General features: G+C 40.5%; 50 protein-coding genes (1 of these 50 running past the window's edge). 32 read left to right on the top strand and 18 right to left on the bottom strand.

Annotated features, from left to right (window positions below):
• The 6 genes from RMZ95_RS12330 to RMZ95_RS12305 form a co-directional block, all read left to right on the top strand.
• Positions 1-482, top strand: partial view of an FdhF/YdeP family oxidoreductase gene (locus RMZ95_RS12330; RefSeq protein ID WP_322683800.1) — the 3' portion only. It extends 1774 nt beyond the left edge of the window; only the last 482 of its 2256 coding nucleotides appear in the window; its start codon lies off the left edge, out of view; the stop codon is at positions 480-482.
• A gap of 405 nt (positions 483-887) precedes the next feature.
• A complete protein-coding gene (locus tag RMZ95_RS12325; protein WP_322683799.1) occupies positions 888-1604 on the top strand; it encodes a heme oxygenase (biliverdin-producing) in 717 nt (238 codons plus the stop codon).
• 111 nt (positions 1605-1715) lie between these two features.
• Entirely contained in the window at positions 1716-3098 is a 1383-nt protein-coding gene (gene hemN, locus RMZ95_RS12320; RefSeq protein ID WP_322683798.1) for an oxygen-independent coproporphyrinogen III oxidase, read from the top strand.
• 598 nt (positions 3099-3696) lie between these two features.
• Positions 3697-3975, top strand: coding sequence for a GlsB/YeaQ/YmgE family stress response membrane protein (locus RMZ95_RS12315; protein WP_322683864.1), 279 nt, complete (start codon positions 3697-3699; stop codon positions 3973-3975).
• 165 nt (positions 3976-4140) lie between these two features.
• Positions 4141-4833 carry a manganese catalase family protein gene (locus RMZ95_RS12310; protein WP_012410902.1) on the top strand — a complete coding sequence of 231 codons (693 nt, stop codon included), beginning with the start codon at positions 4141-4143 and terminating at the stop codon, positions 4831-4833.
• Positions 4834-5151: 318 nt separating this feature from the next.
• A complete protein-coding gene (locus RMZ95_RS12305; RefSeq protein WP_322683797.1) occupies positions 5152-5892 on the top strand; it encodes a DUF3891 family protein in 741 nt (246 codons plus the stop codon).
• A 703-nt stretch (positions 5893-6595) separates the two neighbouring features.
• On the opposite strand, the gene RMZ95_RS12300 is transcribed toward RMZ95_RS12305, so the two are convergent.
• From RMZ95_RS12300 to era, 3 genes are all read right to left on the bottom strand, one after another.
• Entirely contained in the window at positions 6596-7234 is a 639-nt protein-coding gene (locus tag RMZ95_RS12300; protein WP_322683796.1) for a YdeI/OmpD-associated family protein, read from the bottom strand.
• A 409-nt stretch (positions 7235-7643) separates the two neighbouring features.
• On the bottom strand, positions 7644-8321 hold the full coding sequence (locus RMZ95_RS12295; protein WP_104908984.1) for a response regulator: 678 nt from the start codon (positions 8319-8321) through the stop codon (positions 7644-7646).
• Between the two features lie 144 nt (positions 8322-8465).
• Positions 8466-9440, bottom strand: a complete 975-nt coding sequence (era, locus tag RMZ95_RS12290) for a GTPase Era (protein WP_322683795.1) — start codon at positions 9438-9440, stop codon at positions 8466-8468.
• Positions 9441-9869: 429 nt separating this feature from the next.
• Here era and RMZ95_RS12285 point away from each other — a divergent pair, with 429 nt between their 5' ends.
• The 3 genes from RMZ95_RS12285 to RMZ95_RS12275 all read left to right on the top strand — a co-directional run bounded on the left by RMZ95_RS12285 (position 9870) and on the right by RMZ95_RS12275 (position 11942).
• Entirely contained in the window at positions 9870-10952 is a 1083-nt protein-coding gene (locus RMZ95_RS12285; RefSeq protein ID WP_322683863.1) for an ATP-dependent 6-phosphofructokinase, read from the top strand.
• A 487-nt stretch (positions 10953-11439) separates the two neighbouring features.
• A complete protein-coding gene (locus tag RMZ95_RS12280) occupies positions 11440-11679 on the top strand; it encodes a hypothetical protein (RefSeq protein WP_322673447.1) in 240 nt (79 codons plus the stop codon).
• Complete coding sequence (locus tag RMZ95_RS12275; RefSeq protein WP_322683794.1) at positions 11676-11942, top strand: type II toxin-antitoxin system RelE/ParE family toxin; 267 nt, start codon at positions 11676-11678, stop codon at positions 11940-11942. The genes RMZ95_RS12280 and RMZ95_RS12275 overlap by 4 nt, the downstream gene beginning before the upstream one ends.
• Positions 11943-12035: 93 nt before the next feature.
• On the opposite strand, the gene RMZ95_RS12270 is transcribed toward RMZ95_RS12275, so the two are convergent.
• From RMZ95_RS12270 to RMZ95_RS12255, 4 genes are all read right to left on the bottom strand, one after another.
• Entirely contained in the window at positions 12036-13160 is a 1125-nt protein-coding gene (locus RMZ95_RS12270; protein WP_322683793.1) for a succinylglutamate desuccinylase/aspartoacylase family protein, read from the bottom strand.
• 195 nt (positions 13161-13355) lie between these two features.
• Positions 13356-13994 carry a histidine phosphatase family protein gene (locus RMZ95_RS12265; protein ID WP_322683792.1) on the bottom strand — a complete coding sequence of 213 codons (639 nt, stop codon included), beginning with the start codon at positions 13992-13994 and terminating at the stop codon, positions 13356-13358.
• Positions 13995-14564: 570 nt separating this feature from the next.
• Positions 14565-14747: a CsbD family protein gene (locus tag RMZ95_RS12260; protein ID WP_100900626.1), complete on the bottom strand. Its 183-nt coding sequence runs from the start codon at positions 14745-14747 to the stop codon at positions 14565-14567.
• Positions 14748-15093: 346 nt separating this feature from the next.
• A complete protein-coding gene (locus tag RMZ95_RS12255; RefSeq protein ID WP_322683791.1) occupies positions 15094-15546 on the bottom strand; it encodes a hypothetical protein in 453 nt (150 codons plus the stop codon).
• 253 nt (positions 15547-15799) lie between these two features.
• Between RMZ95_RS12255 and uvrB the strand changes: the two genes are divergently transcribed.
• The gene (gene uvrB / locus RMZ95_RS12250) at positions 15800-17797 is read left to right on the top strand and encodes an excinuclease ABC subunit UvrB (protein WP_322683790.1); all 1998 of its coding nucleotides are present in this window, start codon (positions 15800-15802) and stop codon (positions 17795-17797) included.
• 527 nt (positions 17798-18324) lie between these two features.
• Here uvrB and RMZ95_RS12245 read toward each other — a convergent pair.
• Complete coding sequence (locus RMZ95_RS12245; protein WP_322683789.1) at positions 18325-18861, bottom strand: ImmA/IrrE family metallo-endopeptidase; 537 nt, start codon at positions 18859-18861, stop codon at positions 18325-18327.
• An 8-nt stretch (positions 18862-18869) separates the two neighbouring features.
• Positions 18870-19262, bottom strand: coding sequence for a helix-turn-helix transcriptional regulator (locus RMZ95_RS12240; protein ID WP_322683788.1), 393 nt, complete (start codon positions 19260-19262; stop codon positions 18870-18872).
• Positions 19263-19386: 124 nt separating this feature from the next.
• On the opposite strand from RMZ95_RS12240, the gene RMZ95_RS12235 reads away from it, so the two are divergent.
• The 16 genes from RMZ95_RS12235 (at position 19387) to RMZ95_RS12160 (ending at position 39841) form a co-directional block, all read left to right on the top strand.
• Positions 19387-20526 (top strand): hypothetical protein, encoded by a 1140-nt coding sequence (locus RMZ95_RS12235; protein ID WP_322683787.1) that lies wholly within the window; start codon positions 19387-19389, stop codon positions 20524-20526.
• A gap of 4 nt (positions 20527-20530) precedes the next feature.
• A complete protein-coding gene (locus RMZ95_RS12230) occupies positions 20531-24157 on the top strand; it encodes a hypothetical protein (RefSeq protein ID WP_322683786.1) in 3627 nt (1208 codons plus the stop codon).
• Positions 24154-27093 carry an RNaseH domain-containing protein gene (locus RMZ95_RS12225; protein WP_322683785.1) on the top strand — a complete coding sequence of 980 codons (2940 nt, stop codon included), beginning with the start codon at positions 24154-24156 and terminating at the stop codon, positions 27091-27093. Before RMZ95_RS12230 ends, RMZ95_RS12225 begins: the two co-directional genes overlap by 4 nt.
• Positions 27094-27348: 255 nt before the next feature.
• On the top strand, positions 27349-28401 hold the full coding sequence (locus tag RMZ95_RS12220) for an LLM class flavin-dependent oxidoreductase (protein WP_322683784.1): 1053 nt from the start codon (positions 27349-27351) through the stop codon (positions 28399-28401).
• Positions 28402-28416: 15 nt separating this feature from the next.
• On the top strand, positions 28417-29514 hold the full coding sequence (locus RMZ95_RS12215; protein WP_322683783.1) for a phosphotransferase: 1098 nt from the start codon (positions 28417-28419) through the stop codon (positions 29512-29514).
• Between the two features lie 293 nt (positions 29515-29807).
• Positions 29808-31466 carry an FAD-binding protein gene (locus RMZ95_RS12210; protein WP_322683782.1) on the top strand — a complete coding sequence of 553 codons (1659 nt, stop codon included), beginning with the start codon at positions 29808-29810 and terminating at the stop codon, positions 31464-31466.
• 13 nt (positions 31467-31479) lie between these two features.
• Positions 31480-31821, top strand: coding sequence for a 4Fe-4S binding protein (locus RMZ95_RS12205; protein ID WP_322683781.1), 342 nt, complete (start codon positions 31480-31482; stop codon positions 31819-31821).
• A gap of 207 nt (positions 31822-32028) precedes the next feature.
• Positions 32029-32796 carry an SDR family oxidoreductase gene (locus RMZ95_RS12200; protein ID WP_322683780.1) on the top strand — a complete coding sequence of 256 codons (768 nt, stop codon included), beginning with the start codon at positions 32029-32031 and terminating at the stop codon, positions 32794-32796.
• Positions 32797-32931: 135 nt separating this feature from the next.
• Positions 32932-33990 carry a sulfonate ABC transporter substrate-binding protein gene (locus tag RMZ95_RS12195; protein WP_322683779.1) on the top strand — a complete coding sequence of 353 codons (1059 nt, stop codon included), beginning with the start codon at positions 32932-32934 and terminating at the stop codon, positions 33988-33990.
• Between the two features lie 26 nt (positions 33991-34016).
• Entirely contained in the window at positions 34017-35726 is a 1710-nt protein-coding gene (locus RMZ95_RS12190; RefSeq protein ID WP_322683778.1) for a fumarate reductase/succinate dehydrogenase flavoprotein subunit, read from the top strand.
• A gap of 13 nt (positions 35727-35739) precedes the next feature.
• Complete coding sequence (locus tag RMZ95_RS12185) at positions 35740-36459, top strand: pyridoxine 5'-phosphate synthase (RefSeq protein WP_322683777.1); 720 nt, start codon at positions 35740-35742, stop codon at positions 36457-36459.
• A 60-nt stretch (positions 36460-36519) separates the two neighbouring features.
• Positions 36520-37215, top strand: a complete 696-nt coding sequence (locus RMZ95_RS12180; RefSeq protein WP_322683776.1) for an HAD family hydrolase — start codon at positions 36520-36522, stop codon at positions 37213-37215.
• 74 nt (positions 37216-37289) lie between these two features.
• Positions 37290-38072 (top strand): class I SAM-dependent methyltransferase, encoded by a 783-nt coding sequence (locus RMZ95_RS12175; protein WP_322683775.1) that lies wholly within the window; start codon positions 37290-37292, stop codon positions 38070-38072.
• Positions 38073-38096: 24 nt separating this feature from the next.
• Complete coding sequence (locus RMZ95_RS12170; RefSeq protein ID WP_322683774.1) at positions 38097-38567, top strand: GNAT family N-acetyltransferase; 471 nt, start codon at positions 38097-38099, stop codon at positions 38565-38567.
• 67 nt (positions 38568-38634) lie between these two features.
• Positions 38635-38862 carry a ferredoxin family protein gene (locus RMZ95_RS12165; protein WP_012408944.1) on the top strand — a complete coding sequence of 76 codons (228 nt, stop codon included), beginning with the start codon at positions 38635-38637 and terminating at the stop codon, positions 38860-38862.
• Positions 38863-38881: 19 nt separating this feature from the next.
• Positions 38882-39841: a HEAT repeat domain-containing protein gene (locus RMZ95_RS12160; protein ID WP_322683773.1), complete on the top strand. Its 960-nt coding sequence runs from the start codon at positions 38882-38884 to the stop codon at positions 39839-39841.
• Positions 39842-39880: 39 nt separating this feature from the next.
• Here RMZ95_RS12160 and RMZ95_RS12155 read toward each other — a convergent pair whose 3' ends face one another.
• Positions 39881-40393: a 2'-5' RNA ligase family protein gene (locus tag RMZ95_RS12155; protein ID WP_322683772.1), complete on the bottom strand. Its 513-nt coding sequence runs from the start codon at positions 40391-40393 to the stop codon at positions 39881-39883.
• 100 nt (positions 40394-40493) lie between these two features.
• Between RMZ95_RS12155 and RMZ95_RS12150 the strand changes: the two genes are divergently transcribed.
• The gene (locus RMZ95_RS12150; RefSeq protein ID WP_322683771.1) at positions 40494-41492 is read left to right on the top strand and encodes an Mrp/NBP35 family ATP-binding protein; all 999 of its coding nucleotides are present in this window, start codon (positions 40494-40496) and stop codon (positions 41490-41492) included.
• A 10-nt stretch (positions 41493-41502) separates the two neighbouring features.
• On the opposite strand, the gene RMZ95_RS12145 is transcribed toward RMZ95_RS12150, so the two are convergent.
• From RMZ95_RS12145 to RMZ95_RS12130, 4 genes are all read right to left on the bottom strand, one after another.
• The gene (locus tag RMZ95_RS12145) at positions 41503-42084 is read right to left on the bottom strand and encodes a carbonic anhydrase (protein WP_322683770.1); all 582 of its coding nucleotides are present in this window, start codon (positions 42082-42084) and stop codon (positions 41503-41505) included.
• 142 nt (positions 42085-42226) lie between these two features.
• Positions 42227-43099: a CmcJ/NvfI family oxidoreductase gene (locus tag RMZ95_RS12140; RefSeq protein WP_322683769.1), complete on the bottom strand. Its 873-nt coding sequence runs from the start codon at positions 43097-43099 to the stop codon at positions 42227-42229.
• Positions 43100-43184: 85 nt separating this feature from the next.
• Positions 43185-43856 carry a glutathione S-transferase family protein gene (locus tag RMZ95_RS12135; protein WP_322683768.1) on the bottom strand — a complete coding sequence of 224 codons (672 nt, stop codon included), beginning with the start codon at positions 43854-43856 and terminating at the stop codon, positions 43185-43187.
• Positions 43857-44226: 370 nt separating this feature from the next.
• A complete protein-coding gene (locus RMZ95_RS12130; protein WP_322683767.1) occupies positions 44227-44367 on the bottom strand; it encodes a hypothetical protein in 141 nt (46 codons plus the stop codon).
• Between the two features lie 586 nt (positions 44368-44953).
• On the opposite strand from RMZ95_RS12130, the gene RMZ95_RS12125 reads away from it, so the two are divergent.
• A complete protein-coding gene (locus tag RMZ95_RS12125) occupies positions 44954-46270 on the top strand; it encodes an MFS transporter (protein ID WP_322683766.1) in 1317 nt (438 codons plus the stop codon).
• A 293-nt stretch (positions 46271-46563) separates the two neighbouring features.
• Here RMZ95_RS12125 and RMZ95_RS12120 read toward each other — a convergent pair whose 3' ends face one another.
• Positions 46564-46716, bottom strand: a complete 153-nt coding sequence (locus RMZ95_RS12120; protein WP_322683765.1) for a hypothetical protein — start codon at positions 46714-46716, stop codon at positions 46564-46566.
• 391 nt (positions 46717-47107) lie between these two features.
• Between RMZ95_RS12120 and RMZ95_RS12115 the strand changes: the two genes are divergently transcribed.
• Positions 47108-48958, top strand: a complete 1851-nt coding sequence (locus RMZ95_RS12115) for a vanadium-dependent haloperoxidase (protein ID WP_322683764.1) — start codon at positions 47108-47110, stop codon at positions 48956-48958.
• Positions 48959-49043: 85 nt separating this feature from the next.
• A complete protein-coding gene (locus RMZ95_RS12110; RefSeq protein ID WP_322683763.1) occupies positions 49044-50075 on the top strand; it encodes a cytochrome c in 1032 nt (343 codons plus the stop codon).
• Between the two features lie 101 nt (positions 50076-50176).
• Here RMZ95_RS12110 and RMZ95_RS12105 read toward each other — a convergent pair whose 3' ends face one another.
• Together RMZ95_RS12105 and RMZ95_RS12100 are read right to left on the bottom strand one after the other, a co-directional pair.
• On the bottom strand, positions 50177-51499 hold the full coding sequence (locus RMZ95_RS12105) for a hypothetical protein (protein WP_322683762.1): 1323 nt from the start codon (positions 51497-51499) through the stop codon (positions 50177-50179).
• Positions 51500-51512: 13 nt separating this feature from the next.
• Positions 51513-51983, bottom strand: coding sequence for a hypothetical protein (locus RMZ95_RS12100; protein WP_322683761.1), 471 nt, complete (start codon positions 51981-51983; stop codon positions 51513-51515).
• 269 nt (positions 51984-52252) lie between these two features.
• On the opposite strand from RMZ95_RS12100, the gene RMZ95_RS12095 reads away from it, so the two are divergent.
• Both RMZ95_RS12095 and RMZ95_RS12090 read left to right on the top strand, forming a co-directional pair.
• Positions 52253-56647, top strand: coding sequence for an eIF2A-related protein (locus RMZ95_RS12095; protein WP_322683760.1), 4395 nt, complete (start codon positions 52253-52255; stop codon positions 56645-56647).
• 93 nt (positions 56648-56740) lie between these two features.
• The gene (locus RMZ95_RS12090) at positions 56741-57055 is read left to right on the top strand and encodes a GIY-YIG nuclease family protein (RefSeq protein WP_322683759.1); all 315 of its coding nucleotides are present in this window, start codon (positions 56741-56743) and stop codon (positions 57053-57055) included.
• Between the two features lie 340 nt (positions 57056-57395).
• Here RMZ95_RS12090 and RMZ95_RS12085 read toward each other — a convergent pair whose 3' ends face one another.
• Complete coding sequence (locus RMZ95_RS12085) at positions 57396-57611, bottom strand: hypothetical protein (RefSeq protein WP_409882543.1); 216 nt, start codon at positions 57609-57611, stop codon at positions 57396-57398.
• Between the last annotated feature and the right edge of the window lie 60 nt (positions 57612-57671).

The raw sequence follows: 57671 nt of genomic DNA, 5'->3' as shown, positions 1-57671 counted from the left end.
AGTTTATCATTGAAGGGCGGATTTTGGATGAACCGAAATTTCCCACACCTGATGGTAAAGCACAAATGTTTGTCACACCTTTACCGCAATTATCAGTACCAACTAAAGCAGCGTTTGGTGTGGCAGAAAATCAGCCAGGAATTGTGGTAATTTTAGGAACAGGGCGCAGCTATGGTCAACATAATACTGTAGTTTATCGCAGTGAAGATAAATATCGAGGTATGCCTCATCGTCACTGTATTTTAATGAATTCTCTAGATGTCAAAAAAGCGGGATTTCAGGAGCATCAGCGAGTAATAGTGAAAGGAGATCGAGAAGAATTAGACAATATTGAAATTATTTGTGGGGCGATTCTTGAAGGTGTAGCTTTTATGTTTTATCCTGAAGCTAATATTCTATTTAAAGCAAAAATTGATCCGCAAAGTGGCACACCTGCTTATAAAAGAGTTCCAGTTTGTATTATAGGTTCTCGACTTCTTTAAGAACAGGCGAATCCAGGCTTTGAGTTTTTGTTGTTTGTAGACATCAGTTAAATTATTGAGAGTAAATTGTAATAAATAAACTTATTACCCGTTGTTTCAGAAGACTTGAAATGCTTATTCCACAATCAGTTTTGTTACTACTCAGCTAGGATGTGCCTGAATACAAGCATCAGAAAAACATAAATAAATATTAATATCTTAATAGTTATATATAAGTTAAGAGTTAAATAATCTTAGGAGAAATAAAAATACCTGGGATTTGCATCGGCAGTTGTATTTGCTGCTAGATAGTAGTGATGCAGATCCTTTCTCAACCTAGAATAACAATTTTTTAGCTGGTACTGGTAGGCATCCTGAGTCGGTGACTGCCGATAAACCTTGCGTTTGAACATGAAGGAAGCAACAATGAGTAGCAATCTAGCCATCAAACTGCGCTCTGGAACTCAACAAGCCCACACATCAGCGGAAAATGTGGCATTCATGAAATGTTTTTTGCAAGGAGTTGTGGATAGAGACTGCTTCGCTAAATTCTTAAGCAACTTGTATTACGTCTACAGCGAACTAGAAGCGGCATTAGAGAGCCATAGAGTGCATCCTGTGATTAGTGCGGTTTACTTTCCTGAACTTAATCGTCAATCCTCACTCGAAAAAGACATGGTGTTCTATTATGGGGATAATTGGAGAGAGCAAGTTACAATCTCACCTGCTGCCCAGAGCTACATTGACCGCATTCGGGAAATTTCTGCTAGTGAACCAGCCTTATTGCTAGGTCATGCCTACACTCGCTACATGGGCGATCTTTCTGGGGGTCAAATGCTACAAAAAGTTGCTCAGTCAGCCCTAAAGCTTTCTGGGTATGAAGGCACATCCTTTTACAACTTTGAGCAAATTCCTGACAAAAAGGCATTTAAGGATAAGTATCGTCAGGCATTAAATGCATTACCCGTTGATGATATAACAGCAGAACGGATTGTTGCAGAAGCTAATAATGCCTTTGGGTTCAATTTAAAGATGGCTCAAGAGTTAGAGGGAAGTTTAATTAAAGCACTCGGTCAAGTTCTCTTTAATAGCCTCACTCGTTCTCAAAATTCAGGTAGCACTGAAATAGCTGCGGCTAATTAATTTTGTCATTTGTCATTGGGCATTGGGCATTGGTTATTTTCCCCTTATCTCCTCACAGACGCGATTAATCGCGTCTCTACCTACTCCCTTCATTTATTGGAAAGCAACTCAATGGTTTTTCTATTACCTGGTGTTAAGTTCGATCTGGATCTGATTCAAAAGTACGACACTCGCGCACCTAGATATACCAGTTACCCGCCCGCTACAGAGTTAAGCGAAACATTCACTGAAACTGATTTTAAGGCCGCGATCGCCGCCTCGAATCAACGCAAAACCCCTATGAGTTTGTATTTCCATATCCCTTTTTGCCAAAGTGCTTGCTACTTCTGCGGCTGTAATACAGTAATTTCCAACAACAAGAATATTGCTAAACCCTACGTGGAGTCTTTGGTTGAAGACATTAAAAACACCGCAGCTTTAATCGATTCCGATAGAAAAGTGCTGCAAATCCACTGGGGAGGTGGTACTCCTAATTATTTGGAGCGTCACCAAGTAGAATTTTTATGGAAAAATATCAATCGCTATTTCAACATCGATCCCCAAGCAGAAATCTCAATTGAGATTAATCCCCGCTATATCGATAAAAACTACATTTTCTTTCTGAGAAAGATTGGATTTAACCGCATTAGTTTTGGCATTCAGGATTTTAATCGCCAAGTTCAAGTAGCAGTGAATCGCGTACAGCCAGAAGAAATGCTATTTGATGTCATGAGTTGGATTAAAGAAGCTAAGTTTGAAAGTGTGAATGTAGACCTAATTTATGGTTTACCTTATCAAACACGTGAGACTTTTCAAGAAACGCTGAAAAAAACAATTGAATTAGATCCTGACCGAATTGTTGTGTTTAACTTTGCTTATGTGCCTTGGCTAAAACCGACGCAAAAAAATATTCCTCAAGAGGGGCTACCCCCAGCACAGGAAAAGTTAGAAATTCTGAAAATGACCATTGAAGAATTGACGAATAACCAATATCTATTTATTGGGATGGATCATTTTGCTAAAACTAATGATGAACTAGCGATCGCTCAACGTAATGGTACTCTTAAACGCAATTTTCAGGGCTATACTACCCACGCAGAGACAGAATTATTTGGTTTTGGTGCAACATCCATCAGTATGTTAGAAGATGCTTATGCTCAAAACCACAAGGAGTTAAAGGATTATTATCAAACACTGGCAATAGGTAGTTTACCTATTAGTAAAGGTATCAAACTCACTCAGAATGATATTATTCGACGGGATGTGATTATGAGTATTATGTCTCATTTTCAGCTTCATAAGCAAGATATTGAAAACAAATATCATATTAGTTTTGATGAATATTTTTCTGAGGAACTAGAGGCGTTAAAACCACTAGAAGCTGATGGTCTAGTCAGTTTATCAAAAAATCAGATTCAGATTACCGACATCGGTAGATTACTAGTAAGAAATATTGCCGTCATATTTGATACTCATACAAGAACGCGAGAGACAAAGTTTTCTCGTGCTATTTGATATCGCTTCTGCAAATCTTTACCACATATTATCCCCTCAATCTATCTGAAAAATAAAATTTGAGGGGATATTATTAAGACTATAGTAATCCAATTTTATGTTTGAACTTATTTGTGTGGTGCATGAAGCGCAGTGCAAGCGGATAGGCAGTCAAAAGGTAATTGGAATAAAGTTGTTAAATAAAAATCTACAAAAATCTTGGTTAATTATTTATATAGATAATTAACGATCGGTTATAACGAAAATTATCAAAAGTTGAATGAATAAATATTTTTAATACATCCCCAAGAAGTTAGATACGAACTTTATACCTGAAGACAGAGATAAAAAATAATATATTGATTAGCTAATTAAGATTTAGTTTTGTTGACAATAATTATGTCTATGATTAGATGTTTTTAAGAACTTCTAGCTTAAAATATGCAAAAATTTTCGTTTAACGTTAAAAAGATGTAAAAAACGCAAATTCTCATCCAATTCTGAATATGAAAGTATTGTGTATAACTTTTGGATTTAACATTTACCCCATCTGGTAGAAAGAATTTGGAATTAGAGTTGATAACTTAGATATTAAGTGAGTGAGATTGTTGAGGCGGTTATGAGTATTATTGCTTGGATAGTTTTAGGACTTTTGGCAGGTGCAATCGCTAAAGCTATTTATCCTGGTTCTCAAGGCGGCGGAATTCTCTCCACAATGATTTTGGGTATCATTGGTGCTTTCGTCGGTGGAACTTTATTTACCTTGTTAAGAACAGGAACTCTGCAAATTACTGCGGCTGGCGCTGGTTTAACTCTTCCTGGTATTTTAGTGGCTGTGCTTGGTGCAATTGTTGCTATTTATCTGTGGGGATTAATCAGAAGAAGCAGCAATGCATAATCGCTGATTGGCAGTTATCAACCCTGAGATAACTACTGGACTTTTTCAATCTTTTAGTTCACCAGTTTAAAAAGCTAAAAAACATCAAATTAGCTCTATCTGGAAAAATACTAAAAGATAAATCAATTAATTCTGAAACATCATAACCTTGGGAAGTGTAGATCTATGTTTTTCCACAAAAAAGAGCCTATTCATGCAGTTAACGTAAGTGAACCAAACCCACGTTTTGCTCAATTGCTACTAGAGCAGTTTGGCGGAGCTACTGGAGAACTTAGTGCAGCGCTTCAATATTGGGTGCAATCATTCCATGTCGAAAATGCTGGCATTAAAGATATGCTCCAAGACATTGCAATTGAGGAATTCAGCCATTTAGAAATGGTTGGTAAACTCATTGAGGCTCATACTAAAAATGTAGATCAAACAGAGGCTTACAAAAGTACTCTTTTTGCAGTCCGAGGAATTGGGCCTCATTTTCTAGATAGCCAAGGTAATGCTTGGACTGCAAGTTACTTGAATGAGGGTGGAGATGTAGTACGTGATTTAAGAGCTAACGTTGCAGCTGAAGCTGGCGCTCGTCAGACTTACGAAGAGTTGATTAAGTTGGCAACTGACAAAGGAACCCAAGAGACTTTAGTCCATCTGTTAACACGAGAAATTTCTCATACTCAGATGTTTATGAAAGCTCTAGATTCGCTAGGTAAGTTGACAGACCCATTCTTTGGTAATATTAAGCCCGATGAAACTGTTGCTCTTTACTACAACCTGTCTACAAACGGAAATGGTCAAGATGAGCGTGGGCCCTGGAATTCTGAGCCAACATTCAAATACATTGCTAATCCGCTAGAAAGCCACTCTTAATTGCATAGCTTGATTTTGAGTAAAGAGATGATTGGGAGATTCTAAAAAAATCCCACTCAGAAAGTAAAGTCGGTTATTTGCTCACCTGATTTAGCAAATTTTAGGCTGTTTCACTACATCTAGCAGGCAAAAATATTCCCGACTTTTCTAATAAGTCGGGAATTTTCGCTGAGTATTTGGCTATTACACCAATTAAAAATAGCTATAGCTATAAATATTCAGAAACACTGAAAAATTCCTAGCGATCGCTTCTTCAATTTCTACCTCGATATTTCTAATTTTAGAAATTAATTCAACTAAAAATCTGGAGATTAACTTGTGATTGTCAACGCTACATCAAATGGTTGGGAAGTCATTTATCATCGTGCCCATGCTTTATTAGCAGCTCAACTGGCTGGACAATGGCAACGTAAAAATGCTCCCGTAAGGTTATATGAAACAATAGCTGCAATTTCTCATCACGACGATCTAGAAAAAGAGTGGGAAGAAGATATTCTAACTGAAGCGGGTGCGCCAAAGGACTTCATGCTCTCCACAAATGCCGATTTAGATGCAGGTGTCGATAAATTGGCTAATTTGGCAAAGAATGCCCTTTACCGTGGACGATGGGTAGCTCTATTAATTTCCATGCACATCAGCCGTTTAAATGAGTCCAGCCGGGGTAAGTCCTCAAAATTAGACAAACTTTTAGACGAGCAACTTCAAAATCAGCAACGTTGGCGCAAAGAATTGGGCATCAAAAAGGAGGAAGTTGATGCAGCCTATGCATTTATGCAATGGTGCGATCGCCTTTCTCTCATTTTATGCCAGCAGGAACTACCTGACGATGAGCGGTTTTTAGAAATTAGCAAGGGCCCTGAAGGTGAGCGCTATGACATTATGCAGCGCAGTGATAACTTGGTTGTTGTCAAACCCTGGCCCTTCCAAAACGATAAATTCACGGTCAACGTCGAAGCCTGTGACCTCTCTGAGGTGAAATTTCAGAGTAGCACCGAATTAACTCAAGCACTACAAGAAGCCCCGATCAAGGTACTAGAGTGGACATTCGTTAAGAGTTAGATGCATACAACTTACAGCTATTTTCCTGACAATTGCTGTAAGAAAACTAGGTTATGCGATCGCACTCTTCTATCAAATCCCTACTTATTCTGACAATGGCGATCTGAGTAACGACTGCTGATGAGATACCAGAAGTAGCGATCGCATTTAGTGCTAAGGGCGTGATAGCAGTTTTAATTGTTTTAATTTTTATCTAAAGATGTAGTTTTAAAATACATTGATTATTACTTATGATAGTTCCTCTACATCATTCCAATCGGTGAAAGTAAATATACTTAATAACTGAGGTTCAAAGCATGGACTCAACAGGTAAGGTTCAAACTGTGAACTCGTCCTGGTCTCTTCCACTGCCGTTGAAAGAGTATGCAATGAGCCGAGTAACTGTCTACTATTATAGCGACAGATGGGTTCCAATCAAATATTGTTCTTTGGAAAAGGCAATTTTGCTTCACCAAAAGGCAAGAAGAGAAGGCAAGGAAATTTTTTTATTTCCTGCTAATATAGACCCTAATCAATTCTCAAACTCTTTTAACTGAAATGCATTGAGGTAGACTATCTTTCCAACATCTTGGCAACAAATTATTCAGCTATAGAGGCGTACATATATATGTACGCCTCTAATTGTAAATGGGATTAAAAAATATAGCGATCGCTAACAAGAGCGCTTCTAAAAACAGGTTATCAAAGAGTTACATAAGCTTTGTTATCGTACTAACGGGTTTTTGTTAATCGCTGCTGAGTTTACGGTTTGTTCAATTCTTTTTAATCTGGTTTCTGGACGTTTTGCACTATCAATCCAAAAAAGAATATTCTTTTTGGATGAGTTATTAAATGCTTCAAAATACCCTTTGGCAGTTGGGTTTGCTTCTAAAACCTGCTTTAAATCTAAGGGAATAATTAATGCTTCGATCGCATCCAAAGAGTTCCATGAACCATCTTGTTTTGCAGCTTCAATTTTTTCTAGACCAACTGTAGTCATCAAGCCTTGTTCTATAAGTTCTTCAATATATTGTTTATTTAATTTTGACCACACACTTTTCGATTTTCGAGGTGTAAAAATTTGCATATAACGTTCTTCGTCTAAGGATTTAACTTTACTGTCAATCCAACCAAAACATAAGGCTTCTTTTACCGCTTCGCTATATCGAACACTTGGTTTATCGCTTTTTACTTTGTAGTAAATGAGCCACACACCAAGAGAGGTGCGATGGTTTTCTTCTAACCATTTCCGCCATTCTTTGGGGCTTTGAGGGCAGAAAGTGGGTAATTCATTATTAAGTTTAGATACACCAGTATTCTTATCTTTGCTAAGGCTAAGGTTTTTTTCTGTACTTTGCTGCATTGGTCGCTTACTACTTAGTACTACGATTGCTAAGTCCAAATATATACGCAATAAAAGTTGTTTGAGCTACTAAGATTCCGAGCGCTGTACCACCAAGTGCTACCCTAGCTTGAAAACTTCCTAGCTCATCAAGCTTTCGGGTTTCAATAAATGTTGTGCGTTCGAAATTGAATTGCCATCTTGCTGCTTCTGAGTTGCCAAGATAACTCAGAGGTAGACTTAGAATATAACCAAGAACCGTAAATGCTAAAGCTGTAGGAATAGTCAGCTTCAAATTTTGAAATATTAATGAGCGCATGGAAAAAAATTAGCTAAATTTAAAGTTTTTGCAACAATTTTAATAGTTAAAAATACTAGCCAAAGGTTGAACTTTAGTATTTTGAAAGTTGCAGATAAATTTATTCTAGTATCAAACCAAACCAGAACGCAGTGCGACAACTGCTGCTTGCACGCGATCGTCTACTGCTAATTTATTCATAATCCCTCGGACGTGAGTTTTGATGGTGTTGGGACTGAGATAGAGTTTTTCGGCAATTTCTGGGTTGCTCAACCCGTCTACCATCAGCTTTAACACTTCTAACTCGCGCCCAGATAAGTTGGCGGTGTTGGTGGTGGGTGAAGGCGGTTTGAGATTATCAATTACTCGCCGCGCAATTTGGGGATCGAGATAGGCTGCACCATCAACTGCGGCTGCGATCGCACTTAACAATCTTTCCACACTTGCACCTTTGATACAATATGCATCTGCACCGCTAGATAGTGCCGCAATAATTTCTGTCTCCGTTTGATGAGATGTCAGCATCACTACATGAGTTGCTGGTAGCGCCGCCTTAATTTGCTGTGTCGCGGCAATACCATCCAATCGCGGCAATCCAATATCCATAACCACCAAATCAGGTTTCAGTTGCAGTGCAGCTTGAACTCCCAAATAACCATCTTCAGCTTGTCCAACAATCTCTAACTGAGGATGAGCCATCAACGATTGCTCTAATCCCAATTGCATCATCGGATCGTCTTCGACAATTAACACGCGCAAGGGCGGAGCATTGACGGGTAAATTTAAGGGATAGCGAGTATCTAAAGACATTTTTATTAATTATTTGTCATTTGTCATTTGTCATTTGTCATTTGTCATTAGTTATTGAGTATGAGTCATTCTCTTTGTACCCCAATGCCCCATACCCCATGCCCAATGCCCAATGCCCAATGCCCCATGCCCCATGCCCAATTATTATTCTTCCACGCGATAGCCTAACTCTGCTAAACTAATCCGCGACTGTCGCCATTTTGGCTGGACTTTCACAAACAATTCTAAGTAAACTTTACCAGCGATTAACTTTTGGATTTGTTCGCGGGCTTCACTACCAATAGCTTTAAGCATTGCTCCACCTTTGCCAATGAGTATGCCTTTTTGGGAATCACGCTCGACGTTGATGGTAGCAAGTACACGGGTAATGCTGGGAGTTTCTTCTACTAGATCAATGGCGATCGCTACTGAATGGGGTACTTCTTCACGAGTCAATAATAAAATTTGTTCTCGGATCAATTCACCCATAATAAAGCGTTCTGGCTGGTCAGTTACCAAGTCTGGAGGATAATATAATGGCCCAATTTCTAAATGTTTAATTAATAATTCTTGAAGTTGCGGTAATCCGGTACTAGTCTTGGCAGAAAATTTCACGATTTCCCATTCATGGGATTGGGCCATTTGGGCGTAACTATCATCTAGAAACTGCGAATCAGCCGGTTGTTGGTCGGTTTTGTTCATACCCAGAATTACTGGTGTTTTACTGCGACTGAGCAATTCAGCAATGTAGCGATCGCCCGATCCACAAGCTACAGATCCATCTACCACAAATAACACTACATCTACCGATTCAATGGCAATTTTGGCATTTTGCACCAAGACTTCGCCCAATTGATGATGGGGCTTATGAATTCCTGGTGTATCTACAAATATTAACTGCGCCTCTGGCGTAGTTAGTACACCGCGCAAACGGTTACGTGTAGTTTGTGCTACTGGTGATGTAATGGCAATTTTTTGTCCTACTAGCTGATTCATCAAAGTAGATTTACCGACATTTGGACGACCAACAATGCCGATAAAACCTGATTTGAATTCAGGAGGAGCCTGGGGAATTGTTACTTCTTCTGAAAAAGAGAAAGTGTAATTTTCAATACTAGTCACCTTTGGCTCCACCCTCATATTTTCTAGCTGGGATAACTTGGTTTTTTCTTAGACACAAAACAAGCATAAAATTACCCTGGCATTTTTAGGGTTTGCTTTTGCCGAGGTTTAATCTACTACTTGCTCTACACTTATATTTTACAGCTGAGATAACCTTAGTTGTAGTATTCAGGAGTCAGAATTCAGTAGTCAGAATATTAAAAAAATTAAACTCAAAGTTTACCTCATTTCATCGCCGATCGTACTAAACCCACATAAATTTTGACTTTTAGCTCAAGAGGTGCTGAATTTTTAGACTTTGTTTTGTTTTTAGATCCAAAAGAAACATAAAATTACTTTGGCATTAACAGAGAGGACTTTTGCTTGAGTTTAATCTACTGCTAACTTTGGCTTAAGTTTCATCGACTACTTAACGTATACATTTGGATCAAAATGTCAATAAAAAATGTGGGAGAACCCAAACGCATAGGAATTCTTACGAGTGGAGGTGATTGTTCTGGTTTAAATGCTGTGATTAGGGCTGTAGTAAATTGTGCTGTAAATACTTACGGCTGGGAGGTTTTAGGAATTCGTCAAGCGACTCTAGGATTAATGGCGCGTCCGCCGCAATTTACCAACCTGGAAGTTGACCGAGTTGACTCATTGTTAACTGCGGGTGGCACAATGTTGGGGACGACCAATAAAGGCGACCCTTTTGCTTTTCCGATGGCGGATGGAAGTTTATGCGATCGCTCCGAAGAAATTATTGCGGGTTATCATGAGCTAGGTTTAGACGCTTTGATTGGTATCGGCGGCGATGGTAGCTTGGCAATTTTGCGTCGCCTAGCTCAACAAGGTGGTATTAATTTAGTAGGTATTCCCAAAACCATTGATAACGATATTGGCGTTACCGAACACGCCATCGGTTTTGATACAGCAGTCAATATTGCCACGGAAGCACTAGACAGGTTACATTTTACTGCTGCAAGTCATAGCCGAGTCATGATTTTGGAAGTAATGGGTCGTGATGCCGGACACATAGCAATAGCTGCGGGAATTGCGGGGGGAGCGAATGTAATTTTAATTCCCGAAATTCCTTACACAGTTGAGCATATTTGCCACAAAATCAAAGAACGCCAAGAAAAAGGCAAAAACTATTGTTTGATAATTGTTTCTGAAGCGGTTCGTACCCACGATGGGGAAAATGTGACGATTACAAATCGCTTAGGTCAATCTCGATATGGCGGAATTGGTGAATATTTGGCAGATAAAATTATTGAACACATCGGTGTAGAAACACGAGTTACAGTTTTAGGACACATTCAACGCGGTGGAACTGCTTCACCACTAGATAGATTAGTTGCAACAGCTTTTGGTGTTGCAGCCGTTAATCTAATTGCAGAGGGTAAATACGATCGCATGGTAACATGGCAAAATCGCCAAGTATTAAGTGTACCAATTATAGAAGCGATCGCTCAATATAGCGCTGTCGATCCCAATGGTACTTTAGTTAAAACCGCTCGTGGTATGGGTATTTATTTGGGAGACTGAATATACATGGTACAGGCACAGCATAGCTGTGCCTATCAAAGTACAAAGTTTAGTAGAAGATGTAAATGACGCGGGAATTTTACCACTGGGGAAATAAAATACAGATGCAATAACTTCTTCATCTGCGCGATCGCACAATAATTACTGAGACCATTTCAGATTAATATAATCATAATATTATGTCTGTTAATCTTGTGAGTTTTGATAATGTTTGTTAGCTGTGGTTGGAACAGCAACAAAGTAGTTGAAGTTAAATTGATTTTCAAAAAGCGATCGTACTTCTTTACAAAATAAAAATGCGTAGACGCAATGCGGCTAGACTTACTGACAGTCAAGCTGGTAAAGTAATTTCCGCACAGGAAGTTAGGGCAAAATTAAGAAATTACACCAGTATAAAATGAATAGCGATCGCCATGTCAAAACACCAAAACGCGATTGCATTTATAATTGAATTTATAACCTAAGTTTAGAGTAAGAAAGACAAATTATGAAAAGTGAACAGGAACGCGAACAATTAATTAAAGAGATTAACGTACTGTTAAATCAAGCTTATGATAGTACTTTAGATGAGATTTACGCACTACTTCAAACAATCGAAGAAGAAGAAGAAGAAGAAGATTTAAAAGCCTACGACAAAGCAAAAAAAGAAGCTAATCTTGATAATTCAGTGTCATGGGAAGAAGCTAAAAAAGAACTAAAGACAGGAATAAACAAGGAAGTGGCGTGAGTTATAAAGTTGAAATATCGAGGGGTGCATTGAAGCAACTTAAAAAAATACCGTCAGAACTTCAAGAACGTATACAAATTAAAATTGATGATTTAGCTACAGAACCACGTCCGAATAAAGTTAAAAAGCTAAAAGGGAAAGAAAATGCTTATAAAATTAGAGTAGGTGACTATCGCGTTATCTATGATATTTTCGACGATATTCTAATGGTAAATGTTGTGGAAGTCGGACATCGTAAAAATATTTATAAAGATGAAAGTTGAGAAGCAAGAAAAACTTAGAGCGATCGCACTCCACAAACCCAAACGCGATCGCATTAACTTATTGCTCCTATCTTAATTACGAACTGCTATTCCTTAACTAACAATTCCCAAGACAAACTCACCTTCATTAACAGCTTGATTGGTTGCGACATCATAAACTAATCCATCATGTTGAGCGCAGACATCAATTACACTAGGTAGTTGACCTTCTTTATTAAAACTGAGAATTTGATACAGCTTGTCTCCAGCTTTGACTGTACTACCTAATGCTATTCTCCATTGAATCATCCCACCTGCGATCGCATAATATTTTTTTCGGTTGCTACTAGATGCAAAAGTCATCTCATGGGTTTTTGTGTCACCTGATACAGACATTTGCAGTACACCTTTTTGTGCTAAATAATTTTTTACACCCCGTACACCTTTAGCAACTGAATCAGGATTCATTTGCATTCCTGAGCCTAATTCTAGTGTCCAAGCTTCCACATCAAACTTGATTTCTCTACCCAACTCTTTAAAACAAGCTTCCAGCGCTAACCAAGGTTTGATAAAAGCTTCATCAAAAGCATCACCATCGTATTTATTAAGCAAGATTCCAAAATCGAGTAGAAAGTGTTTTGCACTGTCTTCTCGATTTCGGAAGTAATAAAGGTAGTCTAACGCTTGATTTGTAGAACTATGTAAATCAATTAAGTAGTCTGCATCTAAACTCAGATTTTGTAGTTTGTAGCCAAAAAGCTCAGTGTATGGCACTGCACTAGGAGAATTAATTTTTTCTAAAATTTTCATAAATTGTTGCTTAATTATAGTTAGATAATTTTGTCGAACGACCTTTAGATCGATATGAAGTTGAGATTTAGTAAAAGCTACTAAATCATCAGCTTCTTTTTCGTAGTCCCAAAATATGCGATTCCAGTCTTTAGCTTCGTAAATGCAGTAACGTCCGGGGGAAAAATGATGAGCGCGTTCATTCGTCCCCATTGGATTACAAACGGGAACTAGCCAAATTTCTCCAGTTAAATCTGTATCATTTATTGTTAATAAAAACTCAATTAGCTGGTGAATAACGGCATTACCAGCAATTTCTGCACCGTGCAGATTAGATTGAATGTAAACCTTTTTACCAGGTTGAGCGCCGATGAATTTGTATAGTTGTAAAGATAGGCGATCGCCCGAAGCCATTTGACGTAATACAATAGTCTCAATAACTGGCTGCATAAAATAATTCGCTGATAATTTGAGTACATTATCGCTGTATCTGTACTGTTGTTGTGTTATATATTTTAAAAATCGGAATCAATGTTTTGTGCAAATACACTGAGCCAGAAAGTGAAGGAAAGTAAGGGAAAAATAATAACTCCTAACTTTTGTACAGACGCGATTAATCGCGTCTCTCCTAACTCCTAACTTCTCTCACGTTCCCGGTAAATTTCGCAACCGCTCATCCAAATGAGTACGGTCTGCCAAAACCTTTAATAGCGGCCCATGCGAACTAAATTCTACAATACTGACCGAAGCAACAGGGCATCCCAAACGAAAACGAAAGCGTCCCACATCAACCCCTAGTAAACTACACAGAATAATTCTGATAGTTGCCTTATGTGAAACCACTAAAACATTGCCACTAGTGTAATTTTGCTTGATTTCTTCAATTACCTGCAAGGCACGATAAGCAATTGTAACTGCCATTTCTCCACCATTAGGCGCATTCCAAGCGGGATCTGCTGACCAGCGAATATAATCATCGTGATATTCACGACTAATTACTTCTGGCGTTTTTCCTTCCCACAAGCCATAATTGATTTCCTTCAAACCATCCCTAAATTGTGGTTCTATCCCTATTGCTTCATACAAAGGTTTTGCTGTTAATACAGTTCGCTGCATTGGACTACAAAATATTGCTGTCCAATTCATGGAACTATATGTATCTGCAAAAGCTTTTGCCATCTCCAAGCCTTCTGGAGTAAGTTCTGAATTTATAGAACCGCAAAAGGAATTATTGCGGCTGCATTCTGTCTGTCCGTGACGGAGGAAATAAAGAGTTAGGTTCACCGTATATTCTCATCGATTGTGAATTTAAAAGCGCTAACTATCAGATGTAGCTGAAGATAGTTAATGCCTGTGGTATATTACTACAATTTTTGAGATTTAAATTGAAAAAGAATTCAGAAGCCAGAATGGGCTAAACCTTAGCTATCCGCTAACAGGAGTCAGAATCAAGACGTTTGCGGACTCGAAGGAGCTGCGCTATCAGTCGGGAATTCAAGCTTTGAAACCCCCATTTCCTTGTAGGGAAGGGGGGCTAGGGGGTTAAGTTTCCGAGGCTTTGATGTTATGAAAAATACTTGTTCATTCATCCTCTTAGCTACGCTCGTCGTAGACATTGCCATTATTGCTTTTTAATAATTATAAAAATAAATTAAGCATAGATATAGAGACGTAATTAATTACGTCTCTATAAAATTTCTGTCAATCAAGCTAGTCCTTTATCTTTCAACCCTTGCTAAAAATAGAATAAAGGTGCATAGCATTGAATGTTTAGCATTTCGTAATTTTTTCTTGCAAAAATGGAATGCACCCCATTTATATCCCTAGAGTTTCTGCAAAAAAAATCATGAATTACTAGTCAATGTTTTTCTTTACATTATCTTTCACGTCTTCAATTCCGTGACGTACTTCACTTTCAGCTTGCTTTGCTTTACCTTCAGCTTTATCTTCTGGATCTCCAGTGACGTTTCCTAATGCTTCTTGGGCTTTACCTTCAACATTTTTAGCAGCAGCCTTTGCGCGATCTTCTATGCTCATTTTGATACTCCTGATTTAATTAAAAACTAATTTCAAAGCTATAAACTAACTTTGAAACTCTTTGTTATTACCTTTACACAGTAACTTAAAGTTTTTGCTAAAGCCTTCTACCACAAGGCAGATTCAATATTTTGTAATTCGTAATTGGTAATTGGTAATTAAGAAAGGTAGTTTTAGTAAGCCTTCTGGCTGTTAGTTGAATATAAAATAAAGTGAGAATAGTTTAGTTACCTATGCTAAAAGACATAGAACAAATGCCACAGATGGTAATTTTTACTTTTTAAATAAAAAAAACCCAGTTTCCTATAGAAAATGGGTTAATAAAGTTATGGGGATGTTTTTTTGTTTAATCTAGAAAACCCATCAGGTTTTCAGAATTGTCAATCTCATTTGATGCTATCGGACGATTACCGAATGTCGAATAGCTTTCATCAATTACCAATGAACTTGAGGCAATTGGACGAATTCCAGAGAGATTCATACTTTCAACAATTTGGAATTTATTAGCACCAATTGGGCGAATACCCATTGCGTTATAGGTTTCAACTACTTCCAAACTACTGGTGCTAACAGGACGCACCCCAGAAATTGAAAGGTGTTCAGCAACTTCTAAGTCGCTAGCGCCTATGGGGCGAATTCCAGAAATGGCGAGTGTTCCAGAAGCTCCTACTGGCAGTTCATTAACTTCCTCGGCTTTATCTGCATTCAAGCTTTGGTCTTGTTGATTTTCAACTTGCTGTGTAGACTTGGCATACTTCTGCCGAGAACTGGTTGCTTTGCCAGTGTTGCTAATAGTCATAAACGAACACCTCTAGTTTGTTAACTGAATTTTACAATAATTAAGGAAAGATGAAATTTTTTCCCATATACCTTAGAGTTTAACCTTAAAAAACCTCATATAGATATAAGAATCTTTAAAACTAATACATAAGTAAATTTAAAGCAATAATTTTTGTAAATAATTATTACTATTTATTTGCTCTAATAAGCCAGCTACAATAGATACAGAGCGGAATTGTCACCATGAAATAGGGTATTTACAGCAAAACTGTATGACAGAATTTTGTCTTCAAGCTCCCTTTAGTCCTACAGGCGATCAACCACAAGCGATCGCTAAACTTTCTACTAGTATCCAATCAGGCAATCGTTACCAAACTTTACTAGGAGCCACTGGAACTGGCAAAACATTTTCCGTAGCAGCAGTTATTGAGAAAATTGGCAAGCCGACTTTAGTACTGGCGCATAATAAAACCCTGGCTGCACAGCTTTGTAACGAGTTGCGGGATTTCTTCCCCAACAATGCAGTTGAGTATTTTGTCAGCTACTACGATTATTATCAGCCAGAAGCGTATATTCCCGTCACCGATACTTATATTGAAAAAACGGCGGCGATTAATGATGAAATAGATATGTTGCGGCATTCGGCAACGCGATCGCTTTTTGAACGTCGTGATGTCATTGTCGTTGCTTCCATCAGTTGCATCTACGGTTTGGGAATGCCGTCAGAATATCTGAAAGCTGCCATCCCTCTTCAGATAGGTATGGAAGTAAATCAGCGTCAAATCTTACGAGATTTGGCAAACGTTCAATATAGCCGTAACGACATCGAAATGGGTCGGGGAAAATTTCGCGTCCGGGGTGATGTTTTAGAAATTGGCCCAGCTTATGAAGACCGAATTATTCGCGTCGAATTCTTTGGTGATGAAATTGACGCAATTCGCTATATCGATCCGGTAACAGGTGAAATTCTCAAAAGTTTGGAAGCCGTAAATGTCTATCCTGCACGTCACTTTGTCACCCCAGAAGAACGATTAGAAGTAGCTTGTCATGACATTGCAGCCGAGTTAAAACAGCAAAAACTAGACTTAGAACAAGCAGGGAAACTATTAGAAGCGCAACGCATAGATCAACGTACACGCTATGACTTGGAAATGCTGCGCGAAGTCGGTTACTGTAACGGCGTTGAGAACTATTCCCGTCACTTAGCAGGAAGACAAGCTGGAGAACCACCAGAATGTTTAATTGATTATTTTCCCAAAGATTGGCTATTAGTTATTGATGAATCTCACGTTACCGTGCCACAAATTCGCGGCATGTATAATGGCGACCAAGCGAGAAAAAAAGTTTTAATTGAACATGGATTTCGGCTTCCTAGTGCTGCTGATAACCGTCCTTTAAAAGCCGAGGAATTCTGGCAAAAAGTAAATCAGTGTATTTTTGTATCAGCAACTCCCGGAAATTGGGAATTAGAAGTTTCTGAAGACCATATAGTTGAACAAGTAATTCGACCAACTGGGGTGATCGATCCAGAAATTTCTGTGCGTCCCACAGAAGGACAAATTGATGATTTGTTAGGCGAAATTAAAGATAGAGCCGACCGCCATGAACGAGTCTTGATTACTACATTAACTAAGCGGATGGCGGAAGATTTAACCGAATATTTGCAAGACCACAGTATCAGGGTACGATATTTACATTCTGAGATTACTTCTATTGAGCGCATCGAGATTTTGCAGAACTTGCGCGATGGTGCATTTGATGTATTGGTTGGTGTGAATTTGCTGCGAGAAGGTTTGGATTTACCGGAAGTTTCATTAGTAGCAATTATGGATGCAGATAAAGAAGGTTTCTTACGAACCGAGCGTTCCTTAATTCAAACTATTGGTAGAGCCGCGCGTCACATTCAGGGACAAGCGATTTTATATGCCGATAATCTGACAGGTAGCATGATTAAAGCTATTGATGAAACAGACAGGCGGCGTGGGATTCAAACAGCACATAATCGATTGCATGGGATTACACCACAACCGATTGTGAAAAAATCAAGTAATGCAATTTTGGCTTTTTTAGATGTATCTCGGCGGTTAAATGCAACTGATTTAAAAGTAGTAGATGAACATCTAGATGAACTGCCATTAGAACAGATTCCCCAATTGATTACTCTGTTAGAAACGCAAATGAAAGAAGCGGCGAAGAAACTAGAATTTGAAGAGGCGGCAAAATTGCGCGATCGCATTAAGCATCTGCGAGATAAAATGCTAGGACGTTAAGTGAATCTTCTGCTGACCAATATTCGCCTAATTAGTGTTCGAGAATATCACCAAGAAGCGATAATGGATTCAGATGCCATTTACGTTTTAAGAGTGTGGTAGCCATGACTGAGTTACTTGAGCGTGCCTAGGCGTAGCCCGTCGTAGACATCGCTGCTCGTCTCCTTGCCAAGATAGAGGATGAGCAAAGATGGAAGGCTCAGTTTGAATCTACAACAGATGCTCAGTGGGATCGTTTAGCTGATATGGTAAGCCAGGAAATTACTGCTGGAGACATCACTCCTTTAGCTGAGGTTTTTCCCTCTGAGCAATGAAGTCAAGTGTTACAAAGATATTTCGCAAGAGACTTGACGAACTTCCTGCATCAGTTCAAGAGCGAGCTGCCAAAGCCTATGTTCTTTGGCGCTCAGATTTACCACAATAGTCTTCAGTTCAAATGAGTTAGCCAGCGCCAACCAAAAAATTCTTAAGAAAATTTTAAATTGAAGTTAGCTTGATAAGGTGCAAATTTTTTATACAACATTTAGCTAAATATTTACTCCAGTGACGTTGCTACGGAATCGCACCATTTCCTCACTTGCATTAAAATGCACCGCTGTTTCCGTCTGTGTCATTTGACGCTGAACAGCCCACAGTAGACCCCGACGGGGAATCTGAAGGCATCCACCCAAATAAGTGGCCTCATCTTCATCACTCTGACGGCGCAGAGGAAGCCCAGTACTTGGATCAAAACGGACAATTTTATGTTTCAGTAGCACATGTCCAAACTCGTGCATCAAGTTCGACTCGCGTCGCGCGGGAGTATGGCGTGGATTGTTGACAATCCAGAGTGGATTTTGATTAATAATTCCTGCTGACCATTGGTCGCTATCGAGCAATACCGCTACACAAGGGTCTAAGCTGGGAATCTGTTCAGGTGTCAAAATTTTTGCATTCAGTTGAGCCGCCAGCACATCTGCTGGTAATGGGTTAAATGCCCGTAAATTTAATAAACCACGTTGCTCGGTGGCAATTCCTTCACACCTTTGCCTAAACTCAGTTGTTAATTTCTCTGTTAGTGTCATAATTCTTTTTAATCCGGTTGTTGGTTGTCGCTTTGTTGAGAATTATCGCGATACGCTGCTTTGACTAATTCTGCTAGTGCATTGGCGATCGCCGGATCGAGTTTTTTGGATGCTCGTAATTGAATTTCTATTGTCTCTGGTGTATTTGAGTCAAAGAGAGCTTCGGATTCCTCTATTTTCTTAAAGAGTTCAGCAGGTGACACTTGCAGCCAATTGCAAAGTAATAAAAAGGTTTCCATGTCAGGCATTTTGCCATTTTCTACCCGTGAAAGTGTAGAAGAACTAACATTACCTATTTCTTTGGCTGTATCTCGCAGTCCTTTCCTCCCTCGCTTCGTCTTTACCATTGCGGCTAATAGATGTGTGTCTAAGTTGTATCCCATGCGTCTTTTATGTTTCATTTATGAAACGCGTTTCTTTATTGTCTCACATCAGCTATAGTTATTAAGTGTATCTTTATAATCTCAGTGTTTCATTAAAGAGACAAAATACCAAAGCTTGTCTTATATAGACAGGAGGTACTTTTTGGATAACAATTTTGATTTTTTGGTTGTGGGTTTGGCAGAGTTTTTCTGTGCAGATACTCAATACCAAACCCTTAAATACCCATATCCTGATTTATTACGGCGTAGCTGCAATACTTTGGCTTTGAAGATGACAGCTATTCCTTATCCACGTACTCTAGAAGGTCTTTTTAATCTTCTAGAAAAACCCTTGCAAACATGGTATCCGTTGGATATACCGAAGGAGTTTGACTCAGAATATGGCTTGATTTACGATAAAGCCTTAAGTGAGGAAGCAAGTCAGTATTTCTACGAACAGTTGGTAAAACGAGGGCAACTGCCTGAGTTCGCTTCTGTGAAAGTACAACAAATTGCGCTGGAGAACTTTCAGTTTCTGAGGTTGCTGGAAAAACTGCAAGAAGCCAACGAAAAAGACCCCGATCGCGCCCAGCAAGAATATGTTTTGCTGCGACGATTTCTAATTATGAATCCTCACACTACTTTAGAGAAACTTCGCAATACTTTTTCTCAGACGCGTTACATAACGATTAATGATATGGGCGAACTGTACGAAGACTGTAAAGAAAATGAATCTTATTGGTGCTGCGATCGCTGCGGCCCTTTAATTAAAAAACATGGACATTTACGTGGCATTAAGCCAAGCGTCTGCAACGATCATCGGAAAAACTTGTCTCATGTCCGGCGTATTTCTTGGAAGCAAGGTCTGCGTCGTCTCAAGTTTGGTATTCATTGGCGTGTCTGTTTACCTGGAATCCCAGAGATACGTCTGTTCGACACTTTAGAAAAGCTGCATAAACAACAGCCAGAATATCTTTGCCAAGTTCAACTTTGGCCTGGTATTGACCGTTACGACTTGCAACTACGTTTTGGTGACGGCTCAGTGTGGGCTGTAGATGTCAAAGACTACCGAAATCCGTATGATTTGGCTTTGCAACTGAAGCCGATATTTGGGGAAGGTGATTTGCGCTATGACGAAAGTTTTTATGTGATTCCTAATCATCGTCTGCATCAACGCCAAGATTACATCGACATCCTGCGTGAAGAAGCAACAGGATTGCCAAAAAGCACTCATCTTTTCAGCGATATCGCTTTTAAAGAACGAGTCGTCGCCAAGATAATGCACCTGAGTAAAGGGAAATAGCATTATGAGTCAAATGACATTATTTAAGCCGCCTGATATTTTTACAAAGCGTGTCAAAGAATTGAAAGATAACTCTGAGTTAGATCGAGAGCAAGCCCAATTATTACTTCAGGTAGAACTTGGCTTTGCCTTGATGGAGCGTTTAGAAATCGATGATGAACCAGTAACAGCAGTTTGGGCAATACTCAGTGGTATGCCTTTGCGACACCCACGTTTACAAAACTTAGATGAGGTGCAACGACGTGCAGTTGCTAACGCTCGGCAAATTATCCCATTTTCTGCCCGTTTTGCATGGTTGGGGTCATTACGTTTCTATATTCGCAATATTCCGCAAAACAGACGTAATTATGATTTTGATATTCAGGATTTAGATTCTCAGATTATTCATGCCGCGAAATGTCTGCGCCATCAAGTCCACCAAAATTTATATGAAAGCTGTCTGAGTGCCAATTTGGAGTTTCGCCAACGCAGGGTTGAACGAGTACAGGCTGGAGTTGCCTACCAATTCCAGGCTAAGACAGAAAAAGAAACAGTCACAATGCAAGTACAGTTCACACCAGAACATTTAAGTACTGCACGACAACAGCCTTGGTTTCCCACACCCCGCTCTCGTGAGCCTTTTTCATTGCGAATTCCAGATTTAGAGTCAGATGCAGAGTTCCTCGATCGCCGCGAACAGTTACTCGCACGCCGATATGGTTGGAATGAGACACAAAAGGGACACTGGGTAAGCCGCTTTCGCAAAATCAACTTTCATAAAATTCAGGAAGATGGCTCACTCAGTGAGCGGAATACAGAACCATTGGAGTTAGATGGTTTTGTACATCTTGCGGGACAAGTTGCTTCTGGGAAGTCTACCAAGTCAACGTTGCTTGCCGTTGATGTTGTGCGAAATCATCCCGATCGCCGCATCACATTAGTTGTCAGTGATGTACAGTCGGCAATTCGGTTAGCAAATCAAATTAATTGGTGGTTTTGTGACGACCCAGAAAACGATGAGCCTGTTGCTGTACCGTTATTAGGCCGCAGTAAACGAGACGCGCACCTGAAAAGCTTCTATGCCTCAAAAGACTTTCAGGAACACTGGCAACGCAAACAACCACACTGGGGCGATCGCTTTTTGGGAACAGCTTGTGCTTTACAAGGACTGCTACAAGCTAACGACATCTTCGACCGTTTGCACGGCAAGCCACTCAAGCCTGGAACCGAGCCATGTCACTCTTTGAAAGAAGCACCAAAAAGTGAAAGCGAAAGCGATCGCAAAAAACAAAACAATTACCCTGGTGTGTCTCACTTATGTCCGTTTTTTGCTACTTGCCCATCACAGCAGGTATATCGTGATATGCCAACTGCCCGTGTTTGGATTACAACTCCAGGTGCAATGGCAATGGCTGGGTTGCCACGTCATCTAGAACTGCGTCCAATCAAGATAGGAGAACTCGTTTATCTACATTCCGATATTGTTGTATTCGATGAAGTAGATACAGTTATCAAGTGGTTTGATGACGTATATGCTGAGGAAGTTTTACTGACAAATGGTGGCGTTTTTGATGACATTGGGGTGAAAACTGAAGATTACATGAGATTTAACCGTAGACCCCCACCATTGATGCAGCGATGGACTGGTGCAGAACGCGATGTCCAAAAGGCTGTCACAGCAACTTTGACACTATTAGACAAGCATTCGGGACACGAATTTCTAGATCAATGGATAGAACGTGGTTACTTTACGCCTAATTCCCTCCTCTACAAATTTGCTCGTCGCCTTGCCGGACTTGAAGAGTTAGATTTTCCTGATGCCACTGAGCAAGAAATTAAGGCTAATAACCGACGCGTACAACAGATAATGCAATATTTTGACGCGTTACTTGATGACGATCCATTACTTGGGCAACCCCGATCCAATTCTAAAGTTAATAGACTGGCTCTTCTGATTCAACAGATTAATAGTATTGGCGAAAGTGCTACCGACGATAGCATTTATCGTGCTTGCAAAGCTTGGATAGTTGACTTTTTTCCCAATACAGGAAAACGGTTAACACGACTGCGAGAAGAACTAAAAAAACGTCAAAACAATTCACAGCAGACAGCTAAGAAAAAGCGGCGAAACTCCTCAAAAAAGGAAGAACAATCAGATCCAGTAGACACCCTCGAAACCTTGGCTTATCGTTTACAGTTTGCGCTTACCATCACCCTTTTAGATCGGCACACACGCATTGTCTTTTACGAATGGCATCATCGACCGCCCACTCTGGATGATGAGCCACCACATCGCCGTATGCCCACAGCAATGTTAAATATTTTACCTTTACCTCCAACAGGAAGGCAGTTTGGTACTTACTATTCCCGCAAGGATGACAATCACAACCAATCTGAGAACAGCAGCGAAAATGCCTTATCTTTGTTCGCTTATACCAATATTGGTCGTTACTACGTTTTAAACTTTCATCGCTTGCTAACAGACTTGGATGGTCAACGCGGCCCTAACGTCTTGGGACTATCAGGAACTTCTTATCTACGAGATTCCACTCAGTTTCATGTTGGCAATCCCCAGGGTATTTTAATGCCAGAGCCAAGTGCAACAGAAGCGATCGCTCAAAGCCGCTTTAAGTTTCTGCCTCAATCGAACCGCAAAGATGAACCTATCCGTATTTCTGGGACACCTGAACGTCAGAAAATGGGAATGTTTAAAGAGATGGCACAAGCCTTAGTTGGCAACAACGGTAGCGGTCATTTAGGACAGGAACTTGAGGAATTGAAACAGCTTGACCAGAGCAATCCAGATTTTTGGCAGGATAGGGAACGCCTACTCTTACTCGTCAACTCCTATGACCAGGCGCGATGGGTAGCAGACGAAATTCGTCAATGTTGGTGGGGTATGCGAGATAAAGTTTACCATTTGCAGCGCGATCGCACAGAGACTTTGACTGATGATGACATCGACTATCAATCAAGGATGGAAGTTGGCGCTCTCAACCGTGCTGACATCGAAACTTTCGCGCTTACTGGTGGCAAAATCCTGGCTGCACCGATTAGTGCTATGGGACGCGGATTCAACATTTTGAATGCAAATGGCAAAGCTGCTTTTGGTGCGGTTTGCTTTCTCACCCGTCCCTATCCTCATCCACATGATACTCAAGCGATCGCTCAAGAAATCAACCGTCGGGCTTTAGATTGGGTAGAAGATAGAAATTTCATTGCTTGGCAAGGAGACGGAATTTTAGGGCGTGCGGAAGCGGTGCGCCAATTGGCTGCGCGTTATTGGCGATCGGTAGAACATCGTTCTTACTACAAAACGCTGTATCAAAATGAAGAATTACGTGCATTTCCCCGTCAAGACTTAGCCGCAACCACTGCTGGTGTAATCGTTCAAGCCGTAGGTCGTCTTTTGCGTGGAGGTGTTCCCTTTCACGCTTACTTTGTCGATGCTGCTTGGGCACCAAACTATGACAAAGAGCAACAGCCTGATACACCACGTACCAGCTTGCTAGCAGCAATCATCGATTTGCTTTGTGAATATGTTAATGAAGATGTTATCAGTCAAGCTTTATACCAATCAATAGCAGATGCTTTGGCTGATATCGATGGCTTTAACTGGGAAATAGACCCAAGAGATAGAGAAAGAGTATGACTAGTAAAATTACACCAGCAAATATTTTGCTACCTGCACGCATGAGCTTGGTGACAGATGCGTTTGCCAATCTAGAGATTGCTGTGCTGCCATTTCCTTTTGTTCAAGTGGTTGCAGACTTTTGCCACGATATAAAACAAGTTTTGTATCGTGGCAACAACAGGGAGGTTAGGTGGCCTTATCGCCAGTTAAATAATGCTCTGCTTGCCTGTGCATCTACGCTCACATACGGCTTTGAGTTTCATAGTTTTGACGAGGAAAGCCAGCTTTCCTTATATCAGGCATTAGCGGTGGGAACGCCAGAGAACTCACTGAAGACTCCCACACCCCAGCAAATACATCAATTAGTGATAATTTGGGCGCAGGAATGGACGAACCAGTATCGTGATAAAGGTAAAAAAGATGAAGTGAATAGCGTGTGCGATCGCTTCCTCGAAAGGATAGCTGTAATACCGCCAGATTGGCAATGGCAACCCATCAAGCCGGAAACACTTGTGCGGGATATTAACACAGAGAGAGGATTGGGATTTCAAGCTATTCCCAGTCTTCTCGCAACCATGTTGCACGGGAAGAAGTGCATAATTAACTCTGGAAAAACAGAGCAGGAAATTCAATGGCGCAAAGTACAGGGAGGTGGTTCGAGTAAGGTTGGACTCTACGTAGTTAGTAAGCCGTTTAAGGCAAATTACACGGATAATAATGGTAAGGAAAGAGAAGGTTATTTTGCTTACCGCCTAGACTTTAATGTCCAGACGCAAGCAGGACGTTTCAATAATAACAGCAATTTAGAACCGTGGATTTTCTTACATTTAAGTTGCCAGCGATATCCTCATGAACCCTTATTAGATGGCAATTATGGTCGTGACATCTCTGTTCTCATGGGTATGAACAAGGCACGTTTATCTGATTACGAGGTAGATTCAACACTAGTATGTCTAGTCATCGATAAGAACAAACAAGAAGAAAATTTGTGGAAGTTGCAACTGCCAGAATTACTTGCAGCATTCAAAGCACGCGCTCTAGAACAGCCAGAAAATATTTTTAATAATCCCCCAGCTTTTGGTAATTTAGATAACTTAAATAATTGGGGTGAGAGGGACGAATACTATATAGTTCATGCTGAGGGCTATGGGTACGAGCATGAGAAACGTAAACGAGGACACAGTATCAAAACAGGATTTAGTTTTCTAGAACGAGGCGATATCATTGCACGAGTACTAGAACAGATCAACGACGTTTTGATACCAGATAATCCGATGCAATCTGATATTCCTACGCCATCTGGTCAGAAAGCACCACTAGCTATGCGCGATTACGAATTTATTTCTAGACCTCGTAAAGGACGCGAACTTTATCAACAAATTGTTGCTGATACTATTTACAGAGCATTGCAAGGTAAGCCAATGCATATCTTTCTCATTTATCGAGAACAAGACACTTGTGAGACTGTTTACCAGCAATTACGTGATGTGTTCCTTCTCAATGAAAATGAAGATTTTCCAGCACACATTACAGTTTCAAAAATTTTGATTGATAATGCCAAGCTTTTAGAAAAATTTAATACGGATGGACTTAAGCCTAAAGATGGTAGCCAATTCGACAGACGGATGCGTAATGAACATCAAGCGAAGCGAGACCTATGGCGTACCTTTCTCCAGCAACGTGCTATTCCTCTGAGAAATTTTGAGACTAATCCCCACTGTTTAGCGATTATTGAAATTGGCCGAATTAAAACAAAGGGAGTTCTCCCCCAACAAAATATCAAAGGAGCTATTCGTGAAGCTTGTATCAGAGAGGGAATTAGTTCCCAAATGATACAGACGGTTACACCAAAATCAAGTGATACAGAAAATGGCCAGAATAAACTACCATCCTACAGCAAACCAACAAAAGGACGTGTGATGAATGCTGTACTGGATGGAACATTACGTCAAATTGGGGCGCTATACGGACTACCTTCTAAGGTGTACGAGCAAGCAAAGATAACGAAAGAAATTGCCCAAGACTTAGATGTAATTGCCTTTTATCGTCACAAAACTAGCCAATTTCAAGGCGATATTCACTATGCTCTTGCCGTTCGTCTGCGTGCAACGGGTGCGGTAGATGTACTACTTCCCGATGCTAATGATTGGATTCCTTACACGCAAGCGGGAATTGCTGTCGGAAAAATTTTTGCTGAAGCACGTCGCGATCGCCAAGAAAATAAAAAGCGCCTTCAAAGTAAAATTAAGTTGAACGGCACGGAATTAGTACAGTTTGTTGCACGCGTACTAACTAAACATTTAGACCGAGCAACTATTGTTCTAATTGAAGCTGAAGGCTGGCGTAACGGACGCGGCGAAGACAATGATGGCAAAATCTGGCCCCAGTTGCAAAATGAGAACCTTCTGGCAAAACGCAACGTTCTCGACTTTTGCCATGTTCCTGGTAACAGTTGCGAGTATAAACGTGACAACAAACAACTACAGAACTTATTATCAGTAATTCGTATTCGCACTGGTAAAGAAACACCGCAGTACATTACCAATCGAGAAGCTTGGAACGAAGATTGTCCAACACGAGATTTCCAACACCTGAGCGGTTTTTACGATAAGTCAGCACCAGAACTACTACATTACTTCTCTGTAGGAAGGCTACCAAAAACACAGAAGGCACAAGATGAAATGCCAATACCCGAATTTTATAAACTTGGCTTTCAAGAGGATAAATACGGTGCTAACATTCCATTCAAACATCAACAGATGGTGGAGATAGTGCCGTTCTTTGTACGCTCAGATTTTCAGACAGAAGAAGCTTTAAAGGCACTATGTCGAGTACCTCACTATTTAAGATGTTCACCTGCTTGGTCTATGGGAAATATCATTTTGCCATACCCAATGCATTTAGCCCAGGAAATCATAGAAGATCATCTATGCATACTTGGTGTAAATTTATAAATTTAACGTGAGGCATAACGAAAGAAAGAGGATGGTTGATCGCACCGCAGTTGCCGTAAACGGGAATCCAAATCCCATAGTGTGGTTCAGACATAGCTTTCTAGAACCTTTGTAGTCGGCACTAAAACTTTATTTTTGCACCTTAAAAATATACTTTAAGTCGGTAGATTTATAGTAGTATAATATGAGATTTGCATAGGTGAGGATAAAAAACAAGGTATATCTCCCCAGTCCCCATTTAATTTGGAGGCAAGAATGTCAGAACCACGCTATGGTATTTGGGTTCCTGTTGGGGGTAACTTTGGCCCTCTCAATACACCAGATGAACCGATTGATGCTAGTTATGAACGCACGCGATCGCTAGTATTAGAAGCAGAACGTTTAGGATATGTCACCACCTTAGTTGCACAGCACCTTGCCAATCCCCGTAGTCTGGATTTAGAACAGTTGGAAACTTGGACAGCCTGTGCCGCATTAGCTGAAGCTACGGAAAGTATAGAAATTATCGCCGCGATTAAACCTTTATTATTTCATCCAGCCGTTCTAGCAAAGATGGCCTTGGGTATTGATGCAATCAGTGGTGGACGTTTTGCCATAAACCTAATTAGTGCTTGGTTTCGCCCAGAAATGGAGCGTACTAATATCCCCTTCCCTCCCCATGATGAACGGTATCGCTATTCTGGTGAATGGTTGCAGGTTGTTAGAGATTTGTGGAGCGGTGAGAGGGTGAACTTCGAGGGTGAATATTTCAAAATCCAAGATTTGAGCCTCCGACCCTTCTCTGTTGCTCAACCCTATCCTCGTATCTACCTGGGAGGAGCATCAGACCCAGCACAGATTTTAGCAGCCCAACAAGCTGATGTTTACTTCATCAACGGTCAGCCGATTGAAGATGTCCGCCAAGTAATTAAGCAAGTTTTAGACCGACCACGTTTCCTACCCCAACCAGTCCGTTTTGGTCTGTCAGCCTTTGTCATTGCCCGGACTACAGACGAAGAAGCGCAAGCAGAACTAGAACGACTCATGGCACTGCAAAAGTTGGAAGAACAATATAAGTTAAGTGTTGCTAAAGGAGTTGACCCAGAAGCCGCCATGTTCAAACTCTTCGCCAAAAATCCGGCTGTTGGCGGCAATGGTGGTACAGCCGCAGGATTAGTGGGCAGCTATGATACAGTAGCCGCTCGCGTTGCAGCTTTCGTTGATGCAGGTATCGATACTTTCATGTTGCAATTTAATCCCTTTGTTCGGGAAATGACGAGATTTGCCGAAGAAGTTATGCCACGGGTACGACAATTGCAGAAAGTATAGGATTAAAGAGGGTACATGAATAGTCAAGTTATTACGGATGTTTCTCAGATAACTCTTGAATGGATTAATTCAGTACTGTTTGACGATAATTCTACATTGACTACCAGAGTCGAAGACTTTGCGATGCCTGCGGCGGGCTACGCCTACGCAGCTTCAGGTAGTGACAATTCTCACAATGCTATAATTCAGCTTAAATATCAGTCAGAAACCTTAGAAAGCTTACCAAAATCACTGTTTTTGAAAATATGTGCAGGTGAAAATAATCTCTTTGGAAATTCTGAAGTAAATTATTACATACGAGATTATATTAACCTCGCAAATCGACCGATACCAGCTTGCTATCAAGCACAATATGACGAAAAAACTCGTCAATATCACATCCTGATGGAGGATTTATCTGTCAGCCATCGTTCCAATCGAAAAGTACAACCAACACTTGCTTATGGCTGTGCAGTTGCTCAATCTCTAGCCCTATTACACGCACATTTCTGGGGAACCGAAAAATTACAATCTCTGAACGCCAGCATTCCCCACAAGACTGAAATTGAGCGATATGTAGCTCAAGCCCAACTTGGCTTAGTACCTATGTTAGAGGAACTGAAGGCAGAGATTGATTCTTCTTGGAAGTCTGTACTGATAGATGTATTTCAGTATCATCCTGCGAAAATGAGCGATCGCACTGTTGATTCATCTGGATTCACACTAATTCATGGCGATCTCAATCCGGGTAATATCCTATCTCCCTTGAATGCCAACGGAAAAACCTATTTGATCGACCGTCAACCATTTGACTGGTCGCTGACTACATGGCTAGGAGTTAGCGATCTTGCATATATGATAGTGCATTGGTGGGAAACCGATTTACGACGACAATGGGAAATACCAATTTTAAATGAGTATCATACAAGTCTCATCAGTAATGGTATTTCCGGCTATAGCTGGGAGCAACTAATAAATGACTATCAACTTTGTGTTGTTCAAAGTATTTACGTTGCTACACAATGGTGTGCATCAGCAGAAGGGCGTCGTCACATGAAATGGTTGTGGTTTCAGCAATTGCAGAAATCAATAGTAGCTTTCTTTGACTGGCAATGTTTTGAGTTATGGGCATAACTATCTTCTACCATCTCAAACAGAAATATACAGGGTAGAGGGTGGATATTGCCATTTCCAACTCTTCACTAAAAGTCCAATAGATAATTAACTTGTAAAACTAAATGTTTGACAAACTAATAATTAGAGTATCATATTAACTGTAATTCGCCTTATACACTGTTTGTATATATTATGCAAACTCTATCTACTGCATCATTATTCAGACAAAGTAGCAGTCATTAGTCACAAACAAATCAGCGATACCTCCGGTATCGCTACCGTTAACGCAATGCCAAAAAGGAGAAAAGGAATTGCTAACAGAAAATGAAATACAACTATCCGCTGATGTGCTGGTAATTGGTGGTGGCCCTGCCGCCGCATGGGCAGCATGGGCAGCCGCATCCCAAGGAGTCAAAGTCATCATTGTTGATAAAGGTTTTCTGGGTACGAGCGGTGCAGCTGCTGCTAGTGGTAACGGCATTATGGCTCCTTCTCCAGAGAATTGGGACAAAGTTTTATCGGAGCGTTATCGCATAGGAAAAAACCTCGCTAACTCACGTTGGATCGAGCGTGTGATCGAAAAAACTTGGCTGAGTTTGCCCTTAGTGGAAAGTTGGGGCTATCGTTTCCCCAAAGAAGATGGGGAATCTGTGCGCCAGAGCTATTATGGGCCTGAATATATGCGGGTTCTTCGCAAAAACCTTTTGCGTGTTGGTGTACAAATTTTCGACCAAAGTCCGGCTCTAGAACTTTTATTGGCTGACGATGGCTCAGTAGCCGGGGCAAGAGGCGTGCAGAGGCAACATCATCGTAGCTATACCGTTCGTGCTGGTGCAGTAGTCTTAGCAAATGGCGGTTGTGCATTCTTGAGTAAAGCATTAGGGTGCAATACTAATACTGGTGATGGGCTGCTGATGGCAGTAGAAGCTGGTGGCGAACTCTCTAGTATGGAAGCTTCCAATCACTATGCAATTTCGACCGCTTTTAATGCCACAGTGACGCGGGGTGTTCCCTTTGGCTGGGCTAGTTACAGTGATGAAGCAGGTAACGATCTTGGTGGCTATGTCAATGGTCGTCGCGATCCATCGTTCCTTCCCAATGCCCTGCTGAAAGGCTCCGTTTATGCTCGTTTGGATAAAGCCACACCTGAAGTCAAAGCAGTAATTGAAAAGTCTCATTTCATCGCTTTTCTACCGTATAAAAAAGCTGACATTGACCCCTATACAGAACGAGTGCCTGTAACACTAATTTTAGAAGGTACAGTCCGTGGTACAGGTGGAATTCGTCTGACCGATGATAGTTGTGGTACAAAGGTTCCTGGCCTCTACGCCGCCGGTGATGCAGCATCGCGGGAGTTTTTAGCTGGGTTAGCTTCTGGAGGTGGTGGCCCCAATGCTGCTTGGGCAATCTCTACAGGGCAATGGGCTGGAGTTGGGGCAGCTAGCTTTGCGAAAAGTTTGGGCGCTCAAGCAAATGAACGGGTTGCGCGTCCTACTGGTCAAGTGGGATTGCGATCGCCTACGGCGGGGCGTACATCGCCTTCACCATCTTCTGAAACATTTGATAGTGAAGCGATCGTGCGTGGCGTACAAGACCAGATGTTCCCGTTAGAGAAGAACTACTTACGTTCTGAGCAGGGACTTCTGGATTCCCTCGCCAAATTAGAAACCCTGTGGCAGCAAGTACAAGGGAACCCAAAACAAGATACAGTGCGCGATGTGGAATTTTCTCGTCGAGCGGCTGCTCTGACGGCTGTAGCGCGATGGGCATACTTTAGTGCTTTACATCGCACGGAAACGCGCAGCGAACATATTCGCATGGACTATCCCGAAACCGATCCAAATCAGCGTTATTACCAAGCAACTGGCGGTTTAGATAAACTTTGGGTGAGGCGCGATTGGATTAAGGATGCCATCGCTACACCACCAGTACCAACCTCTCAAACCACACCCTCTGTATCAAAGTTGTAATAGGAACAGAATCATGATCGAGCTTGTCAGCCATAAACTCTGTATCAATTGCAATCTGTGCGTCCAAGTATGTCCTACTAATGTTTTTGACTCAGTACCGAACCAACCACCTGCGATCGCCCGACAAGAAGACTGTCAAACTTGTTTCATGTGTGAGGCATATTGTCCTGCGGATGCACTCTATGTTGCGCCCCAATCTCACACCAATGTTGCAGTCAATGAGGATGATTTAATTGAAAGTGGCATCATGGGTGAATATCGTCGCATCTTGGGTTGGGGATATGGCAGAAAAAACAATAGTGAATTAGATACTGCTCATAAACTACGCCAACTACCGCGCCCCTATCAAAGTTAATGTGAGTAGGCTTGATTCTTAGGAGCAGGCGCACTGGCGGCACACCACCCGCTACGAATGGAAGAAACAAGTCAAATTCTCTTCCCTTCTGCCTCCTGCCTTCTGCCTTGTTTCTTGAAAGAGGGATACAACTAAGAATCAAGCCTTTGCAGCCAAGCAAGTTTTTGGTCAGATATTGGCTCAATAGCACCCTGAAAAGTAATTTTTGTGACGTTATCAGAGTTTTCATTAGCTGGAAAAGTTGCTTTAGTAACTGGAGCAGGACAAGGTTTGGGACTAGAAATTGCCAAATCACTTGCCAAAGCTGGTGCGCGTGCGATCGTCAATGGGCGAAATTTTGAACGCCTTAATCAAGCAGTTGCAGTTATTGAATCAATTGGCGGATTAGGTTTTACGTTACCGTTTGATGTGACAGACGAAGTTGCGGTTCAAAGTGCGTTTATTGAGATCCGAGAAAAGCACGGCTGTTTAGATATTTTGGTTAATAACGTGGGAATGCGCGATCGCCGTGGATTGTTCGAGTTTGAAATGGATGCAGTGCGTCGGTTAATCAATGCTGATTTAATTGCACCATTCAATTTGTCACGAGAAGCGGCAAAACTGATGATGCACAGAGGTGAAGGTCGAATCATTAATATTACGTCAATTGCAGGACAACTAGCAGGTGCGGGTGACGCAGTTTATACGACAGCTAAAGGAGGACTTGAAGCCCTAACCCGTACACTTGCGGCAGAACTTGGGGCTTTTGGAATTACAGTCAATGCAGTCGCTCCAGGCTTTTTTGCAACTGAGAGTAATGCTGATGTAGTTGCCGATCCAGAAGTCACGGAATGGTTGAAACATCGAACTTCTCTCGCGCGTTGGGGATCTCCACAAGAAATTACAGGCGCTGTTGTGTTCTTCGCTTCTCCAGCCGCATCTTACATCACCGGACAGGTTTTAGCTGTTGATGGTGGCTACCTTTCCCATTTCTGATTAATTATTTTACCCGTAGATATACTTTTTCGGATCTTGCATTTGCAGCTTATCTGTGTGAATATTCTATGAGCAAAATACGGCAAATTGCTCGAATTATCGTAGTATTGATATTGCTTATAGTTTAATGTACGTATGTTCAGTAAGTATTTACCACATCGACTGATGAGGATTGTCAGCAGCTTTCTTCAAAATTATGAAATATCCCGAATTGGCATATTTGCCTTATTCTTTACCTGTGGGTTAACTTTGACTCTTGTGATATCTGCGTGTTCTGCCACCAATACAGGTAACTCTGTAGCAACACAGACAGCAAATCAAGGTGTGGTAGTTCGTATCGGCTATCAAAAAGCGGCGACTATCCTCAGTGCTCTCAAAAACCGAGGCAATTTAGCGCAAACTTTAAAGACTGCTGGTGCTTCGGTGACATGGGCAGAATTTCCCGCCGGCCCACCGATGCTAGAAGCAATGAACGCAGGTAGTATTGACTTTGGCTATACAGGTGAATCACCACCAATATTTGCCCAAGCCGGAGGTACTCCCTTGCTTTATGTTGCTTACGATCCTTGGAGTCCCAAAGCTGAAGCAATTATTGTACCGAAAGATTCACCAATTAAAACGGTTGCTGACCTTAAAGGGAAAAAAGTAGCCTTTGCTAAAGGCTCGAACAGTAACTATCTTGTTGTCAAAGCTGTAGAAGCTGCCGGATTAAAGTATAGTGACATTCAACCAGCACATCTAACACCAGCAGATGCCCGTGCAGCATTTACTGGTGGTAACGTTGATGCTTGGGCAATTTGGGACCCTTACCTAGCAGCAGTTGAACACGACACAAAGGTTAGAAAATTAACAGATGCGACAAATTTAGCACCAAATCGGGGTTACTATCTTGCACGTCAAGAGTTTGTTAATTCTCACCCAGATTTGTTGAAAACCCTGTTAGATGAAGTAAGCATTGTAAATAAATGGGCAACAAATAATCCAAAAGAAGTTGCCAAGTTTTTAGAACCAGAGTTAGGTATTCCCGCAGCAGCATTAGAAATTGCCGAAAAACGACGAAAGTATGGTGTTTTACCGCTAACAGATGAAGTAATCACTCAGCAACAAAACATTGCCGATACTTTTCACAAAATCAAGCTAGTTCCCAAACAAATCCAAGTCAAAGATATTGTTTGGAACAGTAATAAATCTTAGAAATTCCTCCCTACTCGCAAAAGCTTATGGACATCAACACCCAACAAATAAAAACGGATGTACTTGTCATTGGTGGCGGTACAGCCGGGACAATGGCTGGAATTAAAGCTAAACAAGCAAATCCCAATGCAGAGGTGCTGATCTTAGAAAAGGCTAACATCCGACGGAGTGGTGCGATCGCAATGGGTATGGATGGCGTGAATACCGCAGTTATTCCCGGCCATTCTACCCCAGAACAATACGTGCGCGAAATCACCCTTGCTAACGATGGCATTGTCAACCAAAAAGCCGTTTATCAAACAGGCAAATTAGGTTACGAAGTCATCCAAGAATTAGAAAGTTGGGGTGTGAAATTTCAAAAAGATGCCCAAGGCAACTATGACTTAAAACAAGTGCATCGTGTGGGTAAATATGTCTTACCCATGCCAGAAGGTAAAGACCTCAAAACAATTCTCACCCGACAAGTTAAACGCCATAAAGTCAAAGTGACAAATCGCGTCATGGCAACCCGTGTATTAGTCAAAGAAGGACGTGCTATTGGTGCGGTAGGATTTGATGTCAGAAACGGTGATTATATTGTCATTCAAGCTAAAGCAGTCATCCTGTGTACAGGTGCTTGTGGCAGATTAGGATTACCTGCTTCCGGCTATCTCTACGGCACTTATGAAAATCCTACCAATGCCGGAGATGGCTATTCAATGGCTTATCATGCAGGTGCAGAACTTAGTAATATTGAATGCTTTCAAGTTAATCCTTTAATCAAAGATTACAATGGCCCCGCCTGTGCTTATGTCGCCGGGCCTTTTGGCGCACATACAGCTAACGCCGAAGGAAATCGCTTCATTAGCTGTGACTATTGGAGTGGTCAAATGATGTTGGAAATCTGGAAAGAATTAAATTCTGGAAAAGGGCCAGTCCAATTGAAAATGACCCATCTTGATGAGGATACAATCGCTGAAATTGAATCAATACTCTGGGCGAATGAACGACCAAGTAGAGAACGTTTTCATCAAGGTAGAAATGAAGATTATCGCACCCACGGCGTAGAGATGCACATTTCCGAAATAGGCTTATGTAGCGGTCATAGTGCCTCTGGTGTGTGGGTAAATGAAAATGCTCAAACAACCATTCCAGGTTTATATGCAGCTGGAGACATGGCCAGCGTTCCCCATAATTACATGATTGGAGCATTTGTTTTTGGTCGCATAGCCGGAACTCATGCCATTGAATATATCCAAGATTTAGATTTTATTGAACCAGATACAGATTTTTTAGAAGCTGAAAAATACAGAATTTATGCACCATTAACACGTCCCAATGGTGTACCTCACACCCAAGTAGAATATAAATTAAGACGCTTAGTTAATGATTATCTGCAACCACCAAAATCAGGTAATAAAATCGAGATTGGTTTAAAACATTTTGTGCAATATCAAGAAACATTAGATTTAATGGGCGCTCGCGATCCTCATGAATTGATGCGTAGTCTAGAAGTTCACTTTATTCGCGATTGTGCAGAAATGGCAGCCAGAGCATCATTATATCGCCAAGAAACTCGTTGGGGGCTTTATCATTACCGCTTAGATTATCCAGACAAAAATGATGAAGAGTGGTTTTGTCATGTCAACTTAAAGAAAGATGAATTAGGACAAATGATATTGTTTAAGCGTCCTGTTGATCCTTATATTGTGGAAGTAGATACAGCCAAAGAATTATACAATGTAGTTGTGAGGTAATATATTTAATCTCATGAGAAGTCTCAGTGTTAATCTTAACAAAGTTGCTCTACTCAGAAATTCTCGAAATTTTGGTATACCAAGCGTAATCAAGGCAGCTTCTACTTGCATTCAAGCAGGCGCACATGGAATTACAGTTCACCCACGTCCAGATGAACGACATATCAAATCTAAAGATGTTTATGAATTGGCAGAAATGCTAACTGTTGAGTTCAATATAGAAGGTAATCCATCATCTCAATTTTTAAACATAATACGAGAGGTAAAGCCAACACAGTGTACTTTGGTTCCTGATGCACCTGACGCTTTTACCTCAGATCACGGATGGGATTTAGCTACAAATGGCTTTTGGCTCAAACCAATTATACAAGAGTTAAAAGAACTTGGAATCCGAGTCAGCCTATTCTTAGATACCGACTTAACTCAAATCGAACTTGCTAAACAAATTGGGGCAGATCGCATAGAGCTATATACAGAACCTTATGCCACAGCTTTTCGTAAGGATGATGTGGAATCAGTTTTTCAAAAGTATCAGCAAGCGGCAAAAAAGGCTCAAAAAATTGGTTTAGGAGTCAATGCAGGACACGATTTAAACTTACAAAATTTAGAGAAGTTTTGTTCAATTCCTAATATACTTGAAGTTTCGATTGGTCATGCTCTAATTACAGATGCTGTAAACATAGGACTATTTAATGCTGTAAAGGAGTATTTAGAAATTCTTTCTGCTAATTAATTATTATTAATAGAAAATCGTTGATATTTGGTAAATGTATTACAGTTTAGTAAAAGAAATATGTGTTACAAAGCCATAATTTTTGACCTGGATAATACACTGTTTAATTTTGAGCTATGTGAACGCCAAGCTATTCTGGGAGCCTTAGAAGATTGTGCAGTATCTTTAGATTTAAATGGAGTCAGTGAGACTATTTTTCTTCAAGTCTTTGAAACTTATAATTCCAAGTATTGGAGACAGCGAGAAACTTTTTCTCCTAATGAATTAATCGAGATGTCTTATCGAAGTACACTTGCTCACTTAGATATACAAACAGATCAAATCAGCAATCTTAGTCAAAGTTTTTGGCATATTTTTAATCATTCTGCTGTAATGGAACCTGATGTAAATGAAGTACTAACTGTTCTCGCAGGTAATTATCGTTTGGCTGTCATCACCAATGGCTTTGTATCAGCACAACTACCGAGAATGCAAGCTGCGGGAATTGAGCATTTTTTTGAAGCAGTTGTAGTTTCTGAAGCAATTGGTTTTGCTAAACCATCTCCTGAAATATTCCATCATGCTTTATCTAGATTAAATTTAACACCAGCAGAAGTTATTTACGTTGGAGATTCTCTAAAGCACGACTATGCAGGAGCAACACAAGTCAAAATGGATTTTTGCTATTACAACAGAAAAAATCAAAATTTACCACAAGAAGCAAAACCAAAGTTCATGATAAGTGAACTCTTAAATTTGCTGAAATTGTTTAATTAACAGATTTTTCATTGATTCATATAAAGTTAGATTTTAACTAGTTTATTGTAAATTGTTTTGAAGAAATTTTTAATATGTCCATATATAATTCAATTGGTCAACAATACTCCAAAACTCGCATTCCTGATATCCGTATTGTCAATAAATTAATTGATTTACTCAATTTACCCAAAGGTAGCATTATTGCTGATATCGGCGCTGGTAGTGGTGGTTACAGTCTAGCGCTAGCTAATAAAGGATTTATTGTTAATGCTGTTGAACCTTCTGTAGTTATGCAAAAACAAGCAGTAGAACATCAGCAAATTAAGTGGTTTACTGGCTATGCGGAAAATTTACCTCTACTAAATAACTCTGTTGATGCTGTTATAAGTATCCTAGCGATTCATCACTTTTCTCATCTCGAAAAAGCTTTTCAGGAAATGAACAGAATAATTAGAGATGGAGCAATAATTTTGTTAACTTTTGATATTAGATTAGCTCAGAAAATATGGCTTTATGATTATTTTCCGTTTTTGTGGGAAGATGCGTTACGATTTTTACCACTTAACGAACAGGTTAATTTAATTCAGAGTAATACTAAAAGGCGTGTTGAAGCTATACCCCTTTTTTTACCATACGATTTATCTGATTTATTCGCAGCAGCAGGCTGGAGACGACCAGAGTTATATCTTCAACCAGAAGTACGTGCAGGGATATCATCTTTTGCTTTAGCTAATCAAGATTTAGCAAAGCAAGGAGTAAAGTTACTTACAGCAGATTTAAGTAGTGGAGAATGGAGCAAAAAATATGGTGATATTTACAATTTGACAGAGATTGATATAGGCTATCGTTTTATCCGTGCAACACTGGATAACTAAATAATTGTAATTTAAAATTAAATTATGACAAACAAAGTTAGTGTAGGTGACAAAGTTAAAATTAGACAAGCTGGTATTAAAGATGTAGCGAGGATTGCTAGTCTTTGCGAACAACTTGAATATTCTGTGACTAATCAAGAAATAGAGCAACGCCTTACTAAAATTAAAAATAACGATACTCATATTGTATATGTTGCCACTATAGAAAATGAATATGTAATTGGTTGGGCGCACGCTCATATTTGTGAATCAATAGTTATTCCGACTCCAGCGATTATTTTGGGATTAGTTGTAGATAAAGATTATCGTCATAGTGGAATTGGAAGTTTTTTGATGCAACAAATTGAACAGTGGGCTTCTCTGGCTGGATGTGATAGTGTTTTGTTACGTTCTAATATTAAACGCAAAGAAGCTCACTTTTTTTATGAGAAAATTGGTTATACCAATATAAAACAATCACTGACTTTTCAGAAACAACTTACAATCGTGAGATAATTCATCCAAGCTTACCACATTTATTTTAGCGATTAGCAGTTTCAATACAAAATTATGGAGTTAATTTATGGCTTTAATCAATCAAAGAATAGATGTTCCTGTGATCGTTGATGAATCAAAATGTTTAGAAAAATGCACAGCCTGTATTGAAGTTTGTCCCTTGGATGTATTGGCGAAAAATCCAGAAACAGGCAAAGCTTACATGAAATATGATGAGTGTTGGTTTTGTCTACCTTGTGAAAAAGAATGTCCAACCAATGCAATTACTGTGCAAATTCCCTTTTTATTACGTTAACTATCTCTGGTAAAAATTAATGAACAATGAACTCAATCATTGGCTAAAAATGTTGCGATCGCCTGACGTAAACGAGCGGATAGTAGCTGTCAAAACCTTGCAACATCTAGGCGATGACGAAACAATCGATGCTTTAATTATCGCTTTGAAAGACGAACATATTACTGTTCAAAAAATAGCAATATCTGCCCTTTGGGAAATTGCCAATCCTGTGGCGATTCCTGCTTTAATTGAATGCTTAAATTCAGCCAGTTCAGATATTCGCACTGAAGCGGCATCAGCATTAAGCGAGTTAATTACACAAGATGAATTGTTACTTTTACTAGAGAAGCTCCAAAACAATGATGTAAATATTCAATTAAATATTTTGGTACTTTTGCGGAAGATACATGATATTCAATCTTTACCCGACATTTTACCATTTTTAAAATCAAAAAATCCTGAGTTAAGAGAAGCAGCTGTTACGACACTGCGATATATCAATCAACTAGAAAAATGTCCACAAGCTTTAAATTTAATCTTTGATGAGGAAGCAAGTGTACGTCGTGCTGCTGCTTTAACTTTAGAACATTTGCAAGATGCAGAAGCGATCGCAATACTTTGTCAAGCACTTACAAATGATAGTGACTGGCAAGTTCGCCGGAATGCAGCTAAATCTCTGGCTCTTCATGCAAATAATCAAGCAATTTCAGCATTAGAAATAGCTTTAAATGATGAACATTGGCAAGTGAGGAAATCAGCAGCACAAGCTTTGCAAAAAATTCCAGATATTCAAGTTATACCAAGATTAATTCAAGCATTAACAGATGAATATGCAGATGTCCGCAAAGAAGCTGCGATCGCACTTGGAAATTTAGCTCATCCCGACGTTATTAACCCCCTACAACAAGCCTTAGACGATCCTGACAAAGAGGTGTCCATCCAAGCGCAACGTGCAATTCAGAAGATTCAAACAGATAGAATAGTCTCAAGGGAGTAGTAAATAATTAAGAGAAATACCAAGCCGCTCAAAGCTTTGCTAATTTCGCAGTATAAATTCTTTACTCCAAATTATTGACCTCTGCTTATCATCAATATTTATCAGATGGACTTGATCGACAAAACAACGATAATTTAAATCCAAATGCTGTGCTTCTTCTAACACTTGCAAAAATTTATCTGTATCTTTTGTAAATTTTCCTAGCGTTAAATGTGGAACGAATGGTAAATTTTTCCTGAAATATTCAGCTAATATGCCTGTATATAATTCATAGTGTAGTTTTACCATATCTACTTTTCCTTCTTCAACCATTAAAAACATATACTCATCCCATGATTTTTGTAATCCTTTGAGATAAATAGGAAATGTTGTCCATTTACTCAACATACTATCAGCATGAATAATGAGATGGTTTTCATTAATAGACTCGCTTACGGGAAATACAAGTGTAATATGTGGCTCAATTAAATCAAATTGTAGGTCATATTTCTGCCTTATTTGATTGATATGTTCCGTGTTAATATTGGGGTAATGTACGAGTGCGTAAGACATACTCATAAATTATTAAAGGTTATACAGCAGATTTCAAATTATCTAGGAGAACTTACACCAACATGAGGTACACAAATATCCTTTCTAACACCCAGAAGATATGACTACAGTCCATGAGCAAGAAGTCGTCCAACTACTCAAAAAAATCATCGAACTTACTTTAAAAAATGATATCGTTAGTTTGGGAATGGTGCGAAATCTCCGCATAGTTGATGACTATATTTACTTACGTTTATATATTGGTTCTCATCAGTACCACTTACAGCCAGAAATTCAATCTAAATTATCATCTCTATCTTGGTGTAAAAAAACTTATATTCAAATTTGTACAATTCCAGGCGTAAAAATAACTTTAGGTATTTCTAGCGGTAAAGGTGGTGTAGGCAAATCCACAACAGCCGTCAATATCGCCGCAGCTTTAAAATTACAAGGTGCAAAAGTAGGACTATTAGATGCTGATGTTTATGGCCCCAATGTTCCCCAAATGTTGGGTTTAGGAAAAGCTGATATTCAAGTGATTAATACTCCCACAGGTGATAAGTTTTTACCTCTAGAAGCTCAAGGAATAAAAATAATGTCAGTGGGTTTACTTGCAGAAGCAAATCGTCCGTTGGCATGGCGAGGGCCTGTATTGCATAAAATTATCACGCAATTTTTGCAAGATGTGGAATGGGGAGAATTAGATTATTTATTGATCGATTTACCTCCCGGTACAGGTGATGCTCAAATTACAATTATCCAAGAAAGCCCAATTTGTGGAGTCATTTTAGTGACAACTCCTCAACAAGTGGCTGTTGCAGATGTACGACGTAATATATATATGTTTCGCCAAGTGGGTGTTCCTGTTCTTGGCATTATTGAAAATATGAGTTATTTAATTTGTGGTGATTGTGGTTCGCGCACACCGATTTTTGGTAGTGGTGGCGGCGAACAATTAGCCGTAGAATTACAAGCGCCTCTGTTGGGACAAATTCCCATCGATCCCCGCATTTGTAGCGGTAGTGATACGGGAAATCCGATTGCGATAAACGAATACGCTTCACCAGCAAAGGAGGTTTTTACACAAATAGCTACTTCATTAAATACTACTTTTACGTGACACGATAAAACTACGCAACTTGACCAAGCTTAGTAGCTTCAGGAACTTCAATCAATTGTCCTGTTTTGACATCGTAGATATAGCCATAGATCGGAATTTCATTCGGAACTAAGGGATGCAAACGAATTCGTTGGACATCTGTAGAGATGCTTTTAGCTTGGTCATCAATAGTTAACCAATTGATAAACTTGCCTTCGCCCGATCCCGACCCAGATCCAATATCTGACCAACCTATTTCATCTAGCTTGGCTGTTTTGAGGCTACTAGAAAGTAAATTGCTGATGATTTCATTGGTGAAGGTTTCCATCCCGCAATTAGTGTGATGAATTACAAACCATTCACGCGTACCAAGTAATTTATAAGAAATCACTAAAGAGCGAATCGCATCATCGCTAGCACGTCCACCTGCATTACGAATTACATGGGCATCTCCTTCAGCTAATCCAGCAAATTTAGCTGGGTCAAGTCGAGCATCCATGCACGTGAGAATTGCAAACCGACGAGATGGGGGTATGGTGAGATTACCTTTATCACCGAATTTATCAGTGTAACTAAGATTAGCTGCCAGAACTTCTTCTACAATTTGGCTCATTTTGAGTTGATATGGGCGATCGCTAGTAGGGGCGCAAGGCCTTACGCCCCTACTAACGGTGTGGTTCAAATACACGAAAACTGATGTAATTTGTTTGACGCAGAGGCGCAAAGAGTAGGAGTTTAAGACAAGTTTCTACGATCTATGCGGGGTAAAAGACCAATGTTCGGAGTTCGATACTTTCTCGTGGGGGAGCGTTGGCTGGGCTGGTGGGATCTTCAAAGGCTGTATGGGCGGCAAAACGGGCGTGTCCGTCTTCTGCGGAGTCGAAGCATTTGATAAATACTGCTTCGTTTCTGTGCATTTGTGGGAAATAGAACCATTTATGTTGGGAGTTGTACGTGACTCCGTATGTCTCACCAACCCGATCGCGGTAGACAAGATCGCCAGCTACAAGCTCTGTGGGGGCGATACTTTGCGCGTCACAAAGTGCTAAGGGTGACTCTTGGATTGGTTGTGCGATCGCTCGCCAAACATTGATGATGGCAAATCGTTGTTTTAGTAACGTATCAATATCATCATCATCTATGCCTCGCGCTGCTAGTTCCAAACGGGCGCGAGTATAGCCTGATTTGGCGGTGAAGTCGTTGTGTACGCGCTTGGCGGGTTCTTTAATATTATTCTCACCTGGCTTGGAGTTACCAGCGTTACGAAGAGTGTGATCGAATATCACTACCTTCGTTGCACCTGTCACCTCTTTTAACAATTGCTCGGCTTCTGGATAGTAAACGCGGCGTATTTCGTCTTCATCGTAAAAGTTGCGGACATTAGTATTATGTCCAGTAAAGGCGAATCCTTCTCGATCTAACGAGATGTTCTCTGAGATAGAGCGAGCATTGTAAATTGGCAGTTTGTGCGTCTGATAAGTTGCGTTCGTGCGGGGAATCCCGGTTGGCGGTTCGTAAGTATAGTTAACAGGTTTTTCTGCCATTGGAACCAGGTAACTGAGGTTAGCCTCTACGGATGGCAGTTCTTGGGAAATCGGTCTATCTAGAACTTGGTTATTTAAGCTCATAGGTCATCCCATTTTGGATTTTGGTTAATTTTTGGTCAATACTCAACAGTTAACGGTTCACTCCCCATTACCATACCTTTGTGCCCTATTTTTGAGATGCACCAACAGGAACAGGTTCACCGAGAACCTTGGCGAATCTTTGCAAATAGAAGTCCACAGGGTTTGCTACTGCTTGGATTGAGGAGCGATCGCTTAACCTGTTCCACCATGTCTGCAAACGAGGTGTTTCTGCTGGTAGTGTGAATTTGCGGAAGTGTTCTAAGAGTGGTAAACGTTCAAACCAGGGATAGAAGCTGATATCAACTAGGCTAAATTGATCTCCTAAGAAGTAATCACCTTTGCCTAATCCTTCTTGTTCAATATATAAAAGCGCTTCTGTGAACTCTTTTCGTCCTTGTTCTTGTTCGGTGCTATCTTTACCACGCAAAAATTTGTTAAAAGCCGGGACAAGGCGAGTATTGGCGTAGTCTATCCAAATCCGAGCGATCGCTTTAGCTGCGGGATCGCGGGATAACAAAGGTGGCTCTGGAAAAACTTCATCTAGATATTCATTGATAATAGCGGACTCGTAAATTTCAACATCCCCATGTTTGATAGCCGGAACTTTACCATAGTGCGAAATCTGCGTGTACCCATCTGGTTTATTTTGTAAGTCAATTTCTATCGGGGTGAAGTCAATGCCTTTTTCCAGTAAGACTACACGAGTACGTTGAGAAAAGGTAGAGGCTTTGGCGAAGTACAGTTGGATGTTGCTCATGAAATCTTTTCCTTGTAAGAATCGTGACATGCAGACTATTTGAGATTGCACAACTCAAACTAAACCAATAAAACAGAAGCTGTTCATGAGCGATCGCCCACTATGGATGAAAGAAACCATTCTGTTTTCTGATTAGTGCAGTTAAATAATTGACTGGCAGGTATCTACATGAACTAGATGTATACTACACTTTATCGGTCGATTTAATGTATTTTAAATAGTATACAGTCTTTATGAAAATATGCATACCTAATTATTTGTGCAACCAAATAAATAGCTAGACATAATCAGGCGTTTGTACTCTGGGATGCTTTTTGTTGGCTGTGGCGTTTATCGCTCATTCGCAATCCTTACTGGCCACATCTGGCAGCTAAACAACTTGGACACGATAAACTCTGGCCTGTTCAATGCGATCGCGCTTGGCTGCGATCTCAACTGGGTTTAATTGAGCATCAACCACCTCAAACCCTTGCTGTTTACCGGTAGGGGTTGTAGCTATTCGACCAAACATGGTATTATATGCATTCTAGTTATCATAGTGCTATTTTTTACTTCAATACTAAGCATACAAAATTTCTGTTTTGCTAACATTAAGCTTTGCTAATACTATTTCAAGGCTGGTGATATGCAAGGCTGCTAAAACTTCATCAAAAAAATTAGTAGAGACATTAGATTTCAACGTTTTTACCAATGTCCTCATCCGTGCAAATTATTTTAATCCAAAGGTAATAGGTTAAAGGAAAAAACACTATGAATAGAGTGAACGCAAAGCGCACGAAAGGCAACACAACCTAACAACTAGAAACGTCTATCCCCCCTTAATCCTGGTTTACTACTCTCAAAAAACAATAATCGAATCTAGATTCTGAGATTTAGGTTGAATCAAACTTTGAAGCTTTATTTTTTAACATAAACTAAAAATTGTAGACAAAAAGTAGAAACCAAAACCCGATAAAGTTTTGGGTTATTGCATTCTCAAAAAGTGACAAAAGAGGATAAAAAAGGGGCGAATGGATCTCTTGTGCGTAAGTTTTAACAACGAACAAAAGATGAAAACTTAAACAGGGTTGGAATAATTTTCAAATAAGGAAAAACTGATGATACCAAGTAATAGAGTAAAAGTCCAAAAACACAAACCAAAGTTTTTTTTTGAAATTCCACCTGCGCTTAAATCTGTAAACTTTTCTTGTTTCGTTATTGGACAAAGTTTATCTTTTTTTGGGTCTTGGATGACTCAAATTGCTTTGGTATGGCTAGTTTATCAGCTAACTAATTCGGCTGTATTAGTGGGTGTAGCTGGATTTACAAATCAAGCTATGGGCTTAATTATTACACCATTGGTAGGAGTATTGCTAGATCGCTGGAACTTACGATATGTTCTATTAACTACTCAGCTAGTATCTATTCTGCTATCTTCTACCTTAACCTTTTTAACTCTTAGCGATAACATCAATGTTACATGGATTATTGTCATTGGCACGCTTCAGGGAACGGTAAAAGCTTTCGATTTACCAGCACGTCAGGTAATTATTCCCAGACTTCTGGATAAGAAATCAGATACTTATAGTGCAATGGCTTTCCATTCATTCTTGATTAATACAGCGAAGTTTGTTAGCCCGATGATTGGGGGTTTACTGATTGCTAGGTCTGGTGCAGCTTCCTGCTTTTTAGTAGATAGTATCAGCTATCTACCATTTGTATCTGCAATCTTAACTATCAAAGTTAACCCAGTTATCAATAATTCCTTGGCTCAAAAAGCAAAAATATGGAAAAACCTTAAAGAAGGGTTTGTTTACGCATACGAATTTCTGCCGATTAGATATTTATTAATATTACAATTTATTATTTGTTTTATGGGAATGACTCATGTAAATCTAGTGCCGATTTTTGCTCAAGAAGTACTAAAGGGAAACGCTGAAACTATGGGCTTTCTGATGACAGCTTCGGCTTTTGGCTCCATAGTTTCAGGTATTTATCTCATTTCTAGAAAAAATGTTATGGGACTGGGAAAAATTATAGCAATATCTGCTGCACTTTTAGGTTTAGGTTTAACAGTTTTTTCTCGCTCAAACAATTTGGAGATTTGTCTATTATTCATGTTTATCATCGGTATGAATAATACTCTCACCTTGGCTTCAATCAATAACTTTGTACAATCAATTCTTCCTGATGAAGACAAAAGAGGTAGAGTAACTAGTATATTTACAACTGGTTTTTTAGGAATACTACCTTTTGGTAATTTATTTTTTGGAGCATTAACAGGTTACTTTGGTGTTAATAATTCTTTATTATTTGGCGGTGTTTGTTGCATTTTAGGAGCATATTTTTTTAGTAGACAACTGCCCCAAATAAGAAAAATAGTGCATCCAATTTATGCAGAGTTGGGCTTAATTGCCCAGTCCAATAAAAGCTAAATCCGCTTTGATGGGATGTTGTCTGGAAGCGATGTCTATGACGGGCTACGCCTACTCGTAGTTCTCTCAACTCAACCTTTCAACAACAACCGCCTTTGTTGATACTCGATCAAAACCCACCGCGTTGCGTTTTATCCACAGTCTCAAGCAGAAAATACAACACTGTGTGCTGTTACTCTAGGGTTTCCCGCTCTTACTAAGTTTATTGTAAAAACCTCTTGATTTTTATCACCGATTGTGAGAAAGTCTGATTTAACATCTATAAAATACGGTAAATCGATAGATTTACAGTATTACATAGCTTGACTGGAAGCAAGCCGTGGTTTTAGCTGTGCTTTAATCCGGCAACATCCGATCGGACTGATTACAACTACAAAAGTATAACAGCCATGCAATGAAGGCATAATATCGGCATTCAGTGCTGGTATGACTGTCAGGAGAATCATATCAAGTTTGGATGATTACTTCTAATAAAATCTATCAATTTAGGTTGGGTTTAACGGCAGTCAAACCCAACCTAAACAAGGATCAAATGTTGGGTTTGACTGCGAGAAGCCCTTTCTCTAGGAGATGCTATTCGCATTAGATTCTAGGTTCTTCAATCAACCGTAACCTACAGATATTATTAAGTGTTTAACCGAACTTGATATCACTCTTATGCAAGTTACCTTCCATTACCAGTAAAGTAACCCCAGATATCATCCCAAATCAGATTCAATTTCCCTGTTTCTCTGGGAGTGGGCATTTTGTGTGTGGCTAGTTGTTCTAGTTTTCAGATGCTCATGTATTCACTTATGACTAAATTTTGGGATTATTTTTTCTAGTGGAGAACATCTCATGCAAGTAGATCCAAATTCTCATCAAGGTTCCGAACAAGATACTCAGGCTAATAGCGAAATAGATAAACTGAAACAACCCCGTGTAGCTAGCAAACGTTTCTTTGGTAGTCACGCCAGCAGACGCTCATTTCTCGGTCGCGCCGGTTTGTTTAGTGCAGCTAGTGTTGTGGCAGGGGTTTTCAGCTCATCTCTTTCCTTGAAGAAAGGAGGAAATGTTGTCCAGGCCCAAAGACCTCCTGCAACGTTTACTCCTGCAACGTTTAACTATAGCAACTTTCGTAATAGAGCTTTTCAAGTACGTACAAGAGCAGCCAAGGTTAATTCGGAAGTTCCTATCCCTCCTCATCCCACCAATGGAGATGAGGCGAAGTATGCTAACAAAATTGCGACGGATACACGAGGATTACCCCATAACAAGCTGGGCGAAGTGGATCTGAAGGCTTATCAATCTTTTATTAATGCGTTGACCTCCGATGATCCCAATGAGTATGAAAATATCATCCTGGGTGGCAAACGCAAGCTGGTACAACCGCTCGGTCCATTAGCGGTTAGCTTGAGTGGGCTGAATCCGACCCAATTGACAATTCCAGTGCCACCTACCCTCGATAGTGCAGAGCAGGCGGCTGAATTCCTCGAAGTTGCTTGGCAACAACTGTTGCAGGATATACCCTTTAGTGAGTTCCGCAATAATACAACTAACCCGCTGATTCTGGCAGCAGTTCAGGATCTGAATCGGTTGTCAGCATTCAAAGGGCCTAAACAGAACGGACGAGTTACACCCGAACTCCTATTTCGAGGCACCGCGATTTACGTTAATGGCTCTGGTGGAACGACTTACTACACGTTACCAGGGGTAGATGTGGGGCCATACGTCTCCCAGTTTTTACTGCGTCCTGTGCCCGCAGGAACACAGAGTTATGTTCAGCTTAACCGTGTTCCCCTAGCTATTCCCGAAAACAGTTTTCAAACCAACTATAACGAGTGGTTGCTGGTGCAAAATGGTGGCGATCCTGGTCGAACGATTAAATTTGACCCAACCCCTCGCTACTTTATCAACGGGCGCGACCAGTCAGAGATTGCCCACACACCACCACCCGTCTATGCAAATGCTGCTCTAATTCTACTCGCCAAGCCAGTCATTAATGACTTCCTAGCTGGTGGCGTTGGCTCACCTTACAATCCCGGTAATCCTTATAACAACTCGAAGACCCAAGCGGGTGGTACTGCGACATTTGGCCCAGGGTATTCACAATCTCTCATCGCTTGGGTTGCTCCACATGCAATCAGAGCGGCTTATTGGCAGAAGTACTATGTTCACCGTCGTCTGCGAGCAGAGGCTTATGGTGGGTTGGTTCACAACAACAAGGTGAATAAAACAAACTATCCGATTCACCCCGATGTTTTTAACTCAGAAGTACTAGACCGCTTCTTTAGTAAAAACAAATCTTATTTGCTACCGCAAGCTTTTCCTGAAGGGGCACCATTCCACTCTTCTTATCCAGGGGGCGCTTCGGTGTCCGCAGGTGCCAGTGTCACCATTTTGAAAGCACTATTTGATGAAAGTTATGTGATTCCGAATCCGGTGGTACCCGATCCCAAAGATCCCACCAAGTTGATTCCCTATCAAGGGCCACTGCTGACCGTGGGCGGCGAATTGAACAAACTGGCGGCAAATATTGGCTTGGGTCGTGATAGTGCTGGGATTCACTGGCGCACAGATGCAGCAGCGTCGTTGGCCCTTGGCGAAGCGATCGCAATTAGCATTCTCAGAGATGAAAAGCTAACGTTCCGCGAAAAATTTGCAGGTTTCACCTTCACCAAGTTTGATGGTACAAGAATCACAATTTAAGGCTTTAACTGTTTAGAAAATATAGAGATGCGAAATATCGTGTCTCTATATTTACTTAAATCCTATTTAGTTTCAGAGTTTTACAATGTCTGATCTTCAGAGATTTTACTCTCGGTCGCGATCTATGTTATTGAGCATAGCGGTAGCGATAGCTTTGCTAACGTCTTCGACGAACGCGCTCTTGATATCTACAACACAAGCACTCAATCCCAAAAATATAGTATCAGCAAAAGAAGCATCACCGGACATAGAACTAGCTAAGAAAATCGGTAAAGAAATTATTGCTGCTTGTCCCGTTGTCTCTGATGCTAAAAATTTAGCTGCCTTCAACTCATGCGCTGACAAACTCGCTAAACTAACAACCCTCCGCGAAACCATGAATGCACCCTTCTTGTGGGGCGCTCAAAGCAAAGTCGGTAATTATAATCTCAAAGATAATCAAACAACTGAATTTAATCCGTTAGTTTGGCGTCGTATTTACCTAGCTACTTTTATGTTCAAAGGTGAACCAAAGGTTGAACAGGTAAACAATTTAATTGTGATTCACCTTCCCATTCAGTTCCGTAATCAGCTTGATATTGGTGCTTATCCTTATCCTTTTTGGCACTCATCGAAAAAGTGGAATTCTTACCAGCAAAGTACTGAATTACTTCTGTTTCTAGAACAGAAAAAGCTTAAAGGGGCACTGCGTTCAGCTGTGGTTGACCCACAAAGACCAGTAGTAAATCATGTATGGGATGGTAATTGGGTTTGGGATGATGCTCATGGTCAGAAACAACCTTATGTAACACTATATACCCGTTTGTTTTCTCCATCGAACCCACACGTTGCTAAAGTTGATGCTGCTTATCGTGCATTTGAGGTTAATCTACGTCAACACGCTTGTATTGTTTGCCATAGTCCAGACAACGCGGCTAAACAAAATCCTTTAGTAATGCTGAGTTATCCAAATCAAGCGCTCTCATTACGACACGAAACGGTACGCCAAATCAAAGAAAAACTGATGCCACCTCCGACTGGTATCGTTAACGATCGAGAGCGACAAAAGCTAGTTGAACTCGCCCAAGCATTTGCCCAAGCAGGCGACCAAGCCCTAGCTTACGAAGGAGAAAAATAACTTCTTTCAAGTTCATTCAAACAACTGGTAATTGAGTCTGATGTGGTGCTGTCTGTGCTAGTTCCTCAGCTAAGACAATCGACTGAAAATATTACATGATTTCACGATCGCCATCGTTTCCTTAGCCACAAAACTACAAAACCAACAATAATTCCAACTATGAAACTGGAACTGAAAGGGTAGTCGCAAAAGAAGCGAACTTGCTTAAAAAAAATATCTTTATTACAATCTTTTGCAGGCTCTCTTACCAGAGATATAGTTGCTATACTAGCACCTGCAACAGCTACAAGCTCTTGGAAGTTATGCTCTCGTTCAGATTTTTCCGCTTCTATGCGACTGCGAGTAGCGTTAATTGTATCTTCTAAAAGTTGCAAGCCAAGCTGCATATTTTCGATATCTTTAGTAATTTGTGGTAAATATTTTTTGTTGGCTAGGGCGCTAAATTTTTCTAAAAAATCTAGCTGATTATTTTGACCTGCTTTTTCTTGAATCAAAGCCAAGCGAAGTTGATAATTAGATAAATTAATTTCAATAATTTGTTTTTGGAAAGAAAGGTTTAGTAAGTCGATTGTATATTGCTGAAGAATATTATCAATATTATTTAAAATCTTGCGAGAAGTTGTAATATTCTGCTTTTCTTGCCGAGAATTACTCTGATTGGTAATTTTTCTATTTTCTTCAATCTGTTTATAATGATTTAGCAGAGATTCTTTGACTAAACGACTTTGCCAATAAGCCCACGAAATCTTACTTCGATAACAAAATAAACCCATCCAATCTTTATAAAATTCCGCAGATTTTTCTGCGCTCTCTCGATTATTGTAAATAGTAATAATCACATCATATTCATTACTATTTAGAGAACTTGTTGCATTTTTTAGGCTCTGATTTATATATTGCGATCGCCCTACTTCAAAAACTTTTCCATCTAAAAAAGTACCTTTGTCTGGTTGCCAATAAGTATCTTTAAATAAAGCATAATAGCAATCTTTGGCAATATCTTCATGGTTCTGAGATGAGTTCTCTGGTAGCCAACCAGAAAGCAACCAGGTTTTTCCAATTATTGTCAGTTCTTTATTTACTTTTTGTTCAATTTCAGTTTTTAAAATTGCAAAAGACTTAGCTGGTTGAGTTTCAGTTTGATTATTAATAGAACAATCAATTTGTAAGCCATAAGTGTCATTTAATCTAACAGCATAATAGTATCCTTCTAAAGTTTTATTCTGGGAAATAAAGTTAATTTGAGGAGGATGGGTAATCTCTAGATACTCAGTTTCAATATCAGGATCGTAGAATTGAGTATCAGAGGGTAGTTGTTCTAAAAAAGCTGCTTGGTTTTTTTGTGTTTCTGCATCAGTTGTGTTTAAAGAAGTTTTTAAAGCATATAAAAACAAATCGACTGTCGGATAGATTAAATCGCTCATTACAAGGGTAAAACTAATTTGATTTATTTGATTGAGATAAAAACTGTTTCCATTTTTCTAAAAACTTGACTTGTTTCACTGTTTCTTCTGGTTCAGAAGAATTACCAACAATGACTACAATATTATTGAGTTGGCTTTCGTAACCTGTAGCTTCATCTTTGGGTTTAAAACCTCTATTTATTGGAGACTTTTCAATAGTATTGAGTCTACTAATTTCTGCTTCCGTCGGAAATAAATCATCAGGAATTTCTTCTATATTATCTAATTGAGATTTATACAATTGATAAGACTGATTTAAGTCAGGATTAGGGGTAATTATTTTTAATAAACGTCCTTTAATATAGTCTTCCCAAGCTTTGGGTTGAGTGTCTAATTGCTTGGCAACTTCTTTTAAATTCTGTTTCTCTTGTTCTCCAAGGGCGGTTTTTAAGTCTTGAAACGCCAAGAGAAAAGCGATGATAGTATTGTCAGCTTTTGTATTCATAGGTTTTTATACCAAACTCACTACGACTAGTATAAACGTAATTTCAGTGAGATAATTACACTATGTATTTCATGTTCAGTTTTGATTTTCTATCTCTAAAAAAATAATGTATTAAATAAAATGTTTTTTATTATACCTTTTGTTGTGTAAATAAATCTAGTTTCTTGCACTGGATTATAGTGATTTTTCATACAACCTAAACGAATGCTGTAGGCAAAATCTGCCTACAGTTTAACCAAAAAGTTATCAGAGTCAGTCAGGTAAGAAAAATGGCATCGGAATGGGCTGCTCAAGTTATTGGAATTAATTATTACCCAGAGTACACCACTCTCAAGCCGCTAACAGCAGCAGCAGAGGATGCAGAGAAAATTGCCCAACAATTAGAACAATACGGTTATAGACCTTTTCGCGCTCAGTGTTTACCTAGAACTTTAAACCCGAAGGGAGAAAGTAAAATCGATCGCCAAGGGGCGGTAAAGGTGCAAGAATTGAGAGAAGCGATCGCTAATCTTTTCAATCCTCCCGATCCAAACCCCACGCCAGAAACAGCGTTATTCTTCTTTTCAGGACATGGGTGGTGCAAAACTGTCGCGGGTAAAGATGAAGTATTTCTAGCTACCAGTGATGTCTTACCTGATGCAGAAATCTATGGTATACCCTTAAGTTGGTTGGGTGAGCAGCTGCAAATAAGTCAGGCTAAACGAGTCGTTGTTTGGCTAGATTGCTGCTATAGCGGTGAATTGTTAAAATTTATTCCCACAGATAAAGATTACTGTTTCATTACTGCAACTCGTTCTTACGAAACTGGTGTCGAAATTCCCCACGCGCAGGGGTTGATGACGGAGGCGTTACTTGCAGGATTGAACCCGGAAAATGACGCAGATGGGATAGTCAATAGCCACAAATTGGCAGATTTCATTATCAGCCGAATGCCGAATACAGTCCAGCGCCCGTTAATTGCCAATTCGCCACGCGCAATTTTGCTGACAACTAAGTTTTCGCAAAAAAGCTTTCAGGATAAGTGTCCTTATCGTTCGCTGTCGTATTTTACCGAGACAAAGGAAGATGCTGAGGTTTTTTATGGGCGGAGTGCGCTAACTGGGCAGTTGATTCAACAGGTAAGAGATAAGCATCGCCTCATTGCTGTGTTAGGTGCTTCCGGTAGTGGAAAATCATCTATGTTACGGGCTGGGTTACTTTACCAACTTAAGCTAGGACAAGAGATTCCAGGGAGCGATCGCTGGACTTATATTACACCGTTTACGCCGAAAGAATCTCCTGTTAATAGTTTACAGGAGGCTTTTGCACTTTCCTTGCCAAGCTACGGTGTACAGACAAGTCAAATTACCCCCCTTAATCCCCCCTTGCAAAGGGGGGAAACTGGACAATCTAACTCCCTCCCCTTTACAAGCGATGCCCTGAGCTTGTCGAAGGGGGGAGGGTTGGGGAGGGGTGATTTTGCCCATGTTATCAGCGAGAGGTTAAAAGCATTAAACACACCAGTCATCTTGATTATCGACCAGTTTGAAGAATGCTTTACTATGTGCGATGACAGCCAGCGCCAAGAATTCTTTGACTGTTTGCGGGAATTAATTGACTGTACAGATAACCTCTATATTTTCATTGGGATGCGATCGGATTTTCGGGGGAGATGGCGAGAATATCCCAAATTTGCGGGCAGAATCAATAAACCTTACATCAACATCGAACACTTAACCCGTGAGGAAATTGCAGAAGCGATTACTAAACCGGCTGATTGGGTAGGATTAGGCATAGAGGGAAGGTTAAAACAGCAACTAATTAATGATGTTGAGGATTACCCCGGAAGTTTGCCTTTGCTGCAATATACGTTGACAGAATTGTGGCGTGAGTTGAGAAATCAAGGCGATGAGGTTCTCAGCCTCAAAACTTATGAGGATTTAGGCGGGGTTGAAGGAACGCTACAAAAACGCGCTGATGCAGTTTATGAAAGTCTTTCAGCAACAGAAAAAACTGTGGCGCGGCGGATTTTTCTGGAATTGACGCAAATGGGAGAAACCACAGATGTCAGGCGGCGCGTGCGTTTACGCGAGTTGGTTAATTCTCATCATTCTTTGGAACTTTTGCAACAGGTGAGCGAGAAGTTAGCGGATAAAGATGCACGATTAATTACAAAGACGGATGAGCCGGATTCCTCTGATGTAATTTTAGATGTTGTCCACGAAGCCTTAATCCGCCATTGGCAAATGTTGCGGGGTTGGAAAGACGAATATAAGTTGGGAATAGCGATTGAGCGTCAGATTGAAGCGGAAGCCCAAGAATGGGAGAAGAATGATAAAAAGCCAGGGTTTCTTAGGAAAGATGACAGATTGGCAGTAGCAGAAGCATATTTAACTAGATTTGGCGATTGGCAAATGCTGAATGGGATGGCGGAGGAGTACATTCAGAATAGTCAAGAACTGCAAAATCGCCTTGAGCGAAAAGAGAAAGAACGCCAACAAGAAAAGTTGGCAGCAGTACGGAAAAAGTTGGCAGCATCACGGCTGCAAAATTTAGTATTGATGGGGTTTGCTGGACTAATTATCTTTGCGATTTATCAATCGTATGATGTTAAAAACAAAGCCAAGGAAGCAGCAGAACAAAATGCCATTGCTCTGGCGCAGTCTAATAGGCAACTTGAGGCTTTAGTTGCAGCTCTACAGTCAGGTAAACAAATTTTGGGTAGACCAATTAAAAATGCCAATTTGGAACAAGCAGCTAACCAGCAAGTTGTAGTTGCACTCAAGCGAGCAATTTACAATCAGCGAGAACTAAACCGCTTGGAAGGGCATAGCGAGAGGGTCTGGAGCGTAGCATTTAGCCCCGATGGCAAGACTATCGCTTCTGCTAGTGCTGACAAGAGCGTCAAACTCTGGGATGCGGCTACAGGTAAACAAATCACCACCCTCAAGGGGCATCGCAAAGCTGTCTATAGCGTATTATTTAGCCCCGATGGCAAGACCATCGCTTCTGCTAGTGTTGACAAGAGCGTCAAACTCTGGAATGCGGCTACAGGTAAAGAAATCTCCACCCTCAATGGGCATCGCGAAGCGGTCATGAGCGTAGCATTTAGCCCTGATAGTAAGACCATTGCCTCTGCTAGTTGGGACAAGAGCATCAAGCTCTGGAATGCGTCTACAGGTAAAGAAATCTCCACCCTCAATGGGCATCGCGAAGCAGTCATGAGCGTAGCATTTAGCCCCGATAGCAAGACCATTGCTTCTGCTAGCGCTGACAGCAGCGTCAAATTATGGGATGCGGCTACAGGTAAACAAATCACCACCCTCAATGGGCATAGCGAAGCGGTCATGAGCGTAGCATTTAGCCCCGATGGCAAGACCATTGCTTCTGCTAGTTATGACAGCAGCGTCAAATTATGGGATGCGGCTACAGGTAAACAAATCACCACCTTCAAGGGGCATCGCGAAGCGGTCATGAGCGTAGCATTTAGCTCCGATGGCAAGACCATTGCATCTGCTAGTGCTGACAACAGTGTCAAACTCTGGGATGCGGCTATTGGTAAAGAAATCACCACCTTCAAGGGGGATAGCTTTGCGGTTAATAGCGTAGCATTTAGCCCCGATGGCAAGACCATCGCTTCTGCTAGTTATGATAACAGCATCAAACTCTGGGATGCGTCTACAGATAAAGAAATCCCCACACTCAATGGACATAGTGATGCGGTCATGAGCGTAGCATTTAGCCCCAATGGCAAGACCATCGCTTCTGCTAGTTATGACAATACCGTCAAACTTTGGGATGCGGCTACAGGTAAAGAAATCTCCACCCTCAATGGTCATAGCGATGTGGTCTGGGGCATAGCATTTAGCCCCGATGGCAAGACCATCGCTTCTGCTAGTGATGACAATACCATCAAACTTTGGGATACGGCTACAGGTAAAGAAATCACCACCTTCAAAGGGCATAGCGATGCGGTCAAGAGTGTAGCATTTAGCCCCGATGGCAAGACCATCGCTTCTGCTAGTGATGACAATACCGTCAAACTTTGGGATACGGCTACAGGTAAAGAAATCTTCACCCTCAATGGTCATAGCCGTACGGTCAATAGTGTAGTATTTAGCCCCAATGGCAAGACCATTGCTTCTGCTAGTTATGACGACAGCATCAAACTTTGGGATGCGGCTACAGGTGAAGAAATCTCCACCTTCAATGGTTATAGCAGCAGTATGGTCAATAGCGTAGCATTTAGCCCCGATGGCAAGACCATCGCTTCTGCTAGTTCTGACAACAGTGTCCAACTCTGGGATGCGGCTACAGGTAAAGAAATCATCACCCTCAATGGGCATAGCGATGCGGTCAATAGCGTAGCATTTAGCCCCGACGGCAAGACCATCGCTTCTGCTAGTTATGAAAACACCATCAAACTGTGGGATGTAGCTACAGGTAAACAAATTACCACACTCAATGGGCATAGCAAAGCGGTCAATAGCGTAGCATTTAGCCCCGATGTCAAGACCATCGCTTCTGCTAGTTCTGACAATACCATCAAACTCTGGAAGGTTTACCCTAATAACCTAGATGATTTAATCGTTTACAGTTGTACTAGGTTACGTGTTTATTTACAATCAAATCCTAATGTGAGCGACAAGCAGCTCTGCGATGGCATTGGTACTAAGAGCAATTAGAATGTTCCCTTCGACTCCGCTACCTCGGCTCCGCTACCTCGGCTCCGCTCGGCACAAGTCAGGGAACACTAAAGCGATCGCGCAAATCAACTTATGGCTTATATCTACATTCTTGAATGTGCTGATGGTAGTTACTACACAGGTAGTACAACGGATCTTGAGCGGCGGCTGTGGCAACATCAACAAGGTGAGGGCGCAAACCACACGGCAAAACGGTTGCCTGTGAAGCTAGTTTTTTGCGAGTATTATGAGTCTGTGGTGGATGCTTTTGAACGTGAGAAACAAGTGCAAGGTTGGAGTCGAAAAAAGAAGCAAGCTCTAATTTCAGGAAATACAAATTTGTTGCATAAGTTAGCCGAATGCCAAAATGAAACTCATTACAGTAGGTTGGCTAGCTTTGACACTTAGACAATTTGACAAGTTCCCTTCAATAAAGGCGTTCCCTGACTTGTGCCGAGCGGAGCCGAGGTAGCGAAGTCGAAGGGAACTTGTCGAAAGACGGTGCAGTGCATTGCTTCGCTCAACCATCACAAGAACCCTCCCTGACACAAAAACGCTCCCTTTGACTTCCTTCAGATCCCTTCGGCTTCTCTACGAGACGCTACGCGAACGCTCAGGACAAGCCGCTCAGGGAGCAGATCGGGTATAAAAGATTTAAATACACAAAAACTCTCACTAAGATAAAACTATTGCTCCCTTCGACTTACTTCGACTACGCTCAGTACAAGTCGCTCAGGGAACAATAGTTTTATGTTGTAGCAGCTTCCGCTTTGCTTGCAGCAACTTCTGCTTTAACGTTTCCGCGTTTCGCGCAAGCTGTAGCAACTTCTGCTTTAACGTTTCCGTGTTTCGCGCAAGCTGTAGCAACTTCTGCTTTAACGTTTCCGCGTTTTGCGCAAGCTGTAGCAACTTCTGCTTTAACGTTTCCGTGTTTCGCGCAAGCTGTAGCAGCTTCCGCTTTGATGTTAAACCAATTCGCAATTGGTAATTCAAAATTCGTAATTACAAATTGGTATAAAGCAAA

Origin of the sequence: Nostoc sp. DedQUE07 (assembly GCF_034530975.2) — a bacterium.
Classification (GTDB): Bacteria; Cyanobacteriota; Cyanobacteriia; order Cyanobacteriales; family Nostocaceae; genus Nostoc.
Note: the sequence above shows the minus strand (reverse complement) of the source record. Positions and strands in the feature narration are given on the sequence as shown.

What these genes read in the sequence shown, in the direction of transcription:
- RMZ95_RS12130 (WP_322683767.1), bottom strand. Translation starts at nt 44,367, where the DNA reads ATGTTTGGTCGAATAGCTACAACCCCTACCGGTAAACAGCAAGGGTTT.
- RMZ95_RS12295 (WP_104908984.1), bottom strand. Translation starts at nt 8,321, where the DNA reads ATGTCTTTAGATACTCGCTATCCCTTAAATTTACCCGTCAATGCTCCG.
- RMZ95_RS12135 (WP_322683768.1), bottom strand. Translation starts at nt 43,856, where the DNA reads ATGAGCAACATCCAACTGTACTTCGCCAAAGCCTCTACCTTTTCTCAA.
- RMZ95_RS12310 (WP_012410902.1), top strand. Translation starts at nt 4,141, where the DNA reads ATGTTTTTCCACAAAAAAGAGCCTATTCATGCAGTTAACGTAAGTGAA.
- RMZ95_RS12145 (WP_322683770.1), bottom strand. Translation starts at nt 42,084, where the DNA reads ATGAGCCAAATTGTAGAAGAAGTTCTGGCAGCTAATCTTAGTTACACT.
- RMZ95_RS12230 (WP_322683786.1), top strand. Translation starts at nt 20,531, where the DNA reads ATGAGTCAAATGACATTATTTAAGCCGCCTGATATTTTTACAAAGCGT.
- RMZ95_RS12090 (WP_322683759.1), top strand. Translation starts at nt 56,741, where the DNA reads ATGGCTTATATCTACATTCTTGAATGTGCTGATGGTAGTTACTACACA.
- RMZ95_RS12280 (WP_322673447.1), top strand. Translation starts at nt 11,440, where the DNA reads ATGAAAAGTGAACAGGAACGCGAACAATTAATTAAAGAGATTAACGTA.
- RMZ95_RS12175 (WP_322683775.1), top strand. Translation starts at nt 37,290, where the DNA reads ATGTCCATATATAATTCAATTGGTCAACAATACTCCAAAACTCGCATT.
- RMZ95_RS12325 (WP_322683799.1), top strand. Translation starts at nt 888, where the DNA reads ATGAGTAGCAATCTAGCCATCAAACTGCGCTCTGGAACTCAACAAGCC.
- RMZ95_RS12150 (WP_322683771.1), top strand. Translation starts at nt 40,494, where the DNA reads ATGACTACAGTCCATGAGCAAGAAGTCGTCCAACTACTCAAAAAAATC.
- RMZ95_RS12155 (WP_322683772.1), bottom strand. Translation starts at nt 40,393, where the DNA reads ATGTCTTACGCACTCGTACATTACCCCAATATTAACACGGAACATATC.
- RMZ95_RS12160 (WP_322683773.1), top strand. Translation starts at nt 38,882, where the DNA reads ATGAACAATGAACTCAATCATTGGCTAAAAATGTTGCGATCGCCTGAC.
- RMZ95_RS12110 (WP_322683763.1), top strand. Translation starts at nt 49,044, where the DNA reads ATGTCTGATCTTCAGAGATTTTACTCTCGGTCGCGATCTATGTTATTG.
- RMZ95_RS12225 (WP_322683785.1), top strand. Translation starts at nt 24,154, where the DNA reads ATGACTAGTAAAATTACACCAGCAAATATTTTGCTACCTGCACGCATG.
- RMZ95_RS12165 (WP_012408944.1), top strand. Translation starts at nt 38,635, where the DNA reads ATGGCTTTAATCAATCAAAGAATAGATGTTCCTGTGATCGTTGATGAA.
- RMZ95_RS12140 (WP_322683769.1), bottom strand. Translation starts at nt 43,099, where the DNA reads ATGAGCTTAAATAACCAAGTTCTAGATAGACCGATTTCCCAAGAACTG.
- RMZ95_RS12190 (WP_322683778.1), top strand. Translation starts at nt 34,017, where the DNA reads ATGGACATCAACACCCAACAAATAAAAACGGATGTACTTGTCATTGGT.
- RMZ95_RS12260 (WP_100900626.1), bottom strand. Translation starts at nt 14,747, where the DNA reads ATGAGCATAGAAGATCGCGCAAAGGCTGCTGCTAAAAATGTTGAAGGT.
- RMZ95_RS12125 (WP_322683766.1), top strand. Translation starts at nt 44,954, where the DNA reads ATGATACCAAGTAATAGAGTAAAAGTCCAAAAACACAAACCAAAGTTT.
- RMZ95_RS12095 (WP_322683760.1), top strand. Translation starts at nt 52,253, where the DNA reads ATGGCATCGGAATGGGCTGCTCAAGTTATTGGAATTAATTATTACCCA.
- RMZ95_RS12185 (WP_322683777.1), top strand. Translation starts at nt 35,740, where the DNA reads ATGAGAAGTCTCAGTGTTAATCTTAACAAAGTTGCTCTACTCAGAAAT.
- RMZ95_RS12245 (WP_322683789.1), bottom strand. Translation starts at nt 18,861, where the DNA reads ATGACACTAACAGAGAAATTAACAACTGAGTTTAGGCAAAGGTGTGAA.
- RMZ95_RS12170 (WP_322683774.1), top strand. Translation starts at nt 38,097, where the DNA reads ATGACAAACAAAGTTAGTGTAGGTGACAAAGTTAAAATTAGACAAGCT.
- era (WP_322683795.1), bottom strand. Translation starts at nt 9,440, where the DNA reads ATGAGGGTGGAGCCAAAGGTGACTAGTATTGAAAATTACACTTTCTCT.
- RMZ95_RS12270 (WP_322683793.1), bottom strand. Translation starts at nt 13,160, where the DNA reads ATGCAGCCAGTTATTGAGACTATTGTATTACGTCAAATGGCTTCGGGC.
- RMZ95_RS12215 (WP_322683783.1), top strand. Translation starts at nt 28,417, where the DNA reads ATGAATAGTCAAGTTATTACGGATGTTTCTCAGATAACTCTTGAATGG.
- RMZ95_RS12195 (WP_322683779.1), top strand. Translation starts at nt 32,932, where the DNA reads ATGTTCAGTAAGTATTTACCACATCGACTGATGAGGATTGTCAGCAGC.
- RMZ95_RS12180 (WP_322683776.1), top strand. Translation starts at nt 36,520, where the DNA reads ATGTGTTACAAAGCCATAATTTTTGACCTGGATAATACACTGTTTAAT.
- uvrB (WP_322683790.1), top strand. Translation starts at nt 15,800, where the DNA reads ATGACAGAATTTTGTCTTCAAGCTCCCTTTAGTCCTACAGGCGATCAA.
- hemN (WP_322683798.1), top strand. Translation starts at nt 1,716, where the DNA reads ATGGTTTTTCTATTACCTGGTGTTAAGTTCGATCTGGATCTGATTCAA.
- RMZ95_RS12300 (WP_322683796.1), bottom strand. Translation starts at nt 7,234, where the DNA reads ATGCAGCAAAGTACAGAAAAAAACCTTAGCCTTAGCAAAGATAAGAAT.
- RMZ95_RS12205 (WP_322683781.1), top strand. Translation starts at nt 31,480, where the DNA reads ATGATCGAGCTTGTCAGCCATAAACTCTGTATCAATTGCAATCTGTGC.
- RMZ95_RS12115 (WP_322683764.1), top strand. Translation starts at nt 47,108, where the DNA reads ATGCAAGTAGATCCAAATTCTCATCAAGGTTCCGAACAAGATACTCAG.
- RMZ95_RS12105 (WP_322683762.1), bottom strand. Translation starts at nt 51,499, where the DNA reads ATGAGCGATTTAATCTATCCGACAGTCGATTTGTTTTTATATGCTTTA.
- RMZ95_RS12240 (WP_322683788.1), bottom strand. Translation starts at nt 19,262, where the DNA reads ATGAAACATAAAAGACGCATGGGATACAACTTAGACACACATCTATTA.
- RMZ95_RS12315 (WP_322683864.1), top strand. Translation starts at nt 3,697, where the DNA reads ATGAGTATTATTGCTTGGATAGTTTTAGGACTTTTGGCAGGTGCAATC.
- RMZ95_RS12120 (WP_322683765.1), bottom strand. Translation starts at nt 46,716, where the DNA reads ATGATTCTCCTGACAGTCATACCAGCACTGAATGCCGATATTATGCCT.
- RMZ95_RS12220 (WP_322683784.1), top strand. Translation starts at nt 27,349, where the DNA reads ATGTCAGAACCACGCTATGGTATTTGGGTTCCTGTTGGGGGTAACTTT.
- RMZ95_RS12255 (WP_322683791.1), bottom strand. Translation starts at nt 15,546, where the DNA reads ATGACTATTAGCAACACTGGCAAAGCAACCAGTTCTCGGCAGAAGTAT.
- RMZ95_RS12100 (WP_322683761.1), bottom strand. Translation starts at nt 51,983, where the DNA reads ATGAATACAAAAGCTGACAATACTATCATCGCTTTTCTCTTGGCGTTT.